The sequence below is a fragment of the Pseudomonas sp. MWU12-2020 genome, assembly GCF_023100605.1.
Lineage (GTDB): Bacteria > Pseudomonadota > Gammaproteobacteria > Pseudomonadales > Pseudomonadaceae > Aquipseudomonas > Aquipseudomonas fluorescens_H.
Genome location: NZ_JALMEX010000006.1, coordinates 345,465 through 395,651, shown reverse-complemented (window position 1 = coordinate 395,651; position 50,187 = coordinate 345,465). Strand labels below are relative to the sequence as shown.

The window sequence follows — 50,187 nt, the reverse complement described above, 5'->3', positions numbered from 1 at the left end:
GGACCGACTGATGTTGCCAAATAGCCTACCGGTGTCTACCTGCACGACATCGTAGGTCGACGCTCCGCGGTACTGGCCCGGTGAGTTTTGCAGCTCTTCTACAGAATGCCAGTAGGCGGCGTCTGCCATCTCGTTCATATCGAATTGCTCAAGCAGGTCGATCAGTCCCTCTGTATGTAGCGCACCAGCCATTTGATGAAGCGTTTCCCGATGTGCCTCGGGGTTTTGCATGCGAAAGTCTTGGTCGTCGAGAGTCGCGCGCCATTGCTGGAGCCGGAGAGATTTGGCTTGGTCGAAATTCATGGAGGGAGATTCGCTGTACAGATGCTGTATGCATGTACAGTAATCGAGGCGGGGCAGGTGGGCGAGGGTAAGGCGACGAGCTGTAGGATTTTGGATTGGTGTTCGGTCGGCAGAACGCCGTAGACTTGGGCCAATTTTTGGGCCAATGGTGCGAAATGATGGGGGTTGGTGCGGGCGCAACCCCCTGTAAATGCTGGTTTTAACCCTCAGAAAACCCCGATCAATACTGCATCGTGATGTTAGCTGTAGAAATCAAAGGTTTTTCCTGCGAAGCATTCTGAGTAGCGAGGGTGCGGCTGGAGCGCTTGGCCCGAGTCAAAGTGCGCTGAGGCGGGACATTCCCGTCATCAACCAAGGGGGCGCGTAAAGTTTGGCGGCGATTGTACTGGTCTGGCTCTTTAAACGATAGGGCGATGACGCCGCGTCTGCCGTTTGGCAGATTCAGCGGACAGTTTTTCACAGATCAGGTTCACCATTGGTTACAAAGTATGGCTAAAATGCCAGCCAGTTACCCAATAGCCGCTAACGGCAAGGGCTCAAGGAAGTGCCACCGGGATAGTATTTGTATTCATGCCACTGCATCAGACCCTGGGCCACCGGCCGGCAGGCGCGCAGTTTGTTCACTTTTGACGTGTGACGATTTCCGTGAAACTCATCATTGCTGCTATTTATGTCATTTCGATTGCATACGTTCACCTTCGTGGGCGCGTGCGTCACAAACTGGGCCGTCAGTTGAGCGATCACTCGACGTTCCTGGCGCCGATCAACTGCTTCCTGTACCTGTTTTCGAAGAAGCCGAACAAGCCGTATCTCGATCCTTCCGAATTTCCTGATCTGAGCCCTTTGCAGGCGCACTGGGAAGAAATTCGCCAGGAAGGGCAGAATCTGCTGCGCGCCGGTGAGATCAAACGCTCGAATCAGTATGATGATGTCGGTTTCAACTCGTTCTTCAAAAGTGGCTGGAAGCGTTTCTACCTCAAGTGGTATGGCGAGAGCCATCCGTCGGCCATGAAGTTGTGCCCGCGCACCACCGAGCTGGTGCAGAGCATCGGTTCGATCAAGGCAGCGATGTTCGCCGAGCTGCCGCCGGGTTCGAAACTGGTCCGTCACCGCGATCCTTACGCCGGTTCGTATCGCTACCACCTGGGTCTCGACACGCCGAACGACGCGGGTTGCTACATCAATGTCGACGGTGAGAGCTATCACTGGCGCGACGGTGAGGCGGTGATGTTCGATGAAACCTACATTCACTACGCCGAAAACACCACCGACAAAAACCGCATCATTCTGTTCTGCGACATCGAGCGGCCGATGAAGTATCGCTGGGCAGCGGGGTTCAATGCCTGGTTCAGCCGCACCGTGATGTCGGCGGCAGGTGCGCCAAACGATGCGGGCGATCGTGTCGGTGGGATCAACCGACTGTTTACCAAAATCTACAAAGTCCGACTGCGTGGCAAAGAGCTGAAAAAGCGCAATCGCACGCGTTACTACATGGAAAAGTGGGCGATCTTCGGCGGTTTGCTGGCGGTGTTCATTCTGATCTGACAGCATCGCCAGCCTGCTGGCGATGAGTCTCTCAAAACCAACCTGTCAGCTTCCTGACAGGAGCCGGATCTGATTACGCCCCCGAGGCCTTATTGGTCTTTCTCGCGGGGGCTGCCTTGCTGGCAGGCTTCGCTTTTGCCTTCGGTTTGGCCGTGGCCTTGCCGCCCAGACTGCGTTTAAGCAGCTCGGTCAGGTCGATCACATCCGCAGACTTGCGCTCTTCCTCGCCACCCACCGTCTCGACATCCTCGATCTTGCCTTCATGGGCCTTTTTCTCGACCAGCGCCATGATCTTGTCTTCAAACTCGTCCTTGTAATCCTCCGGACTCCAGTCGCCGCTCATGTCCTGCACCAGACGTTTGGCCATGTCCAGCTCACCCTTGGCCAATTGTGGCTTGGTCACTTCGCTGCCCAGCTCCAATTCGTCGAGGCCGCGCACTTCCTGCGGCCAGCGCAGCTTGACCAGCACCAGCGCCGATTCCAGCGGCATCAGTGCCGCCAGATATTGCCGAGTGTGCAGGACGACGCGGGCGAGGGCGACCTTGTTGGTTTTGCTCAATGTTTCACGCAGCAGCGCATAGACCTTGCCGCCGCGCTTGTCCGGTGCCAGGTAATAAGGCGTGTCGATGTTTTGTAGTGGAATCTGCTCGGCATCGACGAATGAAAAGATGTCGATGGTCTGGGTCGACACGGGGTGCGCCGACCGAATTTCTTCCTCGCTGAGCACCACGTAGCGGCCCTTCTCATAAGCCACACCTTTAACGATGTTCTCTTTGGTGACTTCCTTGCCCGTGACTTTGTTAACCCGTTTATAACCGACCGGGTCCATGCTGCGGCTATCGAGCCAGTCGAAGTCGACGCCTTGCGAGGACGTTGCCGACACCAGCGCGACGGGGATGTGTACCAGTCCGAAGCTGATCGCGCCTTTCCAGATTGCCCGAGCCATGGTGAGTTCTCCGAGTGATGATCAGGTGACCCGCGTCCCGGCTCGAAAGTTTCCAGCGTTTGCATGGGCTCGCAGCAATGCCGGTCAAGTCGTGTTACATCTTGTTCAAGGGCGATGGGTTAACAAATCCGAACCCAGGGCGTAGCGTGGACTCGAAGGCTCTATCCCCTTCGCATCGAGAGGCCGCGCCATGACCCGAATTCCGTTAGGCATCATCGTTCTGTTCCTTGGGGCGGGGCTGGCGCATGCCGAAGTCGGGCCGCCGTCCGCGCCGCTGCTGCTGGCACAGAGTCCCACCGGTACCGACAACAACCCTTACAACAGCCCGATCCGCCGCGCCAATCCCAACAGCATGCAGGGCACACAGCCCAGTGCGCCGATTATTCGCGGGCCGAACACGGTGCCGGTACCCAGTTCGCCAACCGTCGGTAATGGCGGCATCGGCAATGGTCAGCAACAACGTTCGGTGCCGAGTACACCACCAAAATTCATTCCCAACCCACCTTCACGCGATGGAGACAGCAACCGTTGAACGGCAGGACTGAGCGCCTGTCAGCCTTTCAAACGAACAAAAGGAATCGTGCATGTTGCGTAAAACCTTTCTAGCCACGCTGTGTGCCGGCGCGTTGATCAGCGCTCCCGCTTTCGCCGCTGCCCCCAAAGAGCTCAAAAGCGAGCAGGGCACCCTTGAAGTCACCACGATTACCCAAGGACTCGAGCACCCTTGGGCGCTGGCGTTTCTGCCGGATCGGCAGGGCATGCTGGTGACCGAGCGTCCAGGCAACCTGCGGGTGATCAGTGCCGATGGCAAGCGCTCTGAACCGATCAGCGGCGTACCGAAAGTCTGGGCCAAGGGCCAGGGTGGATTGCTCGATGTGGTGCTGTCGCCGGACTTCAAACAGGATCGGCTGGTCTACCTGTCCTATGCCGAGGGCGGTGGTGCCGGGGACAAGGCCGGGACGGCGGTGGGGCGCGGTCGTCTGTCGGACGACTTGCGCAGTCTGAGTGATTTCAAAGTGATCTTCCGTCAGGAACCGAAGCTTTCGACTGGCAACCACTTCGGTTCACGGCTGGTGTTCGACCGCGACGGCTACCTGTTTGTCACGCTTGGCGAAAACAACGATCGGCCCACCGCGCAGGATCTCGACAAGCTGCAAGGCAAGGTCGTGCGGATCTTCCCCGATGGCAAGGTGCCAGATGACAACCCTTTCGTGGGCCAGTCCGGCGTGCGGCCGGAAATCTGGTCTTATGGCCATCGTAATCCGCAGGGCGCTGCGCTCAATCCGTGGAACGGCACAATCTGGGAGAACGAACACGGTCCCCGGGGTGGCGATGAGGTGAACATCATCGAACGCGGGAAAAACTACGGCTGGCCGTTGGCGACCCACGGCATCAACTATTCGCTGCAACCGATCCCGGAAGCCAAGGGCAAAAGTGTCGAAGGCGCCGTGGATCCGCATCATGTGTGGGAGAAGTCTCCCGGCGTCACCGGGATGGCGTTCTATGACGCTGATCGTTTCAAACCGTGGCAGCAGAACCTGTTCATCGGCGCGCTGGTCACTCAGGAGCTGATCCGGCTGCAGTTCGATGGCGACAAGGTCGTGCACGAGGAGCGCTTGCTGGGCGATTTGAAACAGAGAATTCGTGATGTGCGGCAGGGGCCGGACGGGTATTTGTATGTGCTGACGGATGAACAGGATGGTTCGCTCTACAAGATCGGCCTGAAGTAACCTCACTTCAAGTTTTCACAGATCTCCTGTGGCGAGGGAGCTTGCTCCCGCTGGGTTGCGCAGCAGCCCCAAAATCTTGTGAGCGCTACACATTCATGCGGGAGCAAGCTCCCTCGCCACCAAAAAGCCTCTAGAGCCTAACGATAGTTGGCGTAGGGCGGTTATACAAAACCACCGCCGCCCGCAATTTCCCCCGCCCAAATCGGCTCATCTTCTCAAACTCCCCATGGCTGACCGGCACATGTTGGCAGTCCATCGGCTGGCGATGCTGGCTGTGATCGACGTCGGGATCGTGCAGGTACACAAAGTCTTCATCGCAATCGGTGACCACCACCCAGTGCGGTGATTTGGAACGGGTCAGGCGATAGCTGCTGATCAGCACCAGAGGCTGACCGCCAGCCTCCAGCAGGCGCGGTAAATCCAGATGGATGCCAATCTTCCGCTCGATGTCGGTCTCTTGCATTTGAGCGGTGAACTCCTCATGCACCAGGCGCATGACGTCTTTTTTATGCTCGTCGCGCACGCCGTCGAGAAACAATGGCCCGGCCATACTCAGCTGCAAACGCACCCGGAAACCCCGCCGCCAGGCCGCCAGTGCCAAACCCTGGGGGCTGCAGCCACCATGGCCGGAGGTCATGAACACCGTGGTCGCTTCACGCCAGATCTGCAATTCCTCACGCCGCTCCAGCAGGCGCGCAGGATGCAGCGCGCCCATGGCCATCAGCAGACAGGCCGGGCCACAGGTGAATTCGGTGGTTTGCGGGTAGTAGGGCACCTTGATACTGCGCGAGTCACGGTGCTGAACAATGCGCTTTTCCAGACGCAGTGCATCGGCATGGTCTTCGTAGTAATCGTGAATCAGCGCAAAACGCCGATAGCCGTTGCGCTCGTAAAGCGCGATGGCGGTGGGGTTATCGATACGTACTTCAAGGCGCAGATACGCGCAGTCATGCTCAACGGCACAGGCCTCGATACGTTGCAGCAATTGTTTGCCCAGACCGGTGCCACGGGCTTCGCCGGCAATGGCGATGGAATACAGGCGCGCCAGTGATGTGCCGCGATGAAACAGCACCAGTGCATAGCCGAGCAATCGCCCGTCAAGCTCGGCGACCAGCAGTTGCGCATGGGCGCGGGTGATCATCCATTGAAAGCTGCGGCTGGTGAGCCGGTCGGTGGTGAAACATTGCATTTCCAGGGCCAGCAACGCTGGCAGATCTTCAACTACCGCCAAACGAAAAACAGCACTCATATGACCACCGTAAAAGTTGCGTAACGAAACGGGACTTTCGAAAAACTTCGTGCTTAATAGAAATGGTCTTGTTCTCCAACGGATCAATCTCTATGTCAGCGGTACAGGGTCATTGGCGCGAAGTATCCGAGCAAAGTTTGCCGACGGCAACTTTTTTAAATCCAGTCATCAGAACTTCCAGTCAAGTGTTGATCATCGTCGAACGCAAGGAAGACTGGGCCTCGTACTTTCCCAGCGAGGACATCGTCACGGCTCAGGAATACCTTGAGCAAACCCGTGACAGCGAACCTGGCAAACGGGTGCAGGTGATTAACCTGTGCCGCAGCTACAAGTACCTGGGGCACGGTTACTATTGCTCGCTGCTGGCAGAAGCCCGCGGCCACAAGGTGATTCCATCGGTCCGCACCATCAGCGAACTGACGAAGAAATCGCTTTACGGCCTGGCGCTGGACGACCTCGATAAAACCCTGGAAAAAGCCCTCAGCCATCATCTGTACAGCGATACCGAAGGTTTCACCCTGACACTTTACTTCGGCAAGACGCATATCGAGCCGCTGCAGGATCTGGCCCGGCAATTGTTTGAAGTGTTTCCGTGTCCGATTCTGCTAGTTGAGTTTCGCCGAACTAACGGCTGGCACATCGAGGGTATAAAGTCCGGCGCCCTGCACAAGTTGCGCGACGATCAGGAAGATCAGTTCGCCAATGCGCTGGACGGCTTTAGCCGTAAAGTCTGGCGAGTGCCGCGCTCGCCGCAAGTGGCGCGTTATGACTTGGCGATTCTGCACGATCCACAAGAAGCCTTGCCGCCGTCAAACGCCAAGGCACTGGAGAATTTCGTGCGGGTCGGCAAGCGTATGGGCATCGATGTCGAGCTGATCGAACGCAAGGACTACGCGCGGCTCGCCGAGTACGACGGCCTGTTGATTCGCGAGACTACCAGCGTCGACAACCACACCTATCGCTTCGCGAAAAAAGCCGAGAGCGAAGGGTTGGTGGTCATGGATGACCCGACGTCGATTCTGCGTTGCACCAACAAGGTCTATCTGACTGACCTGCTCAACAGCCATCAACTGGGTATGCCCGCTACGGAAATTCTCTACAAGGAACGACCGGAAGATTTCGAACGGGTCGGCGAACGCCTCGGTTTTCCGCTGGTGCTGAAGATCCCCGACGGCTGTTTTTCTCGCGGGGTGATCAAGGTTGAAAGCCAGCAGGCGCTGCTTGAGGCTACCGCTGAATTGTTCGAACACTCGGTATTGCTGTTGGCTCAGGAGTTTTTCTACACCGAGTACGACTGGCGCATCGGCGTGCTCAACCGCAAACCGATCTTCGCCTGCCAATACTTCATGTCCAAGGGCCACTGGCAAATCTACAACCACAAGGCCAAGGGCCAGGACATCAATGGCGAGTGCCGCACCCTGGCGGTTCACGAGGCACCGCGGGCAGTGGTGGAATTGGCGGTCAAAACCGCGAACCTGATTGGCGACGGCCTCTACGGCGTGGATCTGAAACAGGCTGGCGACAAAGTGGTGGTGATCGAGGTGAACGACAATCCGAACCTCGATGCCGGCATCGAAGACGCCTATTTGCAGGACGATCTGTATTCACTGGTGCTGGAGGAGTTTGTGCGACGGCTGGAACTCAAGCGTCGCGGCCAGGCCTGGTGAAGCGCCGATGATCAGCAGTTTCGCATTGAGTCACGGCGCGTTGCAGCGGGTGGAACGGCTGGATGCCGAGGTGATGCTGTTCAGCAATCCCGATGCTGCCGAGCGCGACTTGCTCCACACTCACTACAAGGTCGACGAACACGCGCTGGCCTCGGCGCTGGATCCGGACGAAGTCTCGCGAATCGAGTTTCACCCCGACCACTTGTTCCTGATCTGGAAGCGCCCGGAAAACTATTCCGGCGGTGGCAGCCTGGCGTTTGAAGTGTCGTCCTGCGGCCTGCTGTTTTCACCCGGTCAGTTGCTGGTGATCGCCACCGACGACACGCCATTGCATGGCATCGGCACGCGCCAGCCGCTCAATGCGCCGCTGGATGTGTTGCTCGATTTGCTGTTCAACAACATCCACCATTATCTTGGCCACCTGAAGGTGATCAAACTGGTCGCCCGTGAGCTTCAACAGAAGTTCAACACCTCGATGCAGAACCAGCATCTGGTGCAGATGTTCAACCTCAGCGAAAGCCTGATCTATTACATCAACGCCCTGCACAGCAACGGAGCAGTGCTGACGCGGCTGCGCAATCACGCGGAAAAACAGCACTTCGGCAGCGAGGCGATCGGGTTGATCGACGACCTGATCATCGAGAACAACCAGTGCTACAAACAGGCAGAGATCTACTCAACGGTGTTTTCCGGGCTGATCGATGCGCGCGGCAATCTGATGAACAACAGCATGAACAATCTGCTGCGCAAGCTGACGTTGATCAACGTGGTGTTTCTGCCGTTGAACCTGATTGCCAGTATTGGCGGGATGTCGGAGTTCAGCATGATGACGGCGGGGACGCCGTGGTGGATTTCCTACCCGGTGTTTCTGATGGTGATGTTGCTCGGGGCGGGGGGAATGTTGTTTGGGCTGCGGCGGTTGGCCCAGTGATTGATCGGTGCCTGAGCTGACACCTTCGCGAGCAAGCCCGCTCCCACAGGAGAATGTATTTCAAAAAGTGGGAGCGGGCTTGCTCGCGAAAGCGATCTCAGCAGCACTCGAAGCTCGGGATCAGCTCGCAGGGGCTGCCGCTGCCACTTTCTTGCGCTCCCGAACCCCACGCACCACCAGATACAACAGCGGCCCAATCGACACAAATACTGCCGTCAGCAACAGATACGGCACCACCGACCAGACCGACATCCCTCGCGACCGTGCATCCTTGACCATCCACACCCCGGCCAGCGTCGCCAGCAGATACAGATCAATCACTACCTGCGCCGTGTCCGGGCGCGACATCAGGCTGATACCGAAGTCGATCAACGACTGTTCGGCCTGGAGCATCACCGACACGGTGTAGCCAGTACACGCAATCAACGCCGTGAGGGGCAGGGCGACAGGCATCATGTATTCCTTCCTTGGGGTGATGAGCAGAATCGCCAGCCTACCTTGGCATCCCCAAATAAGCCATTGACTCGCTGGCCGCCGCCGAGCTAATTTCAGGCCCATGACTTCCACCGTATTGCGCTGCCAGCCAAGCATTATTACCGCCATTCCTCATTTGGCGGGCTAGCTCACGACTGCTACACCCAACCCGCCCTAGAGGCGGGTTTTCATTTTCTGTCTCCGGGGTTCTGATCAAAACGTCAGGAGACGACCATGCCGCACAGCCCCGTCCAACAAGTCCTGCTTGAGCAGTACGTGAAAAAGATCCTTGCCGCGCCGGTCTACGACATTGCTGTGCGCACGCCGTTGCAAGCGGCGCCGGCGCTGTCCGAGGCGCTGGGCAACCGGATCCTGCTCAAGCGCGAAGACTTGCAACCGACGTTCTCCTTCAAGATCCGTGGCGCCTACAACAAGCTGGTGCAATTGAGTGATGCGCAGAAAGCACGCGGCGTAATCACCGCGTCAGCGGGTAATCATGCCCAGGGCGTGGCCCTGGCGGCACGGGAACTGGGGATGGCGGCGACCATCGTCATGCCGTTGACCACGCCCGAACTGAAGGTGCTTGGGGTGCGAAGTCGGGGCGCTGAGGCGCTCCTGCATGGCGAAAGTTTTCCGTTTGCCCTGGCCCATGCGCTGCAACTGGCCGAGCAAACCGGGCGCACTTTCGTTTCACCGTTCGATGACCCGGACGTGATCGCCGGGCAAGGTACGGTGGCCATGGAAATCCTGCGTCAGCATCAGGGGCCGCTGGACGCGATCTTCGTTCCGGTGGGCGGTGGCGGCCTGATCGCCGGTATCGCAGCATACGTCAAATACCTGCGGCCGGAGGTGCGCATCATCGGTGTTGAATCGGAGCACTCCGCCTGCTTGAAGGCAGCGTTGCAAGCGGATGCGCGTGTGATGTTGCCCAGTGTCGGGACGTTCGCCGATGGCGTGGCCGTGGCGCAGATCGGCGCGTATGGTTTCGAAGTGTGTCGGTTTTGCGTGGACGAGGTGGTCACCGTCAGCAATGACGAGCTCTGCGCCGCGATCAAGAATATCTACGACGATACCCGCTCAATCACCGAACCTTCCGGCGCGTTGGCGGTGGCCGGGATCAAACAATACGTGGCGCGCAACGGTGTTCGCGAGCAGACCTTCGTCGCGATCGACTCCGGCGCCAACATCAATTTCGACAGCCTGCGCCACGTCGCCGAGCGCGCCGCGGTATGCGGCGTCCCGGCGTGATAACGCTCAGGGCAGTAGCGGGCGCAGAAAACTGCGCTCGTAGCTGACGATGAATTTTTTCTGCACCAGCGATTCCACCAGCGCCCTGCTTTCCGGATCGGTCAGCGCGATGTGCCGGTAGCTTTCATAATCGGCCAGCGAGGGAAAGCTGAACAGGCAATAAGCGATGTTGCTCGCGCCCTCTGACGGCAGGAAGTAGCCGTGATGAGTACCGCCCAACCGCTCGACGATGCCCAGCCAGGCTTTGGCGTAGGCCTCGAACTCGGTCAATTGGTACGGATCGATCACGTATCGCACATGGCAGGTAATCACGTTTGGCGCTCCCTGTTCAGGTCATTCCGCGATGGCAGTGCCAACCTTGTCCGAAGCCGACCAGACGCGATAGCGCACTTCGACGTCTTTCGGGGCGTAGATCACCAGCGGCAGCTTGCTGTTGTAACGCAGCATGAAGCCATCACCGACGACCGGCACAAATGCGCGCTTTTTCTGAGTGCCAGGCGGGCACGCCATCAGTGTGCTCATCGGGCCGATGACTTTTTCCAGTCGGTAGAACGGGTAACCCCAGCCCTCGAGATTTTTCTCATCCAGGGCGCCACCCAGACGTTGGCTATTGCAGTCGACTTCCAGGGTTTTGCCGGCGAGGACTTCAACCTGGAAATTCTCTTCCTGCTCTTGCTTTGGCAGGTAGATGACCTGACGGGTAAAGCCGTTTTCCGCCTTGGGGTAAGGGGCAACGTCTTCCAGTTTGGCCCCGTGGGCGAAGGTGGACAGGCCGGCAACGAGCAGACCGATTGTCGCGTGAACGCTTAAAGAACCCATGAAAGCCTCCTGGCGGGTGTAGGGTGGAGTGACGGGCATTCTCACTGTCATGGTCGATGAATGCAAACCGGCGTCGACGTGCATATTGCAGTGTCCAGGTGGGGCATTCTTGCAATTTGCAACTGGCCAATGACTGGCCACCACGCCAAGTGCTTGATTTATCGAGGGTCAAAATGACCCGATGAAAGGCACGGTTTATGCGTCTACTTGGTGCAGCGCACCGCGTTCGGGCGCCTACACTCCAAGAAGCATTTCGCTGTACAACCGTTTGCCGCACCAGGGAATCAGCGGGGAAACACCCGTGCAGGGGCAGCAAAAGCGGTCAACGTGAAGAGTTGATTGGCAGTTTCATCAATAAGGAGAGGTTCACCATGTTTCTGTCTGCCTTGGAACTACGCAATATCATTGAAAGCAGTTTTCTGCCTAAACGCTGCCAGTGCACGCTGTCGCCAGACCTGTCGATGACCGTCAAGGTATTCGGTGACCACCAGACTGACCAGGTTGATTTGCACGTCAGCGGGATCGATGCCAGCCATCTCAATGGCTGCCGCGAGATCAACGAACTGATTGCCGGCCTGCGCTCGGATCTGGCGCAACAAACCACGCCACAGCATTACAGTCCTCGCTCCCGAGCGCTTTAACTCACCGTTTCTCCCAGTTCGACCGTCACGCGCCGGGCCTGCACAAAGCCAAGGCCCAGCGCGAACTCGACCAGCACCGCGAGCAGAATCCCGGGGCCGGCATGGCCGTTGAGCCATTCGCCAAAACCCAGTACCGCCAAACCAAAACAACCGACGATAAAACCGTTGCTCAGGGCATTGCGACCCAGTGATGGCGGAGCGCTGCGCACCAGATAAAACATCACCCCCAACGCCGCAAACAGCACCGCACTGCGCCGCGCTACAAAACCGGCAGCGAACGAATACTCAATGCTCCAGATCGCCAGCAACACCTCCGGGAAAAAGCCCCAGACCAGCGCCAGTACAAAACACAACGAAGAGGTGATGATCGACAACGTACGAAACGACAACTGCATGGCGAGTCCTTGCGGCAGTGAGGAGGGCCCCCGAGCATAACCCGCGAACCCTCCAGCGCCTACCGCAACCCCGCAAATCAGAGCCTTCTGTCAGTTCTGGTCACTGCAGGCGTCGGACATTTTCCGGTAGGTGATTTCCTCAGGCTTCCCGGCATTGTCGATGTACTTCATGTCAGCAGTAACGACTTTGCACTGACGAGTGGGTTGCTCGGTCATGGAGATCACTTTGTTCACATGCAACGGCATGCCGTACTGATAGGGGACAGGCTTGGTTGTGGCGGTGGTGTCATTGGCCTGAGCCAGCCCGGCGAATGAGCTGCAGGCGAGGGCGGAGGTGAGCAGTAGCGTGCGAATGTTCATGGATCGGACTCCCGTGCGACGGAATGAGCGTTCGGCACCATGCCGGCCGAACCTGCCGCACTCGGCGCCAGCCAGCGGCTGAGGTGTGCGGTTCAGTACAGTCTTGGACTGCGGCGTTAAGTGATGGTTAACCTGGCTGAACACCGGCTGTCTGGCAGAGGGATGATTTCTCGGGGATGCGGGGCCGATTCCTACAAGGATGGATGCTTTGTCTGCTTTCGGCGGCGGGAGCGGGGCGGGTATGGTTTGGCGTCGCTGCAAAATCAGCGATTCGGGTTTGGTCACCTGAGAAGAGTTCATTGCATATGTGCCTTCATTTGCACTACGGACACTCATGTTCGTAAAGTGCACTGCTGTGGCGGCTGTGTGCAGGACGCCTTCGGGCGAGCTGAGTTTGAACTGTTCTCGGTTGACCAAGCCTGCACACGGCCGCCTCCCACCGTTTGGTCACGGTGTTGGCGGTTACCCTCTAATACAGTTGAGTAATCAGTATGCCAATACTAAATCCGCTCCCAAACCGCTATCACCCGCTAAACAGCGGCGTCACCGACAGCGCGCCAATGGTCATCGACACCCAAGCCAACCCCCAAGACATCCTCGAGTCCGCCGTCCAGCGCATCCGCGCCTGCAGTGACCTGCTCGAAACCCTGCACTGCATGTGCTTCCGGCATGGCGATGTTCAGGACATTCCACACATTACCCATGCGCTGTACCTGCTGGCGCAGGATGGCAATGATTTGCTGCAGGTGGCACAGCAGCAGATGCTGGATTGGAAGGCGCCGGTTTGATGTTGTAGCAAGAAGGGAATGAGTGAGGTTGAAGTAGAGTTCATACAACTCACTCTTTCCATTATTTACGGCATTTCTTTCGCAGAAATAATTGTTTTTAACGTCCCAGTTTGTCGGGGAAAAAGGAGAGGGGCGGGTGACTGTCTTTCCATTTTTTAGCGACTGCTTTTGAGCTTTCAATCTGTTCGGAAGTCATCTTTGCCCCAATCTCTTCAAGAGTATCCTGAACGAAATCCTGAATGGCACCACCCCCATCCAGCTCTTTGAGCAGGCTAATCAGTGCATAGCCCTTAACCAAATCCAAAGGGTAACCAACCTGATCAGGCGCATGAGCAAGGTAAGAGCCATAGCTGCTGATTGCTTTTTGATCCCCTGTTTCCGCCGCTACTTGAAGCCAATGACGGACGCCCTCGAGATCGTTGTTTTTATAAAGGATCTCAATGTAATCCATCATTGCTTTTGGATTCCCTCCCTCAGAAGCCGCTTTCAACCATCGGCTTACTGATGCTTCCCGCTTTCCGGGAAGAAGGAAAAATCCCTCACCTTGCCGATCACCGACGGCCACCCAATACTGCGCGAGTGCGTAGCCTGAGCTAGCCGATTTTTCTAACCATGTACGATCGAAAGTTATTTCATACATCAAATACAAAGACTCAGGATCGCCTTTGCTTGCTCCCTTCATAGCTTGATCTTTTGCCTGGCTCAACCATTCGGCGCTTGATTTTTCGCTAGGGGGGCAGTTGTTCATTTTTTTGCAAAGATCATTGTTTTGGCGACCTAATTGAATCATCGCAAATATAGACCCATTGTTCGCAGCTTTTTCATACCATTGCTGTGCTTCGCTCGTCATGTAGCGATTCCGTTTTCTTAGAGTTTCACCTAAGTAGTACTGCGATTCCATGCTTCCCAATTCTGCTTCTTTTTCTAATGTCGGGAAGGCATCGTCAAGTTTTAATTGGTTGTATAGGATTACCCCTGCGGATAATACCTGCTCTTGCTGTTTTGCTGGGCTGGTTTCACTAAAGGTAAAAAGTGAAGCGACTAAGAGGTATGCTAGAACCTTCATCGAAATTATTGGCTTAATTTATCTGGAAAAAACGAAAGTGGCGGATGGGATTTCTTCCATTGAATGGCAAAGTCTTCCGCTTCTTTTATTTGTTGGGAGGTCATTTTTTCTGCGATTTCCGGAAGAACTTCCTCGACGTAGACCTGCACGTTGCCCCCGCCATCAAGATCTTTTAAAAGCGAAGTGATAGCGTAACCCTTAACCAAGTCTAGTTCGAAGCCAAATCGTTCGGGGGCATGCGCTAAATAAGCACCGTAACTGCTCACGCCGCTTTTGTATCCTTTCTCGGCCGCTACTTTTATCCAATGTCGAGCAACTTTAAGATCACCTTCATTCTCATAAAGGTAAGCGGCATACTCCATCATGGCTCGAGGATTTCCTCCTTCTGCGGATGCTTTAAACCAGTTTCCCACTGCCTCCTTACGTTTCCAGGGAAGTAAGAAGCCCTCACCTTGCTTGTCACCGATTGCCATCCAGAATTGTGCATCTGGATTGCCGGCATTTGCCGACTTTTCTAACCAGTTACGATTCAGTGTAATTTCATACATTAAGTACATGGCCTCCGCGTCACCTTTTTCTGCCAAAGGTTCCGCAAGCGCATGAGCATTTTTCAGCCAGTCGACAGGAGGTTTACCGGAATCAGGGCAATTGTTCATTACTCTGCAAAGATCATTACCACTTCGCCCTAACTGAATCATAGCGTATAAATTATCTTGCGCAGCAGCGGCCTCATACCATTCTTTAGCTTCTGAAGTCATGTAGCGGTTGCGCTGTCGAAGAGACTCTCCTAAATAATACTGTGATTCCGAAATTCCCGACCGCGCCTCTTTTTTTAATTCAGCTATAGCGGAGTCTATTTTTAGCTGGTTGTATAAAGTTATTCCTGTTGTCAATTCTTTTTCTTGTGCCGCGGCCGCGCATGTTTCAGTGAGGGCAGAAATGACTACTGCTAAGATCAAAAAATATAAGTTCACTAAAATTAATTTCCTAGGTTGTCAGGAAAGAAAGAGGCGGATGGGAGTACTTCCAGTGCTATTGTTTTTTTTTGCCTTGTCTATTTGCTTTTTGATATGTTTCTTTATGTCGGGCAACATATCTTTTGCGTCGCTTATTACGTTCCCGCCAAAATCAAGCTCTAGCAGGTTTGATAGTAGGGCATGGGCTTTCATTGGAGTTAATTGGGGTCCGTATGTGGGTTGAGGCAATTCCGGAGCCGCAAAGGGCTAGCTGAACATTAGGGTTGGCGGAATTAATATAATGGTCTTCAGTTTCATTTGTTTAACTGCGCTGAGTTTATGTGAGCAAGGTATTAAAGGAATGGGGTGTAGACCGTAAGTTAATAAACTCGTAGTCGACAACCCAAAACACCTTTGCGGGCTAGCTGTCTGGGTTAATTTCCCAGCTTTTCGGGAAAAAAAGAGAGCGGGGGATGAGTTTTCTTCCACTCTTCTGCCACACTTTTAGACATTTCTATTTGTCCTGGTGTCATTTTTTCGGCGATTTTTTCTATTTTCTGTTCGGCATACTCTCTAACCCCACCATTACCGTCTAATTCTTTGAGAATGGTAAAAAGAGCGTACCCCTTTACGAGGTCCAAAGGGTAGCCAACTTTGTCTGGGGTATGTGAAATGTATGCGCCATAATTGCTTACTGCTTCTTGGTCACCAGTTTCAGCCGCGACCTCCAGCCAGTGTCGAACACTTTCCATGTTTCCATCCTCATATAGGATCTCAAGGTAAGCGTTCATCGCTTTCGAATAACCACCCTCAGAAGAAAGTTTTAGCCAATTTCGAACAGACTTGTCCCGTTTTCCAGGGATAAAAAAGAATCCCTTCCCCTGCCGTTCACTCACTGCCATCCAATACTGCGCAAGTGGATAACCAGCGTTTGCGGACTTTTCAAGCCATTCGTCATTCAAAGTTATTTCATACATCAAAAATAAGGACTCAGCGTCACCGCTGTTCGCTTTTACCAACGCCAGATCTCTTGCGTACGCTAGCCACTGAGCAGGAGTTTTGGAACTGGTAGGGCAGTTGTCCATTATCTTGCATAGGTCCGAATTTTTACGACCTAATTGAATCATCGCGTATATGGAGCCATTATTCGCAGCTTTTTCATACCATTGCTGTGCTTCGGGCGTCATGTGTCGGTTGCGCTTTCTTAATGCTTCTCCTAGGTAGTATTGCGATTCGATGTTTCCAGATTGTGCTTCTTTTTCTAATATGGGGAAGGCTGCATCAAACTTAAATTGATTGTATAGGATAATACCCGGAGAGACTTCGTGTGCCGGCTCCAACGCAGAAACAGGAGTGGCGGCTATACAAACTATTGCGGTTATGAAGTAGTTGATTAGCTTCACTGGGCATTAATATCCTAGTTTGTCCGGATAAAATGAGAGCGGCGGGTGCGTGGACTTCCACGTTTTAGCGAGTTTTTTTGCTTCTGCTATCTGTTCCTTGGACATGTTTTTTTCAACTTCTGGTAACGTATCGTTAACGTTGTTTATTACGTTGCCGCCACCGTCAAGTTCTAGCAGGTTCGTTAATAGAGCATATGATTTTACTGGGTCTGATTGGAAGCCGTATGTTGGTTCAATCCCACCAATGTAGGATGCATAGCCAAAAACTCCGGATACATAGCTTAAAGTTGCAGCTCTTTCATTCCAAAATCTGAAAGACGATAAATCATTTTTTTCAATTCTGGCTGCTGCGAATCCCATCATGCCTGGAGGATAGCCATTTTCTGCAGACGCCTTCATCCATTTTTCGATTGCTTCAGATCTTCTTGATGGCAGCAGAAATGTGCCACCCCCTTCTTGGTACTTAGTGGCTAAACGAAATTGCGCCAATGCGAATCCGTTTTCTGCTGATTTCTCCAGCCAGTCATCGTTCCCTGTCATTTCATATAACAGGTACATTGATTCGCTATCTCCCTGCGTTGATCGTTGAATTGCAAGGCTTTTAGCTTTGATTACCCAACTGCTAGGAGAATCTTCACCCGGTGGACAGTTTTTCATGGTTGAACACAAGTCGTCTTCAATTCTCCCGAGGCGAATCATAGAATAGATATTCCCCTTTTTTGCCGAACTTTCATATGCTTTTTTAGCTTCCGGAGTCATGAAGCGGTTGTTTTTTCTTAATGCCTCACCCAGATAATAAAGTGCTTCATCATCACCGCCTTCGGCCGCTATTTTGAGTGGTTCGATTGCAGAAATAGCCTTGTATTGATTGTAAAGTTCAATACCTTTTTTTTTTGCTTCTTCTTGCTGCTGGGTGAGAGCAGCATTCGCAGTGTTGCAGAGCAATATGAAGAAAATGCAGAGAGATATATTGAATAATTTTATGTTTTTCAATTTGGTTTGCTCGCTGGAACTGAGTATCTTACAGACGATTTTGGTATGTAGCTGTTTTCGTGCATAACAATTTTACAAGAACCATCAAACGGCTCACCTAATAGTGAGGCATTTTTCTTGTAACGAGCTCTCATTGTGTTCCCTAGCGCGTCAATTAAATTAAGCGCTGGCTCGTTCATGAAATTATCCAGGAGATAGCGGTTTTCGCAGTATTTTTGACCGATATCAACAGGTTGCACTCCGAATTTATTCATGCATGCGCAGGCGAGTTCAAATTGCTTTTGAGCTTCTAAGAGGCTTCCGTTGTTTTTAGCGTTTGTGGTTATGTAAGTTATTATTATTTCAATTGCCGTTTGCTGGGCCAAATACGATTGTTGTCTAGTGTATTTTTTCTTACCTTCTTTCGAAGTGCCGATGGTACCTTGCTTTGTTGACGCTATGGTGAACTCTTCAGGGTTAGACATTAGTGTCATTAAAATCGGGCCTAATGCTTCTGGTGTCGCTTCTATGACCCATTTTTTAACTCGTCGGGGTTCTGGTATTCAACGATCGCATGAGCAATCGGCCCCCTTTTTCTTTAGCAGTAGCCTGAGCGCTTGTAAGTGCCATAGCGGAATGAGATACGAACACCAGGAACACAAAGAAGGCTTGGGATATTGATTTGTATTGCGTGTTTTAATCATTTTACACTATCTTCGGCGTCAGTTAGTGCCAATACGGCAGAGTCAAAATTGACTAGCAAAAATCCTGCGATAGACAGTTTCATCGTACTCAGCGGCTAAGTTTTTCAGGAAAAAAAGAGAGGGGAGGGTGCGACGCAGCCCACTCTTTAGAAAACTTTTTGGCTGCTTCAATTTGTTCAGCGGTCATTTTTGCGGCGATTCGAGGTAGCGTGTATTCAACGTTTTCCTTCATGCCACCACCCCCGTCTAGCTCGGACAGCCAGTATATAAGTGCATAGCCTTTGATTAGGTCGAGGGGGTATCCGAATGTATCAGGCTCATGTGCTAAATCAGCACCATATACGAAAACAGTAGTTGCGTACCCTGTAAGTGCTGTCTTTTCAACCCAACTACGATATCCTTCTACATCGCCTCGTTCATACAAAAGAGCAGCATAATTCATCATCGCCTTAGGGTACCCACCTTCAGCCGAAAGCTTCAACCACTTTTCAACTGCTTCGCTTCCAGGGCAGAAAAAAGCCGTCACCTTGCTTGATGGAGACCGCCATCCAGTACTGTGCAAGCGCATTTCCCGCAGATGCGGATTTTTCCAACCAAGCATCCTCTAGCGTAATCTCATACATTATGTACATCGCTTCCGCGTCGCCAGTATCTGCTTTTTCTTTCGCTATTTTTTTTGCCTGATTTAACCACTCTATTGCCGGCTTCTGCGAAGGAGAGCAGTCGTTAGAGATTTCGCACATGTCATGCTCAATGCGGCCCAATTGGATCATGGCATAGAGATCATCCTGGCCTGCTGACGCTTCATACCATTTCTTGGCGTCCTCGTTCATATAATTATTTTTCTTACGAAGAGCTTCTGCTAAATAATATTGAGCTTCGTGGTCGCCCGCTTCTGCTGCTGTTGTTAAAAACGGAATTGCAGAAGTGGCTTTGTATTGATTGTATAGATTTATGCCTTGTTGTTTTGCGGAGTCTTGGTTTGGCGTTATCTGGGAATTTGCTTGGCAGCCAAGTGGCAGCAGTAGTAATAAAGTGAAAATTATTCTGGTTGTCATAATTATTCTGCGTGACATCTTATTTTGCTCCTTCAGATTCTTGGGTCGGAGCTGTATGGGTTGCTAAAAGGAGGCAATAAGAAGAAAAGGATTGTAAGTTGGCAGAAAATGCAGGCAGCCTACAAACCATAAATATTTCGACGAGTCTATAAATGGTCTGAGTTAATTGCCAAGCTTGTCTGGAAAAAAAGAAAGTGGTGGATGAGTGGCTTTCCAGTCTTTTGCCACTTTTAGTGACTTTTCAGTTTGTTCCGATGTCATTTTTTCGCGTATTTCTTCACTTTTTCTCTCAACATATCTCCCGATTCCGCCACTGTCCTCTAGCTCTTTAAGAAGCGTGAATAGCGCATAACCTTTGACTAAGTCTAGTGGGTAGCCTATTTTGTCTGGTGTATGCGCTATGTAGGCGCCGTAATTGCTTATGGCGGCTTGATCGCCAGTCGCTGCTGCAGTTTCAAGCCAGTGGCGCATGCCAACGACATCTCCTTCTTCGAATAAAACTTGTAGATAATCCATCATTGCTTTTGGGTGTCCGCCCTCAGAAGAAAGTAGTAGCCATTTTTTGATAGAGGCCTCGCGTTTTCCAGGAATCAAGAAAAAACCTTCACCTTGGCGTTCGCTTACAGCCATCCAATATTGTGCAGTCGGATATCCCGCATTTGCGGATTTCTCTAGCCATTCACGATTAAGAGTGATCTCATACATCAGATACAGGGATTCAGGATCACCTTTTTGCGCTTTTGGCAAAACTAGCTCATTAGCTAGTTCAAACCAATCGGCCTGAGTTTTTTTACTTGGAGGGCAATTTCCAATTTTTGTACAGAGGTCGTTCTTTGCGCGAGCTAATTGAATTATAGCGTATACGTTGTTTTTTTCTGCGGCAGATTCATACCAGTGTTGAGCTTCTGGAGTCATGTAACGATTTTTTTTGCGAAGTGCTTCTCCTAAGTAATATTGTGATTCACTATTACCGTCGGCTGCCTCGCGCTCTAGTTCCAGAATGGCGCGATCTATCTTTAATTGGTTGTATAGGACTATGCCCAATGGTTCTTTTTGTTCGGTATTTGAAGATGGGGTTGCGAATGTTAAGGTGCTCGTGGTTATTAAAAGCAAACTTAGAATCACGACGAGGGGGCGTTGGTTTGGTTTCATCTGTTAAGTGCCATTCGTTAATAGTTTTTCAAAAATGGAGTCGCGCCGCTTGGTGAATAGCTTGGTTGCGGTGCATAGTTTTTCTGGCAGAAGCCAGCCATATTGGCGCCAAGTAATTTGACGTGGGATTTGTAGTAGTTTCGGGCGGCAACACCAGTGTCATCGAAGAGAGCGCGGACGCTTTCAGACATAAAGCTATCCAGTAACATACGGTTTTTGCAATAAGCCATTTCGGAATCAGTATCTTTTATGCCAAATTCGTTCATGGACATGCATGCGAGCTCAAACTGACTTTGTGCTTTGTCGACAGAGTTTGTTTTTTTGGCGTTACTAACAATCCAGTCCAGAATTTTTTCAATTGCTTTTTGCTGAAGGACATGTGCCTCGGCTTGGCTATATATGCGCTTTTCATCAGTTATTCGCCCATTTTCTGATGCGGCGGTGACTGTGAATGCTTCTGGAGGACTGATTAAAGTTCTAAATAGTGGCCCTAAAGCATCCGGAATAGCGTTAATGCACCACTCCTCAAGAGCTTTTTTGTCCGTGTAATTCATGATTGCGTCCGCAATTGGGCCGCCTTTGCCGCTACGGGTTAGCGCTTGATAAAGACTCATCACAACATCCCAACGCATCATGTACGCCATCGCCACGTTCAACCCGGCAGCACCCAATGCATTAAGCGCTGACGCATATTCACTCGCTTCAGGATCCATCCACTCGACCTTACGACCTTTAGTCTTGTGAAGTTCCTTACGGTACAAGTTGATGATATCAACCACCGCCTCATAACCAATCTCAAACTTAAAGCTGCCGTTAGCACCTGGGCCCAGCACTACCGCAGCCTTCAGATTGAGAATGAAGCGGCCCTTATCCACAGAAATCTGCGCCGTTCCCTGGAATCCAGCGCCCAGCGCAACCCCCACAGACCCACTCAGCTTGGCAAGCGTCAACCATGGATTGGCTTTTTTCGCATCTTTATCGCTGCCGATACCCATTGTTGGAGCGGTGCGCAGGGCGACCAGTTCTTTAGGTGGTGCCCAGTTCAGTGCGCCGGTGAGTTCGATGGCGGCTTGCAAGCCTCCGAAAACATTGAAAGTCGCTTTCGCTCCGTTTTCGATCTGGACATTGGCGGCACGCCCGGTCAGCACTTGGTCTGTGCTTTTGGTGCTGGCAACGGTGCCGGATTTGGACTTGTGTTCAAGATCGGGAGTAGGGCTATCGTCTCCGCTGTCGGCCTTGGCTTTCTTGGCCGCATCGTGATCTGCACGTTCTTCTTTGGCTGATGCGTCTTCACGCTGTGCGCGTTTGACCGGGCTGAGGGAGGCGCCGTATTTGACGTTGCCGAGAATGGGGCTCAACTCCACGCTGCCGGCTAGCAGCAACGATGCTCCGGCGTAGCCCCATGCCTTCACACCAAAGTGGAAGGAGAACCGGCCGAAGCTCATTTTCTGCGGCACGCCGTCCAAAGAATAATCCAGCGTTATATCTTTAGCGCTCGTTTTGGCAGGCATGTCGATTTTCATCAACTGTACTTCGCCGCGTGCCAGGTCCAGGCTCAGACCTACGTTGGCCGACATCTGAAAGCCTTCGGCCGCGGACATTTTGGGGCCTTCCAGCTTTACTTCACCGTGAATGCTTGGCTGGGGAGGAGTCAGGCAGCGGACGAATTGCGCCTGAGGGCTGTTATCGAAGAGTCGGATTTTTCCGCGAACGCTTTTCCGGAAGACCAACTGCTGCAGATGCTTGCCCCAACTGGTCAACGCAGCACTGTTCTCCAGTTCAGTGACGGTGTAGCCCTGTTTTTTCAAATAAGTGTAGAAATCGTTGGCTTTAAACCAGCCCTTTTCATCAAAACAGTCACCTACTTGGTCGCTGAACTTGACTGCGCCCTGCGCGAGGAGCCATTCGCGGAATGAGCTGGTTTCACTGTTTTTATCAGAATCTTCTGTCGCGTCGGTAGGTGGGCTTTTTACGACCTTTTTTAACGAGCCGCCTAAACTTTTTCCATCCTCCTTCAGGATTTTTTTAGCATCTTTCAGGTTTGTCATGCTGAACCAGCCCAAAGGCGTACCCTTGGCGTCCGAAAGGCTGACCTCACGAAGAGGAAACCCGGGTTTAACCATGCGGTCGACGGGTTTAGGCTGGAACTCTTCTGGCTCCCAGATGAGATGACGCCCAGGCTTGGTTGCACTGACATTACTTTGGGCTGTTGCCTGAAGGTCGTCCTTGATTTTTTGCAGGCGATCCCACTCGGCTCGCTCCACGTCAACCAAGCCCGCAGGCGCTTGGGCATTTTGACCGGTCGCCTCGATCCAGCGTTTGTATTTTTCCTGAAGCTGAGCCGTGACTTCTGCCTGCTTCTTCTCTGTGTCCAGATACAACTTGAATTGCGCGATGCCCGATGGAAGGCCGTCACTGATAAGCGCGAACTCCGGAAGTGCGATACCGTACTCCGAAACTTTGATAATGGACTCAGTGTAAGCATGGTAATTCAGTGCGTCGGCGTTCTTGATCAGCGTGTAGACATACCCAGACATGTCCGCTGTACAGTCGCTCATACCGCTGCATATGCTTTCGTAACTTTTTTTCTGCTCAGCTAGCGCCTTTGCAACGTCTTCAAGGGGAACTTGTTTGAAGTCTTTATTGCTGAGTATTTTTTTTCGCGCTTCAAGATATGCTTGCACTCGCGCGCGGGCTTCAATTGCCTCCTTGGAGTACAGCGATCCACTTTCGTAGGAGTAGCCCTGAAGCTTCGCCGCTTTTATCGCTTCCTTTTTCAGCTCAAGCCACTCAGTCCGCCGTTTGTGGAAATCTACAAACTCTTTGCGAATACTTTGCTGGGTAGCTATGTCCGCATTCAAACGGTCAATGCGCGATTGTGCAGTGTCTTCCTGCGGAGGTTGCGCAGGTGCGGCTACCGGCTTGTTTCGATTGGCTTCGTTTTGTCTCTTCTTAGCGGTTGCGGGATCGATTTCGATCTCATCTCCCATCGCCTCGAACTCTTCCATGCGCGTGCGCTGAGCGCCCGTGAGGAAATTGCTCAACTTTGGTTCGAGGAAGTATTGAAGTAGACCTGACTCCTGCAGCCCGTTGAGGCGTGCATCACGCGCCTTGTTCGGTGCGATCATTTTCTCCAGCGCGAACATCGACTCTTTGATGGCGGACTTTGCCCGCTCAGGGAGTAGCCAGAACTCTTGTTCCTCTGTCGCATAAATGGCGCTCGCAAAAGTCTTGGAGCAGGGTGGGGCGTGAGGCTTGAAGGTCTTCGAGGAGCCATCTGGAGTTTCCTTGACCGGATCCAGCTCAACCAAGTCTTCCGCAGAGCACTGCGTTGCAGCATTCGGAGCCGTCTCGGCAGGCGCTTTAGGCGCAGCGGGTGTCGAAGCAGCGGGTGAAGCTGAGGCGGATTGCGCGCTTTTAGGGACGCTCAGGTTCCATCCGACCTTGACGTTGTTCGGATCGGTGATGAAGGGGTTGAGTTGGCGAAGTTGCGCCACGTTGCTGTTGTAGCGCGAGGCAATCTGGCTCAGGGTTTCGCCGGGCATGACAGCGTGATTCGTGATTTCCATGGTGATTCCGTTCTGTTGTCGCGTCGCCGTTAACGTTGGGCGACGGCGGCTGATTCCAGGAGCCGATCTACTTTGATAAACGACTCGTCCTTTGATTGCAGGATCGCCATGATCTCCGGCTGCGCTTCAAATAGCGGGCCGTTCACGGCATGACCAAGCTTGAGCAGGTGATCACCTTCATAGATGTTGCTCATGAGCAGGAGGTCGAGGTTGTCGGCGATATCGTTCAGACGATCATCATTCGGCTCTTCAAAAGCTACGTATTCCTCATCAACCCAATACACCCAGCCGAGACGCGCTTGAACTTGCGCGGCTGCCTCCGGAAGGTTGAATGGTGCTTTGTCACCAGGCCATGTCGATTCTTTGTTGGCTATCCAGGCTAACCATGGACCACGCTGCTCGCCGAAGTTCTTTGGCGCCGGGGAGTAAACGGCGCTCCAGCAACCCAGTAACTGATCAAAGGTTTTATCGGCGGTGTAGGCCAATGCTGCCCACAGGCTCGGTTTGTGGAAGCTCAACAAACTCTGCCCTCCAGAACCGTCGTTGACTCTGAGGAGCCAGCGTGCGTGAGCCAGGGCTTTTTCCGGATCGGGTGTTGAGATCGCAATTCCCGAAAAGTGTTCCTCACAAAGTTTTGTCGCTTCAGCGGCCAGTTTGCTACCTCTGGGGGCGAGCAACCACAACGGCCCCTCAGGAATCTCTGCGAAGTCAGTACCGAAGAACAGCCCTTGGGAAACAACGGGTTCACCGACTCGATAGAGCCGACTCAAGGCTTGCGGCTGCAGGCCCTGATCGATGATGAAGCACAGCGATTCGCTGGCAGCGGGCAGATCCGCGAAGTTGTAGCGAGGCTCTGCCAGCAGAGCGCTCAGCGCTTTTACATGCATGTGCAATCCTTACGGCTGCAAGCGCCGTTACTCTGTTTGCCGCACAACGGTGTGATGCCTGATTCATTGAGACGAGCGGGGAGCGGTGCTTTGCCCGCCTTATCCGCATCCGCCACCTTCATCGGCCCCGGCAGCAACGGCGCGGCCGGCGTACCTACACCCGGTGCACCGCCGGTATTGACCTTCACCTCGGCGCCGCTGATGGTCACGCCACCGGCGTCGACCTTGACGAAGCTGCCGCCCGCTTTGGCGGTCAGCTCCATTGCGCCTTCGACGACGACTTTCTGGCCGGCGTAGTAATGGATTTCGCTGCCGGCTTCGACGAATTGCGCTGTGCCTACCTTGAGGTGCTGGGTGACTGCGACGGTCAGGTGATCATCTGCGCGCATCTCACTGACACGATTCAAATGAGTGATGCGGTGCTCTTCGACTTTGAATTCGCTGTAGGTGTTGGCCTCAACCGTGTCATGCCGCTCATTGCCCACGCGGATTTTCTGGTCGTGCTCGATGTTCTCGTCCCAATCGCGCTGGGCGTGGATGTAGATCTGCTCGGCGCCCTTTTTGTCTTCAATCCGAAATTCGTTGTAGCCCTTGCCGCCCGGGGAGCTGAGGGTTTTGAAGGTGCTGCGGGTCTTGTTTGCCGGCAGGTCGTAGGGGACGACGTTTTCCTTGTGGTACAGGCAGCCGGTGACGAGTGGCTGGTCGGGGTCGCCTTCGAGGAAGGTGACGAGGACTTCCATGCCGATGCGCGGGATGGCGATGCCGCCGTAGGCGGCGCCGGCCCAGCCGCTGGCGACGCGTAGCCAGCAGGTGGTTTTGTCGTCGGACTGGCCGTCGCGGTCCCAGTGGAACTGGACCTTGATGCGGCCGTACTGGTCGCAGTGGATTTCTTCGCCGGCCGGACCGGTGACGACCGCGGTCTGGCTGCCGAGGACTTTCGGTTTCGGGTGTTCGAGGGCAGGGCGGTAGTGCGCGTCCCACGGGGTGGCGAGGAAGCTGTTGCGGTAGCCCTGGTGGAAATCGCTTTTGTTGTCGGTGACGTCGCTGGTGACGTTTTCACCGAGCACTTGCGGTTGTTTGCCTTCGTGGAAGACTTCCAGCAGCAGCCACAGGTCGTTCCATTCAGCGCGCGGGTGTTCGGCCAGGGTCAGGAAGTGGCCGCTGGTCAGGGTCGGTTCGTCACCTTTGCCTTCGGCGAGTTTGTAGTCGCTGCGATGACGTTCAAGGGCGCGGGTCGAGAGGAATTTGCCGCGCTCGCGGGTGGTGAAGCGGCCGGGGTAATCGTAGTCCTCAAGATCCGGGGCGAACTCGGATTTGACCGCGCCTTCGGGCAGGATCTTCGGTTTTTCGAAGTCGTAGTCACGGCGGCTGACGCGGGTGGTGCGGGTTTCCAGGCGCAGGTTGAAGCGTTTGATCACCGGTTTGTCGGCGCTCATGCCGGAGTCTTGCTGGTAGCTCACGGCCTTGAGTTTGCGGAACACTGTCTGATCGTCGCCGAACACCAGTTTGTGCCCGCTGCTGCTGTGCTGGAAGTGGAAGTGGATGCCTTCCTCTTCGCACAGGCGCTGGATGAAATGCAGATCGGACTCGTCGTACTGCACGCAGTAATCGCGTTGCGGGTACTCGGCGTTGAGCTGGAAGCTGTAGGCGTCGGCCAGAATGCCGCGATCTTCCAGCACTTGGGCGATGATCTTCGGCACCGTGAGGTTCTGGAAAATCTGCTGATCATGGTTGTGCCGCAAATAGGCCAGTTGCGGCACCAGGCTGATGCTGTAACGGGTCAGCGTCTTGCCGGAATCGCCTTGCTCGATGCGGTACACCAGGCCGTGGATCTTGCCTTCGCCGGTGGTGCCGAAGGTCAGGACGCCGGGCTTGTGCAGCAGCTCTTCAAGTTTGAGGTCGGGGCGGGCGCTGACCAGTTCGAGGTCGAAACGGAAAGGCTCGTTGAGGGCTTCGCGACCGGTGAAGCTGAGCACTTGCAGGTCGGCGGAGGCGCCTTCGAGCGTAAGGGTAATGTGGGTAGCGTTGGCGTCCAGCATGCCTTGAATTCCGTCCATTGAATAAGCAGGTGACGGATGATGGAGGATTAAACCGCCCCGTTCAAGGCGCAAATGCCGTAGGGATGGGGTCTGCGACGTATAGGGAAAACCCTTAGATCGGCTTTTTGGCCCAATGAAACCGGGGGCTTCGCAGTCCTGAGCCATTGGTCAGCAGGCGGTTTTAGCCAATCGCAGGCCAAAGAATCGCCGGTCAGTTTCAGACTAAAGTCGCCTTCAGCGCGTAAAAGCCATCTGCCATCATTGCGCCTCACCCCTGCGTGTCCACTTCTTCCCGGCTGTTTTTGACCCGGGACGGGAGCTATTTTTCTGGCTAACTGCGCCCCGGCGCAAACGCTGTACTGTTGGAGTTTTTCATGCGTCCCCCATTTCCCCTCATCACCCCGCGCCACTCGTTTGGCTTCGGCGCCGTTGTGCTGTGCGCCGGTTTTGCCGCGCAGGCTCAGGCCAGCGGTTTTCTCGAAGACACCACGGCGAAAATCGAATCGCGCACGGTGTATTTCAACCGCGATTTCCGTGATGGGCACACCTCCAACGAGCAGGGCGCTTCCAAGCGTGAAGAGTCGGCTCAAGGCTTTATTCTCAATCTGCAATCGGGTTACACCGAGGGCACGGTGGGCTTCGGTATCGATGCGCTGGGCATGCTCGGCTTCCAGCTCGATTCCAGCCCTGATCGCAGCAACAGCGGCTTGCTGCCGTCCAGCGGCGACAACCCGCGCGGCTCGAAGGGCCAGTACGCGAAAATGGGCCTGACCGCCAAGGTCAAGGTCTCGGACACGGTGTTGAAGTACGGCGCGCTGTTGCCGGATCTGCCGCTTCTCAAGTACAACGACGGTCGCTTGCTGCCGACCCTGTTCAACGGCGCCATGCTGACCTCCAAAGAGGTCAAGGATCTGACCTTCATGGCCGCGCGTCTGGACAAGTACACCGCGCGCGACTCCACCGACTCGCAAGACATCCGCGTGCACTGCAAGAACAAGCGCTACGCCTGCAACACCACCGCCGATCATTTCGACATGTACGGCTTCGACTACAAGATCAACGATCGCCTGACCGCGCAGTATCACTACGCCGAACTGGAAGACATCTACCGTCAGCACTTCATCGGTTTGCTCGGCAATCAGCCACTGGGCGATGGCGTGCTGAAGGCCGATCTGCGCGTGATCAAGAGTGCCGACAGCGGTGCTGAGCGTGCCGGTTCGATCGACAACCGCGCCTTGAGCGGCATGCTTTCCTATGGCATCAGCGGCCACACCTTCAGTGCCGGCTGGCAGCGCATGAACGGTGACAACTCGATGCCGTACCTCGATGGCAGCAACCCGTATCTGGTCAACTACGTGCAGGTCAACGACTTCGCCGCCGCGCAGGAGCGTTCCTGGCAACTGCGTTATGACTATGACTTCAAGGCCATCGGCATCAACGGCCTGAGCTTCCTGACCCGCTATGTGAACGGTGACCACATCAAGGTCCCGGGCAGCGATCAGGAAGGCAAAGAGTGGGAGCGCGACAGCGAGCTGAAGTACGTGATCCAGACGGGCACGTTCAAGGATGTGAGCCTGCGTCTGCGCAATGCGACGTACCGCACCAACTATGAAAAGTTTGCGCGGGATGTGGATGAGACCCGGTTGATTGTGAGTTACAACTTTTCGGTGTTGTAACCGATAGAGCGGTGGCGCCTGATCAATTGCTTTCGCGAGCAGGCTCGCTCCCACAGGGGATCAGCGCGGAGCACAAAATCTGTGTTCATGGCTGATCCAATGTGGGAGCGGGCTTGCTCGCGAAGGCGTCTTTGCAGGCACCACTACAACCAATGCCAGAACCGGCTCCAGAAGCCGCGATTCAGATCGTCCTTGCACCCGGCATACTGCCGCGCATACACATCGGAACGCGTCTGCACCTTGCGCGCAGTCGGCATCAGCCAGGCCTTGCTGGCGTAGGTCTTGTTGCGGAAACCGCCCCAGCCTTCGTGGTAGTTCAGGTATTGGTTGTAGGCGTCGTACTTGTAAACGCCGTTGATCGAAGTGGTCTTGTCCATGTACCAGCCGACGAAGTCGATGGCGTCGTCGAAGTCTTCGCGATCGGCGCCGTGTCGGCCGGTGCTTTTCTGGTAGTCGGACCAGACTTCATCCTTGGCCTGGGCGTAGCCCGACGCGGTGGTGACCCGGCCCCACGGGATCACCCACAGCAGGTATTTGCGCGGCGTCTTGGCGTCGTAGCGATAGCCGGACTCCTGATACATGATCGCGAAGGGCACCTGGATCGGTACGCCCCAGCGCTTTTGCGTGACTTGCGCGGCGTCGTACCAGTCGCTTTTTTCGCGGAAGATTGCGCAGATGTCTTCCGGCGAACGCGGCGGCGAGGTGCCGCAGCCGCTGAGTAATCCCGCCAGTATCAAAAGTCCCGCCGTCCGCCCCGAAATCAAACCGTCATCCCCATGCGCGCAAAAAGGGCGACAGTTTACGCGCTCACCTCAACTGCTGACGATAGGGCAAATCCGGACCGGTTTTGCTGCACGTAAGGGCGGCCGCCTGTACGGCAAACCTGAGCATCTTGTCGATCTGCTCGCGGCTGAGTGCTTGAACCCCTTCGACCGAGTCCAGTCCTTGCTCGGTCAACCAGGTGATCAGCGCCGCTTGAAAGGTATCGCCGGCGCCGACGGTATCGGCGATTTTCACTGAAACCGCTGGTACCGACCACGAACCGTGAGCGCGACTGAATACCGTTGCGCCTTCGCCGCCACGGGTCAGGAACACCAACTGGCAGCGATGCTGCAGCCAGCCTTCGATGACGCGCTGCGGATCCTGTTCCGGGTACAGCAGGCTCAGGTCTTCGTCGCTGACCTTGATCATGTCGGCCAGTTGCACCAGGGTCGCCACGCGCTCGCGCCACAGGTCGATGTTCGGCTCCGGGTTGAGGCGCACGTTGGGGTCGAGGGTGATCAACCGCTTGCCGCTTTCACGCTGCACCAGCGTCAGCAAGGTGTCGGCGATCGGCTGCACCACCAGCGAGAACGAGCCGATGTGCAAGCCGCGTACTTCGGTGCTCAACTGCGGCAAATGGGCGAGGCTCAACTGGCGATCGGCGCAGCCCTCGCCGCGAAAGCTGTAATGCGGCGAACCGTTGGCGCCGACCGCAACCATCGCCAGCGTGGTTGGCGCGGCGAAGTCGATCAAGTAGTCCGCACGCACGCCTTCATCCTGCAGCACCTGCTGCAAACGCCGGCCGAGATAGTCGGTAGACAGCCCGGCAAACAGCGCCGAATCCACGCCCAAACGGCGCAAGCCGACCGCGACGTTGAACGGCGAGCCGCCGGCAATCGCCTTGAAATTCACCTTCGAGGCCAGACCACTGGCATCGTCTTCGCTGAAGAAATCGAACAGAGCTTCGCCACACACCAAATACATAATTGTTTGCTCTTTATAGGGTTGCGACATGCTGTTGATAGCGTTCATAGGCCTGCTGGAACGCCGCGACATTGGCGGCAATCGGCAGGGTTTCACTGTGCAGATCGAGCTTCACGCAGCGCTGGCACAGATCGGCCAAAGTGTCCTCGTGGCCGTTCGACCATGATTTGCACCACGCCGCCTGAATCGCCGCGCCAAGGGCTGCGGCTTCGCTGTGTTCGGTGCAGATCACCGGGGTGTTCATGATGTCGGCGACGATCTGCCGCCACACCGCACTTTTCGAACCGCCGCCGATCAGGCAAATGCTGCGGCTTTGTAAACCATTGTGGCGTAACAGATCCAGTCCATAACGCAAACCGAAGGTGGTGCCCTCGACCACGGCGCGGCACAGGTTGGCCTGGGTCAGGTTGTTCAGGGTCAAGCCGTGCAGGCTGCCGGTGGCATGGGGCAGGGCGGGGACGCGTTCGCCGTTGAGGAACGGCAGCATGCTCACGCCTTCGGCACCGATCGGCGCCTGGGCCACGAGTTGATTGAACTGCTCCAGGTCGAGGTTGAACAGTTCGCGGATTGCGCCGGTGGCGTTGGTCAGGTTCATGGTGCAGATCAGCGGCAGCCAGCCACCGCTGGACGAACAGAACGTTGCGACCGAGGCATCCGCGCTGACCTTCGGCGCTGCGGCATAGGCGTACACCGTGCCGGAGGAGCCGAGGCTCATGGTGATCGCACCTGGCTGAATGTTGCCGGTGCCGATGGCGCCCATCATGTTGTCGCCACCGCCGCTGGAGACCTGTGCATTCGGGTTGAGTCCGAGCTGTTCGGCAATCGAAGGCAGCAGCGTACCGACCGCCTGATGCGCGTCGATCAGCTCCGGCAGCGCCGCTTGCAGGCGACCCGTTGCGTCGATGTCGCGCAGCAGTTGCAAGTCCCACTGGCGGCTGCGCACATTGAAATAGCCGGTGCCAGAGGCGTCGCCGTATTCGCTGCACGCGCGGCCGGTGAGCCAGTAATTCAGATAATCGTGGGGCAGCAGAATGCGCGCGATACGCGAGAACACCTCCGGGTGTTGTTCTTTGGTCCAGAGCAGTTTCGACACGGTGTAGCCCGGCGCGATGACCACGCCGAGGCGTTCCAGTGAGCCTTTTTCGCCGCCGAGGTGTTTGAGCAAGCGGTCGTTTTCATCAGTGGTTTCGGTGTCGCACCACAGCTTGGCCGGGCGCAGCACCTGGCCCTGATCGTCGAGCAGTACCAGGCCGTGTTGCTGACCGGAGACGCCGATGCCGAGAATCGCCTGACCGTCGATATCGGCGGCCAGCAAGGCGCGGCGGGTGGCGAGGGCGAAGGCGTCCAGCCACTGTTGAGTGTCCTGCTCGCGCCGGCCGTTGGCGCCGCTGATCATCGTGTGGGTAGCGGCGCCTTCGCCGAGCACCTGACCGCTGGCGGCATCAAGGATGATCGCCTTGGTGCCCTGGGTGCCGCAGTCGATGCCGAGGAAGAGTTGTCGGGTGGTCACAGTGAGGTCCTCAGGTGTCAGGTTTGCCAGGGTGAGGCCGCCATTCGCGAGCAAGCCCGCTCCCACATTTTGAAACGCGTTCCCCTGTGGGAGCGAGCCTGCTCGCGAAGGCGTCGGTGGTTTCACCGCTGAATTCAGGCCAAAACCCGCTCCAAAGTGCGCGTCACACCCACCTCACGCAAGCTGTTGCAGCACCACTCGAACGCCGCCACAAACTCCGCCGAACGCGGAATCGTCGTGCCGAAAATTTCCTCGACCGCCAGCAACCGTTGGGTAATCAGCGCATCATCCGCCACCAGCCCCTGACAAAATTCCGCCCGCGGATCAGGAATCGCATAGGTATCGCCGTTCTCGTCGACGCCCTTCAGATACAGCGCCCAGGCCGCCACCACCAGCGCCGCACGCCTGGTTTCCTGACCATCGGCAATCAAGCGGTTGATCGTCGGAATGGTGAACTTGGGAAACTTCGACGAGCCGTCTGAACACACCCGTTCCAGCTGATCGGCAATCGCCTGATTAGAGAAGCGCGCGACCAGCGTATTTTTGTAGTCGGTCAGATCGATGCCCGGTACCGGCGCCAGTTGTGGGGTGACGTCGAGGTCCATGTACGCACGCATGTAGCGCACGAACAGCGGGTCGTTCATGGTTTCGTGAACGAAGCGGTAGCCCTTCAGAAAACCCAGATACGTCAGCGCCAAGTGGCTGCCGTTGAGCAGTTTGATCTTCATTTCTTCGTAGGGCGAAACGTCATCGGTGAACTGCACGCCGACCTGTTCCCAGGCCGGGCGACCGTTGACGAATTTGTCTTCCAGCACCCATTGCACAAACGGCTCGCAGACCACCGGCCAGGCATCGTCCACCGCGTGTTTGTCGGCCAGTTGCAGGCGATGCGCGGTGCTGGTCATCGGCGTGATGCGATCAACCATGGCGTTGGGAAAACTGACGTTCTGCTCGATCCAGTCGCGCAGCCCCTGGTCGCGCAGGGTGGCGAAGGCCAGCAGTGCCTTGCGGGTCACTGCACCGTTATGCGGCAGGTTATCGCAGGACATGAGGGTGAACGCCGGCGTGCCCGCGCCACGACGTTTTTCCAGCGCGGCGCAGAGGAAACCGAACACGGTTTTCGGCGTTTGCGGATTTGTCAGATCGTGCTGAATCTGTGGCAGGTGCGCCATGAACTCGCCGTTGCTGTCGTCGATGCAGTAGCCGCCCTCGGTGATGGTCAGCGAGACGATGCGGATCTGCGGATCGGCGAGTTTGTCGATCAGCGCCTGCGCGCCGTCTTCGGCCAGGAGCATGTCGCGAATCGCGCCGATCACCCGCACCTCGGTGTCGTCGCTGTCACCGAGTTCGAACAGGGTGAACAGGTAGTCCTGTTCCTTCAGGTCGTCACGGGCGCGGCGGTCTTCAGCGCGCAGGCCGACGCCGCAGATCGCCCAGTCCAGTGCCTGACCGGTGTTCATCAGTGCATCGGTGTAGTACGCCTGATGCGCGCGGTGAAAGCCGCCGACGCCAATGTGTGCGATGCCCTGGCGGGTGTCGCTGAGGCTGTAGGCCGGCAGTTGCACCTCGGGGGCGAGGCGATGCAGGTTTTGTTTATTCAGTTTCATCGGGCAAGTCTCGAAATTCAGGCCGCCGCACGCAGCGGGCGGGTCAGCGCCACGCCATTGGCGTCGAACAGGTGGCAATGGCTGGCGTCCAGGTACAGGTTCAGTTGCTCGCCATAGCGGCTCGCCAGGTCACCGCGCACGCGCATGGTCAGGGCTTCGCCGGCGCTGGTGGTGACGTGGCAGAAGGTGTCGCTGCCCAGACGTTCACTGACGTCGGCGGTGACCTGCAGGGTGCAGTCGCCCGGTTGCGCCAGTTCCAGATGTTCCGGGCGAATGCCCAGGGTCACGGCGCTGCCGATGCTCAGGTTGGCGGCGTTGAACGGCAGGGTGATGCGCGTGCCGGCATCCAGCGAGACTTCGCAGGTCTGGCTGTCGACACGGGCGATTTTGCCCTTGAGGAAACCCATTTTCGGCGTGCCGAGAAAACCGGCGACGAACAGGTTGGCCGGGTTGTGATAGAGGTCCAGCGGCGAGCCGACCTGCTCGATCTTGCCGCCATTGAGCACCACGACCTTGTCGGCCATGGTCATCGCCTCGACCTGATCGTGGGTCACGTAGATCATCGTGGCTTGCAGGTCTTTGTGCAGACGCAGCAGTTCCAGTCGCATCTGCACGCGCAGCGCAGCGTCGAGGTTGGACAGCGGTTCGTCGAACAGGAAGATCTTCGGATTGCGCACGATGGCCCGGCCGATGGCGACCCGTTGCCGCTGGCCGCCAGACAGTTGTTTCGGCTTGCGCTCCAGCATCGGCCCGAGTTCGAGAATGCGCGCCGCTTCGCCGACCTTTTTCTCGACTTCGGCTTTCGGTACGCCGGCCAGGTCGAGGGCGAACGACATGTTTTTCTTCACGGTCATGTGCGGGTACAGCGCGTAGGTCTGGAACACCATCGCCAGATCGCGTTTGGCCGGACTGACTTCGGTGATGTCGCGGCCATCGAGTTCGATGGTGCCACCACTGACTTCTTCCAGCCCGGCGATCAGCCGCAGCAGGGTCGATTTGCCGCAGCCGGACGGGCCGACGAAGACCACGAATTCCTTGTCGTTCACCTCAAGGTCGATGCCCTTGATGATGGAGAAACCTTCGAAGCCTTTTTGCAGATTCTTGATTTTCAGGTTGGCCATGGTGATGGGCCTCCGCTTAAGTTAATTCAATTGCGCCGGGCAAGCTTTTATGTGGGAGCGAGCCTGCTCGCGAAAGCGGTGTGTCATTCACCATTAATGCTGACTGACACGGCCCCTTCGCGAGCAGGCTCGCTCCCACAGGGGATTGGGTACGGTTGGAGAACTTCATTTCACGGCACCGAACGACAGGCCGCGCACCAGTTGTTTCTGGCTGATCCAGCCGAAGATCAGGATCGGCGCGCAGGCCAGGGTCGAGACCGCCGACAACTTGGCCCAGAACAAGCCTTCGGGGCTTGAATACGAGGCGATCAGCGCGGTCAGTGGCGCGGCTTTCGACGAGGTCAGGTTCAGCGACCAGAAGGCCTCGTTCCAGCACAGAATCAGCGACAGCAGCACGGTCGAAGCGAGCCCACCCTTGGCAATCGGCAGCAGCACGCGGACCATTTCCTGCCACAGCGTGGCGCCGTCCAGACGCGCGGCCTCGAGGATGTCCTTGGGGATGTCCTTGAAGTAGGTGTAAATCATCCAGACCACGATCGGCAGGTTGATCAGGGTGTAGATCACGATCAGTGCGATGCGTGTATCGAGCAGGCCGAAACTCTTGGCCAGCAGGTAGATCGGCATCAGCACGCCTACCGGCGGCAGCATCTTGGTCGAGAGCATCCACAGCAGCGTGCCCTTGGTGCGCTGGGTTTCGTAGAACGCCATCGAGTAGGCGGCGGGCACCGCGATCAGCAGGCACAGCGCCGTGGCACTGAAGGAAATCACCACCGAGTTCCAGGCGAAACTGAAGTAGTCGCTGCGCTCGTTGATGTGCAGGTAGTTCTCCAGCGTTGGCGTGAAGATGAACTGCGGCGGCGTGGCAAAGGCGTCGATTTCGGTCTTGAAACTGGTCATCACCATCCAGAAGATCGGAAAGAAAATGATGATCGCGATGGCCCAGGCCAGGGTGCCGAGCAGCAGGCTTTGCAGCCGGCGGGATTGTTGAAGAGTCATGGCAGGCCTCAGGCTTTGTCAGTCAGGTTTTTGCCGATCATCCGCACCAGAATGATCGCGGCGATGTTGGCGATGACCACGGCAATCAAGCCGCCCGCCGAGGCCATGCCGACGTCGAACTGCACCAGCGCCTGGTTGTAGATCAGGTAGGCGAGGTTGGTTGAGGCGTAACCGGGGCCACCGTTGGTGGTGGTGAAAATCTCGGCGAACACCGACAGCAGGAAGATCGTTTCGATCATCACCACCACCGCAATCGGCCGCGCCAGGTGCGGCAGGGTCAGGTGCCAGAAGATCGCAACAGGGCCGGCGCCATCGAGGCGTGCAGCTTCTTTCTGTTCCTGGTCGAGGGACTGCATGGCGGTCATCAGGATCAGGATCGCGAACGGCAGCCATTGCCACGAAACAATGATGATGATCGACAGCAGCGGGTAGTGCGCCAGCCAGTCCACCGGCTCGGCGCCGAACAGCCGCCAGACGTAGGCGAGGATTCCCGACACCGGATGGAAAATCAGGTTCTTCCAGATCAGCGCACCGACGGTGGGCATGATGAAGAACGGCGAAATCAGCATCACCCGCACGATGCCGCGGCCGAGAAATTCGCTGGCCTCAAGCAACGCGCTGATCAACACCCCGAACACCACGCTGATCAACAGCACGCTGCCCACCAGCAACAGGGTATTGGTGGCGCCGGGCAGGAAACCGGAGTCGGTCAGGAAGTAGGTGAAGTTCTCCAGCCCGACGAATTCGTTCACCCCCGGATCGAGCAAGTTGTAGCGAATCATCGAGAAGTAAATGGTCATGCCCAGCGGCACGATCATCCACAGCAGCAACAGGGCCACCGACGGGCTGACCAGAAACCAGCCGGGATTGCGTACGCGGACTTTGCGCTGGGGTTGCGACAGGTCGAGGTGGGCTTTGGCAGTTGAAGTATTCATGGTGATCACAACCGAGTCATACAGACCTATGGAGATCCCCTGTGGGAGCGGGCTTGCTCGCGAAGGCGCCGTGTCAGTCAATACACATGACACTGACCCACCGCTTTCGCGAGCAAGCCCGCTCCCACAGGAGGCAGGAGCAAGTCGTTCAATGGTTACTTGGGATAACCGGCGCGCTTCATCTCGCGTTCGGTGGTTTGCTGCGCGGCGGCCAGGGCTTGATCCACTGTGGTCTGGCCGATCAGCGCCGCCGAGAACAGTTTGCCGACCTGGGTGCCCACACCCTGGAACTCAGGAATGGTGACCAGTTGAATACCGATGTAGGGCACCGGTTTCAACGTCGGTTTGCTCGGATCCGCCGCTTTCAGCGACTCCAGCGTGACCTTGGCGAACGGTGCGGCGCTCATGTAAGCGTCGCTGTAAGTCGAAGCGCGGGTGCCCGGTGGCACGTTGGCGATGCCATCGGTCTTGGCCACCAGTTCACCGTACTCCTTGGAGGTGGCCCAGGCGCTGAACGCCTTGGCGGCGTCCTTGGCTTTGGAGCTGGTCGGAATTGCCAGCGCCCACGAATACAGCCATGCCGAACCCTTATCGGTAACCTGATGCGGCGCGAAAGTGAAGCCGACGTGATCGGCGACCTTGCTCTGGGTCTTGTCGGTGACGAACGAGCCAGCAACGGAAGCGTCCACCCAGATTGCGCACTTGCCGCTGTTGAACAGCGCCAGGTTCTCGTTGAACCCGTTACTGGAGGCGCCCGGCGGGCCGGATTTCTTCATGGTGTCGACGTAGAAGTTCAGAGCGTTTTTCCACTCCGGGCCGGTGAATTCCGGCTGCCATTTTTCATCGAACCAGCGCGCGCCATAAGCATTGGCGACAGTGGTGATCAGCGCCATGTTCTCGCCCCAGCCGGCCTTGCCGCGCAGGCAGATGCCGTACTGCTCTTTATCCTTGTTGGTGAGTTTTTCGGCGAAGCCGGCGATCTGTTCCCAGGTCGGGCGCTCGGGCATGGTCAGCCCGGCATCCTTGAACAGGTCGGTGCGGTAATAGGTGATCGAGCTTTCGGCGTAGAACGGCAGTGCGTAAAGCGAACCCTTGACCGACAGGCCTTCACGTACCGACGGGAACACGTCGTCGAGGGCATAAGTGGCCGGCAGATCCTTCATCGGTTCGAGCCAGCCCTTGGCACCCCAGAGTGCCGCTTCGTACATGCCGATGGTCAACACATCGAACTGGCCACCCTGGGTGGCGATGTCGGTGGTCAGGCGTTGGCGCAGGACGTTTTCTTCCAGCACCACCCAATTGAGCTTGATCTCCGGATGCTCGGCCTCGAAGGTTTTCGAGAGCTTTTGCATGCGGATCATGTCGCTGTTGTTGACGGTGGCGATGGTCAGGGTCTGGGCGCCAAGGCTGACGCTGCTGAGGGTCATGCAGGTGAGGGCAAGCAGAGCTTTTGCAGTGGGTTGCATCGTGCACTCCTTTTCTGCGTCCGTTGGGAGGCAGAAGGACAGTTATTGTTTTTGTGTCTTCCTGTGCAGGAAGAATGTGCACTGATTACAGCCCTCAATCGACGGGCTGACAAATCATCCGTCGCACTCGAATCAATACTTTTTTGCACTGGGGTTTACTGCGGTAAATGCAGGGAAGGGGTTTTCAGCGGGGAGGGGCTATTGAATCAGTACAGGTTTCATCGCGTCGGATGCTTTTGTGGGAGCGGGCTTGCTCGCGAAAGCGCTGTGTCAGTTTGCCGATCAGTTGACTGATACAGCGCTTTCGCGAGCAGGCTCACTCCTGCAGGGGGCGGTGGTATCAGCCGAGGTTTTGTTCAGTCAGGCGCTGCACAGCGAGGCGTCGATAGTGTGACGGCGTCATGCCCTTGAGTTGCTGGAAGCGCCGATTGAAGTTGGAAATGTTGTTGAACCCCGACTCGAAGCACACGTCGGTCACCGGTTTGTCGCCATCGGCCAGCAGCTCGCAGGACTTGCTGATGCGCAGGCGATTGACGAATTCGATGAAGTTGCGCCCGGTGGCCTGTTTGAACACGCGACTGAAATAAGTCGGCTTCATCCCCAGATGCTCGGCGACTTCTTCCAGGGTCAGCTCGCGCGCGTAGTGGCTGAAAATGTAATCCACCGCGCGGTTGGTGCGGTCGATATTGTGCTCGTCGGCCAGTTGCGTGTTGGTGGCACCGGACAGCAATTGATAGTCGTCAGTGGCTGCCAGCAGCTCCATCAGGATGAAAAAGTACCCGAGACGGGTAATGCCGCGTGTATCGGCAATCTGCTGCATCAGGGTCATGGCCTGGCGGATCGTGTCCTTGTCTCGAAACTCGATACCGTACTGCGCGCGTTCCAGCAGGGGGGTCAGGGTTTTGAGTTCGGCAAACACCAGATGCCCGCCTTCGAACAACTCGTCGGTGAAGTTCACCAGCATGTCGCGCTTTTCCACCACCTCGTCTTCGGCCACCTGGCTGATCCAGTTGTGCGGCAGATTGGGCCCGGTGAGGAACAGTGTTTGCGGGTAGAAGTTGCCGATGTAGTCGCCAATGAACACTTTGCCGGAGCTGGCGACGATCAGGTGCAGTTCGTATTCCTTGTGGAAATGCCAGCGCACCAGCGGACAGGGAAAACCGTGCTGGCGGTAGATGATGGACAGGCCGTTATGGTCGTCCATCAACTCGTAGGAGGGATCAGTGATTCGGGTGGCCCGGGTCATGTCCGATGCATTCTGTTGTCATGTTGACGTCCATCATGCACGCACGCTACGGCCAGTGCCAGCGTCTCAGCCCCGGGCCTTCCTGAGACCTTTGGCGTGGTTGATCTGCTGGCAATACTCGATCAGTGGCGTGCCACCGATGAAGTCGGCATTGATGATGCTGCACTTGGGCGCCCATCCCGAGTCCGGGCCAAACCATTGATTGAGTTCGTTGGTAATTCGTTTGACGCCGGCCAGTTCGCCGTAACTGGTGGCGGACAATGACCACAAGGTGCCGGATCGCGGCGGGTTGGCCAGAGTTTTCGTGATGTGTTGCTTGAGTTGCTCGGGAGAGGTGATGTCACTGCCGCTCCATTCATGACGGATATTCGGCCAGTACAGCGGCGAATTGAAGTCGGGATGCCATTCACTGGCCAACACCACTCGTTGCCGTGAATCGACTTGTTTAAGTTGCCCCAGCGTCAAGTGGCTGTTGCTCCGGGGAATCAGTCGCGGCGCCAGATGATTCATGATGACTTGATGGAAACCCTGATAATCAAAAGGCTTGTTGTCGACCCCCTTGAGTTCATGAATGTCGAGGACGACGAATTCGCTCGGGTGCTCATCGAGGAACACTTCCAGGCTCTTGATCAGTTCACTCAGGGAGCGCCCACGGAACAGTTTCAGGCCGTGAAAAGTATGAAACTTCTTGATGCCCAGCCAGTGTTCGTCCGAATGCAGGCGCAAGTCGAAGGCGCGCACACCTTCACTCAGTTGCTGAATGAACGGGCCATCCTGGCAGACGAACCAGTTTTTTGCGGGTTGGAGATAGGCCGGATACGAGAAGTCGTAATCCAGCCCGGCGTTATGTGCGCCAGGCCAGAGAACTTCGCCGAGGGTCAAGGCGTCGATGGCGGACGCAGTCGTCATCCAGTTTTTGTACGGGTAATTATTCATGGTGCATTCCGTTGCAGACAAAGTTGAGAGTTTACGACCCGAAAGATAGTTGCTTCAGTTCGAAAAACATTCTTTGGCTTGCTCGGAGAAAGTACAAGTCAACACTCTTTTCAAAGTGTTGAGGTACTTTGTTCAATGCTGAAAAATTAACTGTTGTGGTTTTTTGCTTCGATCCATTGCGCCATGTATTGGGTGCTTTTGTGCAAGTGGTGACGCAACATGCTGCCGGTGAAGTTAGCGCGGCGCAGGGCCGGCAAGTTGTCGCGGCATTCTTGCAGACGTTCAATCAATGCCGGACCGTGGATGGCGTGCCGATAGCGCTCGTGCAACAACGTGACGCCGGCCTGTTGCGCGTCGGTCCAGCGCAACTTGTCTTCATGCAGTCTGACCGCCGCATCGGCCAGCGCCTGGGCCGACAGCGCCACCTCACCGGGCCACGGCAGCGCACCGCTCATGCCCTCAGCGCCGATGGGGGTGGTGACGTTCGGCGTGCCACAGAGCATGGCATCGACGATTTTGCCCTTGATCCCTGCACCGAAACGCAAGGGGGCCAGGCAAACCCGGGCTTGCGACATCACTTGCAGCGCATCTTCGGCCCAGTTCATCACATGAAAACCCTGCGCCGCATTGTGCAGTGCAGTGGCCTTGGGCGGGGTGTAGGCACCGTAGATATGCAACTGCGCACCGGGCAATTGCTGGCGAATCAGCGGCCAGACTGCGTTCTTCATCCACAGCACGGCGTCCCAGTTCGGCGCGTGACGGAAATTGCCGATACTCAGAAAGTGCGCACGATCCTCGAAGGGCACGAACGCGCCGCTCGGTGGTTCGAGCATCAACGGGCACCAGTGCAACAGGTCCCGGGGCACCTGGAACTGTTCGATCAGCAACTGGATTTCCACTTCGGAAATCATCAGGTTGAGGTCACAGCGATACAGCGCGGCGATTTCCCGTTTGGCCAGGTCGGTGTCGGCCATCAACTCGAACTCTTCACCCAGCGCCGGGGCGAACAGTGCGCTGAAATCCTGATTATCCGGGTCGTCCTTCAAGCGCTCCTTGAGCCGCTGGTGACGGGCGTGTCGCAGACTTTGCAGGTCAGAAGTCTCCAGCACCCGCAGGGCGTTCGGGCAATGTTTCTCGACGCGCCAGCCGAACTGCTCTTCCATCATGAACTGGTCGAACAGGACGATATCCGGGGCCAGTTCACTGACGAAAGCATCAAAACTGCTGTTATTGAGTTCGATCGGTACTTCCCGAATCCCCAGCCCAGTCAGGTCAGCCTTGTGCTCGCCGGGCCCCGCCGGGCTGCTGAAGGTGATGTCCCAGCCTTGTTGCAGGAAGGTTTCGAGGATCTGCATCACATGCCCGCTGGCCGCCGAAGAGCGGGGTTCGGGCCAGACGTAGCCGATGACCAGAACTTTGGTGGCAGGCGATGCAGTCATTGACAGGTGTTCCTTACAGACAGGCGGACAAAAACGGGGCGCAATTAGACCACATCTGATGCCGGCCTTTACAGACAGAAAGTTTTCCGACTTGAGGCGTTGGCGGAGTTACCTGACCGCAAGAGCCTGTTTCTGAAAGTTTGAATGTTGTCGGGATGTTGGCAAAAGTTGCTAACGGAACTTCATTTAATATTTCTTTCTTATATCGGTATGTTGCCTGCGGCTCGATAAATTCAAGTCAGTATTGATTGCTGGCCTCATACCGGAAAGTTAAATGATGAAAATGGATGCAGATGTGTTTGATCTTGGTCAAGCCGCAAGCGAGAACTGCGGGTTATTGGCTCTGCTCGATCCCTGGGGCACGCAGAGCAACTTGAACGAACCTCGCGTAGAGGCGCTGACGCAGGTACCTGACGGAGAAGATCCGGCCGATTTCATTGATTCGGTGAATATCAAGGAACTCGGCGACAAGATTGCCAGTCATTGTGCCGCCCTGACCGATCCTGCCAGTTTTCACCCGGCTTATTTCATCCGCACCCGCATCGAAGACACGGCGCATGCGTGGGTCACTGCACCCAAGGAACTGGCACAGATCACCTATGACGCGACGATTGCAGTCAAGTATCTGGAACATGACCCGGTCAATCGCAGCGATTCGCTGAAACCCGAAAAAGCACCGGCCAAATGGCGCCAGAAAAACTTCACCCTGGCCGAGATTTGCACCGATCATCATTTGGTGGTGCTGAAGGAACATGGTTACAAGGAGATCCTCTGGCCTGAGTTTTATCCCAAGGCGTTGATCGAGGCCTTTTCTGAGGCCAACTACCAGGACGATTTCAAACAGTACGTGAAGGACCATCTCTTGCCCGCCGGCGCCCGTGTGTTTGGCTACTATTTAAAGAGAACGGAACTGATCAAACTGGTGGTCGAATTCATCAAGGACGAGAAGCGCGCGCTCGACGACCGTCATATCGCTTTCGCGTTTCTCAGAGGGACTCTGCCAGCGCGCACGTTGCTGCTGCACAGTGACCCGAACCTGCTGGTGGATAACGCGGTGTTTATTGGTCCCGACAACCTGTCCAACGGCATTCTGTTCTTTCTGGGTGAAGACCGGCAGGCCATCGTCTTTCCGTCCGGACATGACGCGCGCGGGAAGTTTCTCGAAAACAATGCGCAACTGCAGACGTTGTTGCTCAAGCGCGTTCCGCTTCGGGCACAGCAGCAGGCCCATGTCAGGGACTTCAAATACCGCGGCATGGAAATGCCGCTGTTCGCGACTCGGCCGCACTATCGGGAGCTGGTGTTCCGCACGAGCAATGACATCGGGCGCAGCCTGTATGAGCTGCAGGTCGAGCGCGCACTGGCGGATATCGACACCCTGGTGTCGACCTCGGAGGAGCGCATAACCGACCTGGCGCTCGAGGCCGCAGGGCATGTCCTGCAATGTCTGGCGCTGGCGGCTTCGATGCCCTGGGGCGGCAGCGGTGTGCTGGCCTCGACCTCGGTGAAGGTTCTGGTATCGATGCTGGTGGGCCTCGGTGCGGCGGCGACCGATCTGATCCGTGCGGAAATTGCCGACGACCCGGCCGAAACCGACCGCTTGCGCATCACTGCCGCGATAGGCGTACTGGCCGAGCTCGCGGGCCCGATCGGTGAGCGGCTGATCGGCAAAGCGTTGTCGGCCGCCGCGAAAAAACGCTTGAGCCAGCGCATTCTCAATACCCTGACCCAGGCGAACAGACCCTCACTGTTACGTCGACCGGGCGCAAGTCTGTCGCATCATTTGGCGAGTACGACTGGCAAGGAGATACCGGATCGGGCCAAAGGCGCGGTGGTTGCCGGTCAACTGCAAGAGCTGGCCGGCGGGCCGAGTGTTGCGCAAATGATCGCCGATCAAACCCAGCTCGTGCACCACGCCGGGCCGCAGAAGGGCTTTGTGTATCAAGGCTTCACCTTTCGCGGCGACACCCGTGATCCGTCGATTGTCTTCAAGGAGGGGTTCCGCCAGCGCACGCCCATCACTGACCTCAACCAGGTCAACGGTTTCAAGGGCGGCTACGGCGGCGCGCACGATGCGTTGGCACCGGACGGCGCAGGCATTTCAACGTCGGCATTTTACAAGAAGGATGGTGCTGGAGCCTTTGTCTACGGCGGCGACAAGGGCGGCCACACATATTTCATCGATGCCCGGCAACTGGAGGGGTTTCATTTGTACGCCAACACCGAGCTGGCATTTCGGCCGAACACCGGGCTCAAGATGCTGCCTCCGCTGGAAATCAACTACGCCGTCGATATCTCGCCAAGGTTGATCCTCGGGGCATACGACAGTGCGGGTAAATTCATCCCCAATCCGCAGGCGCTGCGACTGGCGATCCAGGCGAGTCAGGACGGTGTCGGTCACGGATTCGGCCGGGATGTTGCGAAAAAGGCCGGTAGCGGTGCGGATCCATTGATTCCAACGGATGGCGAGACCTACGGCAACGAGCTAAGGCTCGAAGCCGAATATGGAGGGGCTAAATTCAGCATAGGGTGACTTTAGCCCGCTTCACGGTTACTTCCGAGAGAGAATGCCCTTGACCTTGTCACGCAACTGATCGATCGAGAACGGTTTGCCGATGACGTGCATGCCGGCGGGGACGTCGATGTTTTCGGCGTAACCGCTGGCGAACAACACGGGCAGGGTGGGGCGCAATTTGCGGGCCTCGGTGGCCAGCTCACGTCCATCCATACCTGGCAGGCCGAAGTCGGTCATCATCAAGTCGATAGGCTTGCTTTCATCCCGGAGAATCACCAGCGCCGGCTCGGCGTCATCAGCCTCCAATACGCTGAACTCCAGCTCCTCCAGCACGTCGACGATGAGCATGCGCACGATGTTGTCGTCTTCTACTACAAGGATGGTGGACGCTGGGGTGGACATAGTGGTGCTCTCAAGAAAGGAAATCGGGACGGCGACCGGTCGAAAATGCCGGGCTCTTGCATGAGTAAGTGGCGCATGGCCACAAGTTCCCGATTCGATGGAAAAAAGATTAGCTGCAATCCGCGGCGCAAGGATAACGGTTGGTTGCTCGGGAAGCGCAGCAAAATGTAGGAAATTGCTGCCAAAGCAGTCAGAAACATGGATCCATGCGGCCGTTTTCGGGCAAACTCCCGGGTTTCGACAGTTCGACAAGGCCGCCCCATGTCCACTCCGTCTTCGATTGATGAAACACGGTTTCGCAAACTCCTGACGCGCAACATCGGCTTGCCGCTGGGCGTTGGCGCGCTCAGCGCCGTGTTCTTTGTGTCTCTGATTACTTATCTGCTGTCGGTGATCCAATGGGTGGAACACACCGACCGGGTGATCAATAACGCCAACGAAGCGGTGAAACTCACCGTTGATCTGGAAACCGGCATGCGCGGTTTCCTGCTCAGCGGCGACGAACACTTCCTCGACCCGTATGAAACCGCCAAGCCGCGGATCAACGTCGCGCTCAATACCCTGCTGGAACTGACCGCCGACAACCCGGTGCAGACCGATCGTCTGCGGCGTCTGCAGGCATTGCAGATCGAGTGGGCCAACTACGCGCAATCGATGATCGATCTGCAGCGCTCCAGCGGTGATTACCGGGGCGCGGTCAAGGCCGGACGCGGCAAGCGCCTGACCGACGAGATCCGCAAGCAATTCGAAGATGTGATCGATATGGAGCAGCAGTTGCGCACCACGCGCAACGAAGACGTGCGCCGCACCACGATCTGGAGCATCACCCTGTACCTGCTGTTTATCGCCGTGATCAGCGGCTTGCTGGCCTATGTCGGTCGCCGCGATCTGATTCGCCTGTCTGACAGCTACAGCGCCAACCTCGCCGCGCAACAGGCCAGCGCCGAGCGTCTGGAGCGCCAGGCGTGGATGCGCAGCGGCCAGACCGAACTGGCAGAGCAGGTGCTGGGGCAACTGACGCTGAACCTGCTGGGGCGCAACATTCTGCAGTTCTGCGCGCAATATCTGGGCACCGCCGTGGCGGCGTTGTACGTGCGCGAAGAACACGGCGGCCTCAAGCGTGTGGCGTCCTACGGCTTCTCCCGCGAGCAGGAAGAGCTGGATCAGCAGATCTATAGTGGCGAAGGCATCGTTGGTCAGGTTGCCCAGCAGGGGCAACTGATTCGTCTGGACTCGGTGCCGGCCGACTACTTCAAAGTCAGCTCGGGCCTGGGTCAGGGGCTGCCACGCAGCGTGCTGGTGGTGCCGACGACTAATGATGACCAGGTCAACGGCGTGATCGAGTTGGGCTTTTTACGGCCACTCACCGAGCGCGATATCGAATTGCTGGAACTGATTTCCGGCAACATCGGCACTTCGATCGAAGCGGCGCGTTATCGTCAGCGCCTGCAGGAAGTGCTGGCCGAAACCCAGCAGCTCAACGAAGAGTTGCAGGTGCAGCAGGAAGAGCTGAAAACCGCCAACGAAGAACTCGAAGAGCAGTCGCGGATTCTCAAGGAGTCGCAGGCGCATCTGGAAACCCAGCAGGTCGAGCTGGAGCAGACCAACGAGCAATTGGCCGAACAGGCAAAGACCCTGGCCGAGCAACGCGATGCGATGGATCAGAAGAACACCGAACTCAATCATGCCCAGGTGCAGCTCGAAGAGCGCGCCGAAGAGCTGCAGCGCTCGAGCAAGTACAAGTCCGAATTCCTCGCCAACATGTCCCACGAACTGCGCACGCCGCTGAACAGTTCGCTGATCCTCGCCAAGTTGCTGGCCGAGAACCCGCAGGACAATCTGACGGCCGAACAGGTCAAGTTCGCTGAGTCGATCTATTCGGCGGGCAACGATCTGCTGAACCTGATCAACGACATTCTCGACATTTCCAAGGTCGAGGCCGGCAAGCTGGAAGTGATCCCGGAAAACACCAGTGTCGCGCGTCTGGCTGATGGCCTGCGCAGCGTGTTCGAACCGCTGGCAGCGGAGAAGCAACTGTCTTTCAGCGTCGAGTTGCAGGCGGATGCGCCGATCATGCTGTACACCGACCGCCAGCGTCTGGAACAGGTGATCAAAAACCTGCTGTCCAATGCCGTGAAGTTCACCGAACACGGCGCGGTCAGCCTGACCATCGCCAGTCAGCCGGACGAGCGCATTGCGTTCATCGTGCGCGATTCCGGGATCGGTATTGCCGCGGATCAGCAGGAAAGCATCTTCGAAGCATTCCGTCAGGCCGACGGCACGACCAACCGCAAGTACGGCGGCACCGGTCTGGGCCTGTCGATCTCGCGGGATCTGGCGGCGTTGCTTGGCGGTTCGATCAGCGTCAGCAGCGCGCCGGGGCAGGGCAGTGTGTTCACTCTGGTGTTGCCGCAGCAATACAGCGAGCCGGGTGACAGCCCTGCGGCCCCGTTGACCTTCACTGCGCCGGCGTCGATTCCGGTGCCGGTTGCACTGCCATCGGCAAGCGTGTCGCCCATGGCGCCGGTGCATATCCCGCGCTTTGCCGATGACCGTGGCAAGGCACCGTTCGCCACCCGCTGCATTCTGGTGGTGGAAGACGAGCCGAATTTTGCCCACATTCTCTACGACCTCGCCCACGAACTGGGTTACCAGTGCCTGGTGGCCCACGGTGCGGACGAAGGGTATGACCTGGCCCGCGAGTTCGTGCCGGACGCGATCCTGCTCGACATGCGCCTGCCGGACCACTCCGGGCTGACCGTGTTGCAGCGTCTGAAAGAACACGCCGAAACCCGGCACATCCCGGTGCACGTGATCTCGGTTGAAGACCGCGTTGAGGCCGCGATGCACATGGGCGCGATCGGTTATGCGGTCAAGCCGACCACCCGCGAAGAGCTCAAGGACGTGTTCGCCCGCCTCGAAGCCAAGCTGACCCAAAAGGTCAAGCGCGTGCTGCTGGTCGAAGATGACGATCTGCAACGCGAAAGCATTGCCCGCCTGATCGGCGACGATGACATCGAGATCACCGCCGTCGGTCTGGCGCAGGACGCGCTGGAGAAACTGCGCACGACGATCTACGACTACATGGTGATCGACCTGAAATTGCCGGACATGCTCGGCAACGATCTGCTCAAGCGCATGTCTACCGAGGACATCTGCTCGTTCCCGCCGGTGATTGTCTACACCGGACGCAACCTGACCCGCGATGAAGAAGCCGAGCTGCGCAAGTATTCGCGCTCGATCATCATCAAGGGCGCACGTTCGCCGGAACGTCTGCTTGATGAAGTGACACTCTTTCTGCACAAAGTCGAATCGCAGTTGTCCCATGAGCGGCAGAAGATGCTCAAGACTGCCCGCAGCCGCGACAAGGTTTTTGAGGGGCGCAAGGTGCTGCTGGTGGACGATGATGTGCGCAACATCTTCGCGCTGACCAGCGCGCTGGAGCATAAGGGCGCAGTCGTGGTGATCGGCCGAAATGGTCGTGAGGCGATTGATAAGTTGAATGAAGTCGAGGACATCGATCTGGTGCTGATGGACGTGATGATGCCGGAAATGGATGGTTTTGAAGCCACCATTGAAATCCGCAAGGACCCGCGCTGGCGCAAGCTGCCAATCATTGCGGTGACGGCCAAGGCCATGAAGGACGATCAGGAGCGCTGCCTGCAGGCGGGCGCGAACGATTACCTGGCCAAGCCCATTGACCTGGATCGCCTGTTCTCGTTGATTCGCGTGTGGTTACCGAAGATGGAACGCATTTAGTGGATAGCAATCACTCCGCGGAGCGCAACAGCGAAATCGAATTGCGGTTGTTGATCGAGGCTATCTACCTCAAGTACAGCTACGATTTTCGCGATTACTCCGGCGCTTCGATCAAGCGCCGGGTGCAGCACGCCTTGAACCAGTTCGAATGCGCAACCATTTCGGCCTTGCAGGAGAAAGTGCTGCACGATCCGACCGCGTTCATGCAGTTGCTGCAGTTGTTGACGATCCCGGTCAGCGAGATGTTTCGCGATCCATCGCACTTTCTGGCGATCCGCAAGGAAGTGGTGCCGCTGCTGCGCACCTATCCGTCGCTGAAGATCTGGATCGCCGGGTGCAGCACGGGTGAGGAGGTGTATTCGATGGCGATTCTGCTGCGCGAGGAAGGCCTGCTCGACCGCACGATCATCTACGCCACTGACATCAACCCGCGCTCGCTGGACAAGGCCAAGCAGGGGATTTTCTCCATGGAGAACGTCCGCGCCTACACCGCCAATTACCAGCAGGCCGGCGGCCAGCGCTCCTTTGCCGATTACTACACCGCTGCTTACGGCTACGCGATCTTCGACAAGAGCCTGTGCGAGAACGTGACCTTCGCCGACCACAGTCTCGCGACTGATAGCGTGTTCTCCGAAACGCAGCTGATTTCCTGCCGCAACGTACTGATTTACTTCAACAAGAAACTTCAGGACCGTGCCTTCGGTCTGTTTCACGAATCGCTGTGCCACCGTGGCTTTCTGGTGTTGGGCAGCAAGGAAACGTTGGATTTTTCCAACTACTCGAATCAGTTCGAACCGCTGGTCAAACAAGAACGGATCTACCGCAAATTATGAACGATGCCGTGGAGTTGCCTCGCGTCGAGGCCATCGTGGTCGGTGCTTCAGCCGGTGGGGTCGAGGCCCTGCTGACCCTGCTCGCGCCGCTGCGCCAGGGTTATGTGTTGCCGATCATTGTCGTGTTGCACCTGCCGGAGGAGCGTCGCAGCCAATTGGCCGAAGTATTCGCCCGGCGGCTGATGCTGCCGGTGGAGGAGGCGACGGACAAGCAGGATATCGTCCCCGGCACGGTTTACTTCGCTACACCCGGTTATCACCTGTCGGTCGAGCAGGATCGCAGTCTGTCGCTGAGCCTTGAAGACCGCGTGCACCATTCCCGACCGTCGATTGACTACCTGTTCGAATCCGCCGCCGACGCTTACGGCGAAACACTGGCCGCCGTGTTGCTGACCGGCGCCAATCACGATGGCGCTCGCGGCCTGGCGCAAGTCAAGCAGCGCGGCGGACTGACCATCGTTCAAGACCCAAAAGATGCACAGGTCGCCACCATGCCTCAGGCTGCACTGAAGCTTCAGCAGCCCGACCATGTCCTAACCATTCACGGCATCGGCCGTCTGCTTGTCGAGCTGGAACGAATCGCATGCTGAGTAATATCCAGGCCAAATTGCTGATCGTCGACGATCTGCCGGAAAACCTGCTGGCCCTCGAAGCGCTGATCAAGCGCGAGGACCGCACCGTCTACAAGGCGCTGTCGGCGGATGAAGCACTTTCGCTGCTGCTGCAACACGAGTTCGCCATGGCCATCCTCGACGTACAGATGCCGGGCATGAACGGCTTCGAACTCGCCGAATTGATGCGCGGCACCGAGAAAACCAAGAACATTCCGATCATTTTCGTCAGCGCCGCCGGCCGCGAATTGAACTACGCGTTCAAGGGCTATGAAAGTGGTGCGGTGGACTTCCTGCACAAGCCGCTGGATATCCACGCGGTGAAGAGCAAGGTCAACGTATTCGTCGACCTGTACCGCCAGAGCAAGGCCATGAAGCAACAGGTCGAAGCCCTTGAGCAGGCGCGCCGCGAGCAGGAAGCGCTGCTGCAGCAACTGCAGAGCACGCAACTGGAGCTGGAGCAGGCGGTGCGGATGCGCGATGACTT

43 protein-coding genes and 2 pseudogenes (1 of these 45 cut by a window edge) are annotated in these 50,187 nt (G+C 56.4%); 14 read left to right on the top strand and 31 right to left on the bottom strand.

Features of this window, described 5'->3' with window-relative positions; all coding sequences use genetic code 11:
- Window positions 1-303: pseudogene (locus M0814_RS16970) on the bottom strand (hypothetical protein); the annotation flags it as partial.
- Between the two features lie 645 nt (window positions 304-948).
- Here M0814_RS16970 and lpxO point away from each other — a divergent pair.
- Window positions 949-1,848, top strand: coding sequence for a lipid A hydroxylase LpxO (lpxO, locus tag M0814_RS16965; protein WP_103483568.1), 900 nt, complete (start codon window positions 949-951; stop codon window positions 1,846-1,848).
- A 73-nt stretch (window positions 1,849-1,921) separates the two neighbouring features.
- Here the strand turns inward: lpxO and M0814_RS16960 are convergent, their stop codons facing one another.
- Window positions 1,922-2,794 carry a Ku protein gene (locus M0814_RS16960; protein ID WP_103483548.1) on the bottom strand — a complete coding sequence of 291 codons (873 nt, stop codon included), beginning with the start codon at window positions 2,792-2,794 and terminating at the stop codon, window positions 1,922-1,924.
- A 190-nt stretch (window positions 2,795-2,984) separates the two neighbouring features.
- On the opposite strand from M0814_RS16960, the gene M0814_RS16955 reads away from it, so the two are divergent.
- Window positions 2,985-3,326 carry a hypothetical protein gene (locus M0814_RS16955; protein WP_003225187.1) on the top strand — a complete coding sequence of 114 codons (342 nt, stop codon included), beginning with the start codon at window positions 2,985-2,987 and terminating at the stop codon, window positions 3,324-3,326.
- A gap of 52 nt (window positions 3,327-3,378) precedes the next feature.
- Entirely contained in the window at window positions 3,379-4,524 is a 1,146-nt protein-coding gene (locus tag M0814_RS16950) for a PQQ-dependent sugar dehydrogenase (RefSeq protein WP_103483547.1), read from the top strand.
- A gap of 130 nt (window positions 4,525-4,654) precedes the next feature.
- Here M0814_RS16950 and rimI read toward each other — a convergent pair whose 3' ends face one another.
- On the bottom strand, window positions 4,655-5,773 hold the full coding sequence (gene rimI, locus M0814_RS16945; RefSeq protein ID WP_103483546.1) for a ribosomal protein S18-alanine N-acetyltransferase: 1,119 nt from the start codon (window positions 5,771-5,773) through the stop codon (window positions 4,655-4,657).
- 92 nt (window positions 5,774-5,865) lie between these two features.
- On the opposite strand from rimI, the gene M0814_RS16940 reads away from it, so the two are divergent.
- Together M0814_RS16940 and M0814_RS16935 are read left to right on the top strand one after the other, a co-directional pair.
- Complete coding sequence (locus M0814_RS16940) at window positions 5,866-7,440, top strand: RimK family protein (RefSeq protein ID WP_103483545.1); 1,575 nt, start codon at window positions 5,866-5,868, stop codon at window positions 7,438-7,440.
- Window positions 7,441-7,447: 7 nt separating this feature from the next.
- Window positions 7,448-8,371, top strand: coding sequence for a magnesium transporter CorA family protein (locus M0814_RS16935; RefSeq protein WP_103483544.1), 924 nt, complete (start codon window positions 7,448-7,450; stop codon window positions 8,369-8,371).
- A gap of 120 nt (window positions 8,372-8,491) precedes the next feature.
- Here the strand turns inward: M0814_RS16935 and M0814_RS16930 are convergent, their stop codons facing one another.
- Window positions 8,492-8,827: a DUF2834 domain-containing protein gene (locus M0814_RS16930; RefSeq protein WP_103483543.1), complete on the bottom strand. Its 336-nt coding sequence runs from the start codon at window positions 8,825-8,827 to the stop codon at window positions 8,492-8,494.
- Between the two features lie 252 nt (window positions 8,828-9,079).
- On the opposite strand from M0814_RS16930, the pseudogene ilvA reads away from it, so the two are divergent.
- A pseudogene (gene ilvA / locus M0814_RS16925) lies at window positions 9,080-10,069 on the top strand (threonine ammonia-lyase, biosynthetic); the annotation flags it as partial.
- Between the two features lie 30 nt (window positions 10,070-10,099).
- On the opposite strand, the gene M0814_RS16920 reads toward ilvA, so the two are convergent.
- Both M0814_RS16920 and eco read right to left on the bottom strand, forming a co-directional pair.
- Window positions 10,100-10,405, bottom strand: a complete 306-nt coding sequence (locus tag M0814_RS16920) for an NIPSNAP family protein (protein WP_103483541.1) — start codon at window positions 10,403-10,405, stop codon at window positions 10,100-10,102.
- A 21-nt stretch (window positions 10,406-10,426) separates the two neighbouring features.
- Window positions 10,427-10,912, bottom strand: coding sequence for a serine protease inhibitor ecotin (gene eco, locus M0814_RS16915; RefSeq protein ID WP_103483540.1), 486 nt, complete (start codon window positions 10,910-10,912; stop codon window positions 10,427-10,429).
- A gap of 371 nt (window positions 10,913-11,283) precedes the next feature.
- Here eco and M0814_RS16910 point away from each other — a divergent pair, with 371 nt between their 5' ends.
- Window positions 11,284-11,553 (top strand): DUF1652 domain-containing protein, encoded by a 270-nt coding sequence (locus M0814_RS16910; RefSeq protein ID WP_007964586.1) that lies wholly within the window; start codon window positions 11,284-11,286, stop codon window positions 11,551-11,553.
- Here M0814_RS16910 and M0814_RS16905 read toward each other — a convergent pair.
- Complete coding sequence (locus M0814_RS16905; RefSeq protein WP_103483539.1) at window positions 11,550-11,948, bottom strand: hypothetical protein; 399 nt, start codon at window positions 11,946-11,948, stop codon at window positions 11,550-11,552. The two genes, M0814_RS16910 and M0814_RS16905, sit on opposite strands and share 4 nt — an antisense overlap.
- Before the next feature lie 90 nt (window positions 11,949-12,038).
- Window positions 12,039-12,308 (bottom strand): DUF2790 domain-containing protein, encoded by a 270-nt coding sequence (locus tag M0814_RS16900; RefSeq protein ID WP_103483538.1) that lies wholly within the window; start codon window positions 12,306-12,308, stop codon window positions 12,039-12,041.
- 491 nt (window positions 12,309-12,799) lie between these two features.
- On the opposite strand from M0814_RS16900, the gene M0814_RS16895 reads away from it, so the two are divergent.
- Window positions 12,800-13,096 carry a hypothetical protein gene (locus tag M0814_RS16895; RefSeq protein WP_047597132.1) on the top strand — a complete coding sequence of 99 codons (297 nt, stop codon included), beginning with the start codon at window positions 12,800-12,802 and terminating at the stop codon, window positions 13,094-13,096.
- 97 nt (window positions 13,097-13,193) lie between these two features.
- On the opposite strand, the gene M0814_RS16890 is transcribed toward M0814_RS16895, so the two are convergent.
- The 11 genes from M0814_RS16890 to M0814_RS16845 form a co-directional block, all read right to left on the bottom strand.
- Window positions 13,194-14,162, bottom strand: coding sequence for a sel1 repeat family protein (locus M0814_RS16890; RefSeq protein WP_103483537.1), 969 nt, complete (start codon window positions 14,160-14,162; stop codon window positions 13,194-13,196).
- Window positions 14,163-14,167: 5 nt separating this feature from the next.
- A complete protein-coding gene (locus tag M0814_RS16885) occupies window positions 14,168-15,136 on the bottom strand; it encodes a sel1 repeat family protein (protein ID WP_103483536.1) in 969 nt (322 codons plus the stop codon).
- 416 nt (window positions 15,137-15,552) lie between these two features.
- Window positions 15,553-16,521, bottom strand: a complete 969-nt coding sequence (locus tag M0814_RS16880) for a sel1 repeat family protein (protein ID WP_103483535.1) — start codon at window positions 16,519-16,521, stop codon at window positions 15,553-15,555.
- Between the two features lie 6 nt (window positions 16,522-16,527).
- Window positions 16,528-17,514 carry a sel1 repeat family protein gene (locus tag M0814_RS16875; protein WP_247868507.1) on the bottom strand — a complete coding sequence of 329 codons (987 nt, stop codon included), beginning with the start codon at window positions 17,512-17,514 and terminating at the stop codon, window positions 16,528-16,530.
- The gene (locus M0814_RS16870; RefSeq protein WP_146774696.1) at window positions 17,511-17,978 is read right to left on the bottom strand and encodes a hypothetical protein; all 468 of its coding nucleotides are present in this window, start codon (window positions 17,976-17,978) and stop codon (window positions 17,511-17,513) included. The genes M0814_RS16875 and M0814_RS16870 overlap by 4 nt, the downstream gene beginning before the upstream one ends.
- 307 nt (window positions 17,979-18,285) lie before the next feature.
- The gene (locus M0814_RS29175) at window positions 18,286-18,678 is read right to left on the bottom strand and encodes a sel1 repeat family protein (RefSeq protein ID WP_347359906.1); all 393 of its coding nucleotides are present in this window, start codon (window positions 18,676-18,678) and stop codon (window positions 18,286-18,288) included.
- Between the two features lie 7 nt (window positions 18,679-18,685).
- Window positions 18,686-19,273 (bottom strand): hypothetical protein, encoded by a 588-nt coding sequence (locus M0814_RS29170; RefSeq protein WP_347359907.1) that lies wholly within the window; start codon window positions 19,271-19,273, stop codon window positions 18,686-18,688.
- A gap of 144 nt (window positions 19,274-19,417) precedes the next feature.
- Window positions 19,418-20,407: a sel1 repeat family protein gene (locus M0814_RS16860; protein WP_103483534.1), complete on the bottom strand. Its 990-nt coding sequence runs from the start codon at window positions 20,405-20,407 to the stop codon at window positions 19,418-19,420.
- Between the two features lie 17 nt (window positions 20,408-20,424).
- Window positions 20,425-23,976 (bottom strand): LysM domain-containing protein, encoded by a 3,552-nt coding sequence (locus M0814_RS16855; protein WP_247868506.1) that lies wholly within the window; start codon window positions 23,974-23,976, stop codon window positions 20,425-20,427.
- Between the two features lie 29 nt (window positions 23,977-24,005).
- On the bottom strand, window positions 24,006-24,863 hold the full coding sequence (locus M0814_RS16850) for a DUF4123 domain-containing protein (RefSeq protein WP_103483533.1): 858 nt from the start codon (window positions 24,861-24,863) through the stop codon (window positions 24,006-24,008).
- Entirely contained in the window at window positions 24,854-26,902 is a 2,049-nt protein-coding gene (locus M0814_RS16845) for a type VI secretion system tip protein VgrG (protein WP_103483532.1), read from the bottom strand. Before M0814_RS16845 ends, M0814_RS16850 begins: the two co-directional genes overlap by 10 nt.
- 374 nt (window positions 26,903-27,276) lie before the next feature.
- Here M0814_RS16845 and M0814_RS16840 point away from each other — a divergent pair, with 374 nt between their 5' ends.
- Complete coding sequence (locus M0814_RS16840; protein ID WP_103483531.1) at window positions 27,277-28,578, top strand: OprD family porin; 1,302 nt, start codon at window positions 27,277-27,279, stop codon at window positions 28,576-28,578.
- Window positions 28,579-28,721: 143 nt separating this feature from the next.
- Here the strand turns inward: M0814_RS16840 and M0814_RS16835 are convergent, their stop codons facing one another.
- From M0814_RS16835 to M0814_RS16785, 11 genes are all read right to left on the bottom strand, one after another.
- A complete protein-coding gene (locus M0814_RS16835; RefSeq protein ID WP_103483530.1) occupies window positions 28,722-29,342 on the bottom strand; it encodes a hypothetical protein in 621 nt (206 codons plus the stop codon).
- A gap of 43 nt (window positions 29,343-29,385) precedes the next feature.
- The gene (locus tag M0814_RS16830; protein WP_103483529.1) at window positions 29,386-30,324 is read right to left on the bottom strand and encodes a carbohydrate kinase; all 939 of its coding nucleotides are present in this window, start codon (window positions 30,322-30,324) and stop codon (window positions 29,386-29,388) included.
- Window positions 30,325-30,337: 13 nt separating this feature from the next.
- Window positions 30,338-31,834, bottom strand: a complete 1,497-nt coding sequence (gene xylB, locus M0814_RS16825; RefSeq protein ID WP_103483566.1) for a xylulokinase — start codon at window positions 31,832-31,834, stop codon at window positions 30,338-30,340.
- A 134-nt stretch (window positions 31,835-31,968) separates the two neighbouring features.
- Window positions 31,969-33,441: a mannitol dehydrogenase family protein gene (locus M0814_RS16820; RefSeq protein WP_103483528.1), complete on the bottom strand. Its 1,473-nt coding sequence runs from the start codon at window positions 33,439-33,441 to the stop codon at window positions 31,969-31,971.
- 17 nt (window positions 33,442-33,458) lie between these two features.
- Window positions 33,459-34,562 carry a sn-glycerol-3-phosphate ABC transporter ATP-binding protein UgpC gene (ugpC, locus tag M0814_RS16815; protein WP_103483527.1) on the bottom strand — a complete coding sequence of 368 codons (1,104 nt, stop codon included), beginning with the start codon at window positions 34,560-34,562 and terminating at the stop codon, window positions 33,459-33,461.
- A 165-nt stretch (window positions 34,563-34,727) separates the two neighbouring features.
- On the bottom strand, window positions 34,728-35,558 hold the full coding sequence (locus M0814_RS16810; protein ID WP_098964116.1) for a carbohydrate ABC transporter permease: 831 nt from the start codon (window positions 35,556-35,558) through the stop codon (window positions 34,728-34,730).
- Between the two features lie 8 nt (window positions 35,559-35,566).
- On the bottom strand, window positions 35,567-36,493 hold the full coding sequence (locus tag M0814_RS16805; protein WP_003225141.1) for a sugar ABC transporter permease: 927 nt from the start codon (window positions 36,491-36,493) through the stop codon (window positions 35,567-35,569).
- Between the two features lie 155 nt (window positions 36,494-36,648).
- Window positions 36,649-37,959, bottom strand: a complete 1,311-nt coding sequence (locus M0814_RS16800) for a sugar ABC transporter substrate-binding protein (protein WP_003225139.1) — start codon at window positions 37,957-37,959, stop codon at window positions 36,649-36,651.
- Between the two features lie 340 nt (window positions 37,960-38,299).
- On the bottom strand, window positions 38,300-39,205 hold the full coding sequence (locus tag M0814_RS16795) for an AraC family transcriptional regulator (RefSeq protein ID WP_003225137.1): 906 nt from the start codon (window positions 39,203-39,205) through the stop codon (window positions 38,300-38,302).
- A gap of 66 nt (window positions 39,206-39,271) precedes the next feature.
- A complete protein-coding gene (locus tag M0814_RS16790) occupies window positions 39,272-40,141 on the bottom strand; it encodes a phospholipase (RefSeq protein ID WP_103483526.1) in 870 nt (289 codons plus the stop codon).
- Window positions 40,142-40,287: 146 nt separating this feature from the next.
- Complete coding sequence (locus M0814_RS16785; protein ID WP_103483525.1) at window positions 40,288-41,580, bottom strand: glycosyltransferase; 1,293 nt, start codon at window positions 41,578-41,580, stop codon at window positions 40,288-40,290.
- 274 nt (window positions 41,581-41,854) lie between these two features.
- On the opposite strand from M0814_RS16785, the gene M0814_RS16780 reads away from it, so the two are divergent.
- Window positions 41,855-44,113: a hypothetical protein gene (locus tag M0814_RS16780; RefSeq protein ID WP_247868505.1), complete on the top strand. Its 2,259-nt coding sequence runs from the start codon at window positions 41,855-41,857 to the stop codon at window positions 44,111-44,113.
- An 18-nt stretch (window positions 44,114-44,131) separates the two neighbouring features.
- Here the strand turns inward: M0814_RS16780 and M0814_RS16775 are convergent, their stop codons facing one another.
- Window positions 44,132-44,497 (bottom strand): response regulator, encoded by a 366-nt coding sequence (locus M0814_RS16775; RefSeq protein ID WP_103483524.1) that lies wholly within the window; start codon window positions 44,495-44,497, stop codon window positions 44,132-44,134.
- 261 nt (window positions 44,498-44,758) lie between these two features.
- On the opposite strand from M0814_RS16775, the gene M0814_RS16770 reads away from it, so the two are divergent.
- The 4 genes in view from M0814_RS16770 to M0814_RS16755 are tightly spaced (each overlapping or abutting the next) and all read left to right on the top strand, a layout consistent with a single transcriptional unit that may run on beyond the window.
- Window positions 44,759-48,256, top strand: a complete 3,498-nt coding sequence (locus M0814_RS16770; protein ID WP_247868504.1) for a response regulator — start codon at window positions 44,759-44,761, stop codon at window positions 48,254-48,256.
- Window positions 48,256-49,089, top strand: a complete 834-nt coding sequence (locus M0814_RS16765) for a protein-glutamate O-methyltransferase CheR (protein WP_103483522.1) — start codon at window positions 48,256-48,258, stop codon at window positions 49,087-49,089. Before M0814_RS16770 ends, M0814_RS16765 begins: the two co-directional genes overlap by 1 nt.
- Window positions 49,086-49,679 carry a chemotaxis protein CheB gene (locus tag M0814_RS16760; RefSeq protein WP_103483521.1) on the top strand — a complete coding sequence of 198 codons (594 nt, stop codon included), beginning with the start codon at window positions 49,086-49,088 and terminating at the stop codon, window positions 49,677-49,679. Before M0814_RS16765 ends, M0814_RS16760 begins: the two co-directional genes overlap by 4 nt.
- Window positions 49,673-50,187 carry the 5' portion of a hybrid sensor histidine kinase/response regulator gene (locus M0814_RS16755; protein WP_103483520.1) on the top strand. Its footprint extends 700 nt past the window's final position, so the window shows 515 of its 1,215 coding nt (coding positions 1-515); it begins with the start codon at window positions 49,673-49,675; its stop codon lies beyond the right edge, outside the window. The genes M0814_RS16760 and M0814_RS16755 overlap by 7 nt, the downstream gene beginning before the upstream one ends.

Coding starts and splice junctions, on each gene's coding strand:
- M0814_RS16960 (WP_103483548.1), bottom strand. CDS start 2,794: ATGGCTCGGGCAATCTGGAAAGGCGCGATCAGCTTCGGACTGGTACAC.
- M0814_RS16955 (WP_003225187.1), top strand. CDS start 2,985: ATGACCCGAATTCCGTTAGGCATCATCGTTCTGTTCCTTGGGGCGGGG.
- M0814_RS16950 (WP_103483547.1), top strand. CDS start 3,379: ATGTTGCGTAAAACCTTTCTAGCCACGCTGTGTGCCGGCGCGTTGATC.
- rimI (WP_103483546.1), bottom strand. CDS start 5,773: ATGAGTGCTGTTTTTCGTTTGGCGGTAGTTGAAGATCTGCCAGCGTTG.
- M0814_RS16940 (WP_103483545.1), top strand. CDS start 5,866: ATGTCAGCGGTACAGGGTCATTGGCGCGAAGTATCCGAGCAAAGTTTG.
- M0814_RS16935 (WP_103483544.1), top strand. CDS start 7,448: ATGATCAGCAGTTTCGCATTGAGTCACGGCGCGTTGCAGCGGGTGGAA.
- M0814_RS16930 (WP_103483543.1), bottom strand. CDS start 8,827: ATGATGCCTGTCGCCCTGCCCCTCACGGCGTTGATTGCGTGTACTGGC.
- eco (WP_103483540.1), bottom strand. CDS start 10,912: ATGGGTTCTTTAAGCGTTCACGCGACAATCGGTCTGCTCGTTGCCGGC.
- M0814_RS16910 (WP_007964586.1), top strand. CDS start 11,284: ATGTTTCTGTCTGCCTTGGAACTACGCAATATCATTGAAAGCAGTTTT.
- M0814_RS16905 (WP_103483539.1), bottom strand. CDS start 11,948: ATGCAGTTGTCGTTTCGTACGTTGTCGATCATCACCTCTTCGTTGTGT.
- M0814_RS16900 (WP_103483538.1), bottom strand. CDS start 12,308: ATGAACATTCGCACGCTACTGCTCACCTCCGCCCTCGCCTGCAGCTCA.
- M0814_RS16895 (WP_047597132.1), top strand. CDS start 12,800: ATGCCAATACTAAATCCGCTCCCAAACCGCTATCACCCGCTAAACAGC.
- M0814_RS16890 (WP_103483537.1), bottom strand. CDS start 14,162: ATGAAGGTTCTAGCATACCTCTTAGTCGCTTCACTTTTTACCTTTAGT.
- M0814_RS16870 (WP_146774696.1), bottom strand. CDS start 17,978: ATGTCTAACCCTGAAGAGTTCACCATAGCGTCAACAAAGCAAGGTACC.
- M0814_RS29170 (WP_347359907.1), bottom strand. CDS start 19,273: ATGTCACGCAGAATAATTATGACAACCAGAATAATTTTCACTTTATTA.
- M0814_RS16860 (WP_103483534.1), bottom strand. CDS start 20,407: ATGAAACCAAACCAACGCCCCCTCGTCGTGATTCTAAGTTTGCTTTTA.
- M0814_RS16855 (WP_247868506.1), bottom strand. CDS start 23,976: ATGGAAATCACGAATCACGCTGTCATGCCCGGCGAAACCCTGAGCCAG.
- M0814_RS16850 (WP_103483533.1), bottom strand. CDS start 24,863: ATGCATGTAAAAGCGCTGAGCGCTCTGCTGGCAGAGCCTCGCTACAAC.
- M0814_RS16845 (WP_103483532.1), bottom strand. CDS start 26,902: ATGCTGGACGCCAACGCTACCCACATTACCCTTACGCTCGAAGGCGCC.
- M0814_RS16840 (WP_103483531.1), top strand. CDS start 27,277: ATGCGTCCCCCATTTCCCCTCATCACCCCGCGCCACTCGTTTGGCTTC.
- M0814_RS16830 (WP_103483529.1), bottom strand. CDS start 30,324: ATGTATTTGGTGTGTGGCGAAGCTCTGTTCGATTTCTTCAGCGAAGAC.
- M0814_RS16820 (WP_103483528.1), bottom strand. CDS start 33,441: ATGAAACTGAATAAACAAAACCTGCATCGCCTCGCCCCCGAGGTGCAA.
- ugpC (WP_103483527.1), bottom strand. CDS start 34,562: ATGGCCAACCTGAAAATCAAGAATCTGCAAAAAGGCTTCGAAGGTTTC.
- M0814_RS16810 (WP_098964116.1), bottom strand. CDS start 35,558: ATGACTCTTCAACAATCCCGCCGGCTGCAAAGCCTGCTGCTCGGCACC.
- M0814_RS16805 (WP_003225141.1), bottom strand. CDS start 36,493: ATGAATACTTCAACTGCCAAAGCCCACCTCGACCTGTCGCAACCCCAG.
- M0814_RS16800 (WP_003225139.1), bottom strand. CDS start 37,959: ATGCAACCCACTGCAAAAGCTCTGCTTGCCCTCACCTGCATGACCCTC.
- M0814_RS16795 (WP_003225137.1), bottom strand. CDS start 39,205: ATGACCCGGGCCACCCGAATCACTGATCCCTCCTACGAGTTGATGGAC.
- M0814_RS16790 (WP_103483526.1), bottom strand. CDS start 40,141: ATGAATAATTACCCGTACAAAAACTGGATGACGACTGCGTCCGCCATC.
- M0814_RS16785 (WP_103483525.1), bottom strand. CDS start 41,580: ATGACTGCATCGCCTGCCACCAAAGTTCTGGTCATCGGCTACGTCTGG.
- M0814_RS16780 (WP_247868505.1), top strand. CDS start 41,855: ATGATGAAAATGGATGCAGATGTGTTTGATCTTGGTCAAGCCGCAAGC.
- M0814_RS16775 (WP_103483524.1), bottom strand. CDS start 44,497: ATGTCCACCCCAGCGTCCACCATCCTTGTAGTAGAAGACGACAACATC.
- M0814_RS16770 (WP_247868504.1), top strand. CDS start 44,759: ATGTCCACTCCGTCTTCGATTGATGAAACACGGTTTCGCAAACTCCTG.
- M0814_RS16760 (WP_103483521.1), top strand. CDS start 49,086: ATGAACGATGCCGTGGAGTTGCCTCGCGTCGAGGCCATCGTGGTCGGT.